The organism is Kushneria pakistanensis (assembly GCF_014652795.1).
GTDB lineage: Bacteria > Pseudomonadota > Gammaproteobacteria > Pseudomonadales > Halomonadaceae > Kushneria > Kushneria pakistanensis.
In genome coordinates this window covers 632137-688705 of sequence record NZ_BMZM01000002.1, presented here as the reverse complement: position 1 = coordinate 688705, position 56569 = coordinate 632137, and the positions used below count along the sequence as shown (strand labels likewise).

Here is a 56569-nt window from a genome sequence, read left to right as displayed (position 1 = left end):
GAAACGAATCGAACCGTGGCGGGCACCCGGCGTGCGGGCCACGCGACGCTTGGCGGCCAGGCGCTCTCCTGACAGCCAGTTCGGCGCTTCATAAACGTGCTCCCCGGCCATACGGCGCAAAAACCAGTCGCTGACGTTGAGCCGATAGATGCCTGCCCCGACCAGGGGGCGGTCAAACCAGGCGCGAAGGTGACCAAACCAGGGCTTGTGCTCACCGGCCATGGTCGGCAGCGGCCCACGCCAGGTGGGCGCGACCAGCACCAGCCGATCGGCAGCGTCGGGATGCTCCTCCAGATGCCGGATGACCATACCCGCGCCATGACCGGCAGCGATGATCATCTCGGGCAGAAAGACGACCTCATCAAGCAGGTAATCGATAAAGGCCGTGAGCATGCGCGGCTCGGTCTCCATGAAGGGCCGCGGGCGGTCACCGAACCCCGGCCAGTCCACCGAGAGCGTGGTAAAGCGCTCGGCGAGCACGGCCTGCAGCGCCTCCATTTCATGACGCGTCGAAATGCTCGACAGCGCCGGCAGCAGCAGCACTTCCGGGCCCTGCCCGCGGCGGGTCACGCCGACCTCGATGGGCAGCCCGCCCCACTCCCAGTGAAGCGTCTCTTCTGTCACGTTGTTGCTCATGTCGTTGCCTCTCATTACCTGAGCGTCTTGCGCCGCCGAGGGCCTATCATGACACAGATCATCATTACCCACGCCGACGCGCATGCCCGACCATCGTCATCAAATTGTCATCACACCGACACAAACTTGTCTGACATGATCTGTCACCCACTAACAGGAACGCTGATATGCAGATGCTGGCGCTTTACAGTATCAAGGGAGGAGTGGGCAAAACGGCATCGGCCATCAACCTGGCCGCGCAGGCCAGTCTTGAAGGGCAGCGGGTATTGATCTGGGATCTGGACCCGCAGGCGGCAACCACCTTTTATCTACGCAACAAGCCCAGGATTCGCGGCGGCGGCGTGGAGAAACTGGTCAAGGGCAAGGCCACACTCGACAAGACCATTCGCGACACCGACCTGCTTCACCTGGATCTGCTGCCGGCCAGTCTTGAATCGCGCGAGATGGATATCCTGCTGGAAGGCCGCAAGGCAAGTCGCCTTCGCAAGGTGCTCAAGCCGGTCAGCGATGACTATGATCTGATCATTCTGGACTGCCCGCCCGGCCTGACCACGCTCTCGCAGCAGGTCTTTTCCAGCGTGGATGCCCTGCTGGTGCCGGTGGTACCGACAACGCTGTCGATGAGAACCCTGACCCAGCTGCAGCAATATCTGGACAAGGAAAATATTGCTACCCCGCTGTGGCCCTTTCTGACCCTGGTGGACCGCCGTCGCAAGCTGCATCAGGAGAGCATGGAAAGCTTTCGGCAGGCGTGGCCAACCCATCTTTCCGCCAACATTCCCTATGCCAGCACGGTCGAGCAGATGGGCAGCCATCAGGCTCCACTGGCGCAGTTTGCGCCGCGAACGGCCGCCGCCGTGGCCTATCGCAATCTGTGGGAAGAAATATCAAGGCGCCTGTAGACAAAAACATGCAGGGCCGGCGCGAGACGCCGGCCCTGCGGGTGCGCCCTTATTGACCGGCCATACCCCAGATGCCGCTCAGCGAGCCCAGAAGATTATTGGAAACGCCTTCCTGGCCCAGATAGTTGAGCATGACCGGCGCAAACTGGCTGACCATCCCGGCATCCATGCCCAGCATGCTGAAGGCGCTTGAGGTCAGCGACGATGTGTTGCCGCCCTGGCCGTTGCCGCCCATGCCGGAGAGCCTTGACAGCATCGACTGACTGCCGGACAGCGCCTGAGCGCTGGAGAGCAGCCCGTCCACGCCCGGCGCCTGGTTGGAGAGCTGGTTGAACTGATCACCGCCCAGCTGGCTTTTGGCCGCCGCCAGCAGCGCCGCCGACCCGCCAATGGCCTGGGTCTTGCTGACACCCAGCTGCCCGGTCAGCTGCTCAATGAGCTGCGAGGCCTGGCCCAGGTTGTTATCGGTTGTGCCCACCACCGCGGCCTGCTGCTGACGCGGCGCCTTTTCCAGATTCAGAAACTGGCCCAGCTGTGAAGAGAGCCCCTGCTGCTGCGGGTTCGGCTGCGTTGACGGCTGCGCCTGTGGCGCCTGCGTGTTCTGGCTGTTCATCGCCTCCATGGCCCGATTGACATCATTTAGATTAAACGCCAGCGCCGAGGTCGACATACCCACCATGCCCACGCTTGCCAGTACTGCGATTGTCTTTTTCAACGCTGCTCTCCTGCAAGGGACGCGCCAGGGGCTGACGCGCCCGAAAATGTTCATCCCTGCGCGGTTGGACAGGCAGGCAGCCGCGAGGTTCGGCCGCCACCATCTGAAATAACCGTGGATTGTCTGATTGTTTGCACCATTGCCCCGGACAAACATCGGTATCATGACCGGCGTTATCAGCCAGGAACCCGTCAACATGACCGTCATGACTCGCACACTTGTGATGACCCTTTTGCTGGCCGTGACGCTGGCAGGCTGCAGCTATCAGCCCGCCCGCATCAGCCCAAAGCCGCCGGTGATCATTGATGATGGTCACCATGGCCATGGCAAGGGTAACGGTAATTTCTGTCCACCCGGGCAGGCCAAAAAGGGCAACTGCTGAGACAGCGGCGCCTTCGGGCGCCGTTTTTATGTCCTCAGGGCAATACGCACCGCGCGTTCTGTACCAGACTCTCACCACACTCGGGAGTCATGCCATGTCCAACCACACCTCAACAACACAGCGTTCACCCGGGCGCGTGTCGTTTTTGCTGGTCACCTTCGCCTTTCTGATCGCCATGCTGGGCACCACCCTGCCCACCTCACTCTATCCGATCTATCAGGACCGGATGGGCTTTTCACAGATCACGACCACCGTGATCTTTGCTGCCTACGCCGTGGGAGTGATTGTCGCGCTGATTAGTTTCGGCAGCTGGTCGGATCAGCTGGGACGGCGCCGTTTATTGATGGCCGGGCTGGTTCTGGCCGTGATCAGTGACCTGGTTTTTCTTTCCAGCCCCGAGCTGGCAGCACTGCTGACCGGCCGGGTATTGTCAGGACTCTCGGCCGGCATCTTTACCGGCACGGCCACGGTAGCCGTCATTGAGCAGGCCCCATCCGAGTGGCAAAAGGGCGCGACGCTCACCGCCACGGCCACCAATGTGATGGGTCTCGGACTGGGGCCGCTGGTCGCCGGCGTGCTGGCCCAGTACGCGATCTGGCCGCTGCATCTGCCCTACGCCCTGCACATCGTGCTGTGCGTGGTGGCGCTGGCCGGGGTGTGGTGGGCGCCGGAGACGATCGAACGTCCCGCGCGCGTGCGCCTGCATATTCAGCGGCTGAGCGTGCCCGATGAGGTGCGCAGCGTTTTCGTGCCGGCCGGCATTGCAGGCTTTGCCGGCACCGCCGTGCTGGGGCTTTTCACCGCCGCTGCCCCCTCCTTCGTACAAAAGACCCTGTCGATCGACAATCTCGCCATGATCGGCGTGGTAGTCATCACGCTCTTTATCGCCTCGGCGCTGGGCCAGGCAGGCATGCGCCTTATTCCCGAACGCCAGCGCCTGACCAGCGGTTGCCTGATTCTGGCTGCCGGCGTGCTGGTGGTGGGCAGCGCCATCGGCACGGCCTCGCTGGGTCTGATGCTCGCCGGGGCCGCCATGTCGGGCGCCGGTCAGGGACTGACCCTGCGCGCTGGCCTGGGCGAGGTAGTGGGCGCATCCCCGAAGGATCAAAAGAGCGAGGTCACCTCGACCTACTTCGTGGTCATCTATGTGGCGATCTCGCTGCCCGTGGTGGGGCTGGGCGTGACGGCGGCCGCGACCAGTCTGGTCACGGCCGGCATTGCCTTCTCCCTTATTGTCGCGGCACTGGCGCTGACTGCCATGGGCCTTTTGATCCGGCGCCAGCACCGCGAAGGTTGATACCGACGCCCTACACCAGCAGGGACAGCGCGAAGGTCCACAGGCAGGCATACACCAAAAGCGCCAGACTAAAGCGCAGCGTGGCGCGCATGATGTCGGACTCATGACCGACCAGCCCGACAGCGCCTGCCGCAATGGCAATCGACTGGGGCGAGACGACCTTGGCCATGACCCCGCCGGCAGTATTGGCCGCCACCAGCAGTGTCTGGCTGGTGCCGATCTGACCCGCCGTCACGGCCTGTAGATGAGCAAACAGCACGTTGTTGTTGACCACCGAGCCGGTAATGAACACGCCCAGCCAGCCGATCACCGGGGAGATCAGCGGAAAGACCCGTCCGGTCTCGGCCAGCGCCAGCCCAAGCGTCGAGGATGTGCCCGAGAAGTTGGCAACATAGGCCACCGCCATCACCAGACAAATGGTCGCCAGCGGGCGCCAGAGATCGCGCATGACGCTTAAAAGCTGATCCAGGCTCTGGCGCAGCGACAGGGTTTTCGAGGTCAGCGTGGTCACGATCACCGAGAGCAGAATGGCCGTGCCGGCCGCTCCCAACAGCTCGATCTTCCACAGCGCCGCCAGCGCATGGGGCGCCGTGACGATGGGCGGCAGCTCCTGCACCTGCAGATGAAGCCCCGGAATCGGCAGCTGCAGGACAGTGGCAGCCAGTGCTCCGCCCGCTGCAAACAGGGCCCGAAAGGCCGGCAGGCTCCACACCATGATGATGGCAGTCAGGATATAAAACGGTGACCAGGCCAGCAGCACGGCCTTGAGCGGCCAGCGGGTGGCACTGACCGGCGGCGCACCGGGCTCGCGATAGATGTGTTTCGGCCGCCATACCCGCATGAACAGGGCCAGCGCGCCCATGGAAAGTAACGGTGGCACCACATCCACCAGCTCCGGGCCGAGCAGAAACAGCACCAGCGCCTGACTGCCCGAAAAGAGCACGCCCACCAGCAGGACCACCGGCCAGGTCTGCTTCAGCCCGCGCCAGCCGTCCAGAATCATCACCAGCATGGCCGGAATGAACAGCGTGGAGAGCTGCAAAATGGCGATCAGCATCGGCGCCAGCGCGCTTGTGGTCACACCGCCCTGCTGCGCTCCGACAATGACGGGAATACCGATCGCCCCATACGCACCGGCCGCAGCATTGGCCACCAGGCACAGCATGGCCGCGCGGATCGGCTTGAAGCCCAGCTCCACCAGCAGCGCGGCACAGATGGCGATCGGCACGCCAAAGCCTGCTGCCCCTTCGAGAAAGGCGCCGAAACAGAAGGCAATCAGCAGCACCTGGATGCGCTGGTCTTCCGATATGGTCGCGATACTGCCGCGAATGATCTCGAACTTGCCGCTTTTGACCGCTACACGATAAAGCCACACCGCCATCAGCACGATATAGCCGATTGGCCAGAGCCCGTTGGCCACGCCCAGAAGGGCTGCCATCACTGCCTTTTGCAGCGGCATGCCAAAAAGCCACAGCGCCATCATAAGGGACAAGCCCAGCGTAATGGCGGCTGCCGTCAGCGCCTTGAGCCGGAACACGGTCAACGCCAGCAAAAAGAACACCATGGGTACAGCCGCTGCCAGCGCCGACAGCAGCGGCTGATTCAGCGGATCATAGAGCTGTTGCCACATGAGCAGATCCTCCGGGGATCAATCCTTTCAGCGCGAGGCGCCGTCGCCCTGCATCAGGGCATTGCTGCAGGGGGCGCCACGTGTCAGGCAGACCAGGTTGTTGAAGGTGACCTGGGCGATCTCGCGCAGGGCCTCGACCGTAAAAAAGCCCTGGTGGCCGGTGACCAGCACGTTGGGAAAGGTCATGAGACGTGAAAACACGTCGTCATCAATGATCTCCGAGGAGCGGTCCTGAAAGAACAGGCCGCTTTCCTGCTCGTAGACATCGATGGCCAGCGCCCCGAGCTGGCGTGACTTGAGCGCCTCGATCACCGCACAGGTATCGATCAGCGCCCCGCGGGAGGTATTGATCAGCATCGCGCCGGGTTTCATGCGCTCAAGCGACGCCTCATTGATCAGGTGATGGGTGGCATCAAGCAGCGGGCAGTGCAGTGACACGATGTCGGACTGCGCCAGCAGCGTATCGACATCCACGATCTCGCCGATGGCCTCAAAGCCTTCGGCCGGGAACGGGTCACTGCCCAGCACCCGGCACCCCAGCCCCTTGAAGATACTCGCCGTGGCAAGGCCAATGCGTCCGGTGCCGACAATGCCGACGGTTTTGCCATGCAGGGTCATGCCCAGCAAGCCATCAAGGGCGAAATTGCCCTCGCGCACCCGGTTGAAGGCGCGATGGGTATGGCGATTGAGCGTCATGGCCAGCGCCAGGGCATGCTCGGCGACGGCTTCGGGGGAATAGGCCGGCACCCGGGCGACAAAAAACCCGAGCCGCTCGGCGGCGGCCAGATCAATGTTGTTGAATCCAGCGCAGCGCAACACGACCGCCTTCACGCCCATGGCGGCCAGTGCTTCCAGCACGACCTCATCCAGCACGTCGTTGACGAACACGCACACGGCGTCGCTGCCCTCGGCCAGCGCGGTGGTCTGACGCGACAGGGCGACCTTTTGATAGATCAGATCAAACGCCTCCTCGGCGAAGCCCTCGAGTCGGGCTTCTTCAAAAAAACGTTCATCGTAGGGCTGGGCACTATAAAGCGTTACTTTCATGATGCGCTCCACATGACGGCTGCTCTGGTGAGCCACTGCCTACGACTTTAGCAGGGGGTGCGATGACGGTTTTGATACAGGGCAAATTGCCGGGCAAAAGCGGCGTACGTACCCGTCCGGGCACCATCCTGACGCATCATCCGACCGATATCAGCCGACGCGACACAAACCATGGCCAGGCGATGATGACTGTGCCCCTGACAGTCCGGCCTCCCGGGCGTTAGGCTATCGCTCCCTTTCAGTCATGACCGGAGCCTGTGCATGCGCACTGATGCGATCGAGACCGCGCGCCATACCCTGAACACGGTCTTCGGCCTTGAAGACTTTCGCACCGGCCAGGCCCCGGTCATCGAACGCGTCCTGGCCGGGCGCTCCACGGCGGCCATCTTTGCCACCGGCGCCGGCAAGTCGCTGTGCTATCAGCTGCCGGCGCTGCACCTGCCGCATCTGACGCTGGTCATTTCGCCGTTGCTGGCGCTGATGCAGGATCAGCTCGCCTTTTTGAAATCCCGCGGCATTGCCGCTGAAAGCATCGACTCCACCATGGACCGCGACGCCGTGCGCGAGGTCATGACGCGCGCGCGCCAGAACGAGCTGAAGATTTTGATGGTGTCGGTCGAACGCCTTCGCAACGAACGCTTTCGCCACTTCCTTCATCAGGTGCCGATTTCCCTGATGGTGATCGACGAGGCCCACTGTATCTCCGAGTGGGGCCATAACTTTCGCCCGGACTACCTGCGCCTGCCCGAGTATCAGCGCGAGTTCAATATCCCCCAGGTACTGCTGCTGACCGCCACGGCCACACCCGGCGTCATCCAGGACATGCAGCAAGGCTTTGCCATTGCTTCTGACGATGTGATCACCACCGGCTTTTATCGTCCCAACCTGAATCTGCAGGTGCGCCCGATTGCGCAACACCAGCGTGTTGATGCACTGATCCAGTGGCTGGCGCCGCAGCAGGTGGTGGGGCAGGAAGCGCCGACCATTATCTATGTCACTCTCCAGCAGGGGGCGGAGACGCTGGCCAGGGCGCTGGCCGCGCGCGGCATTCGCGCCCGCGCCTACCACGCAGGTCTTGCTGCCGAGATACGCGATGAGATCCAGCAGCAGTTCATGCACGGTGAGGTGCCAGTGATTGTCGCGACCATTGCCTTTGGCATGGGCATCGACAAGCGCAACATTCGCAACGTGGTGCACTTTGACCTGCCCAAGTCGATCGAGAACTACAGCCAGGAGATCGGCCGGGCCGGCCGCGACGGTGCTCCCTCGACCTGTCTGATGCTGGCCGGTCGCGACGGGCTGGGCGTGCTGGAAAACTTCACCCATGGTGATACCCCCGAGCGCGAAGGCATCCAGCGGGTGCTCGAGGAGATTCAGGCGGCCGGGCAGACGCCGCAGCGCCAGTGGCCGGTCGTGATGAATACGCTTTCGCGGGACAGCAACATCCGGGCACTGCCGCTGAAAACCCTGCTGGTGCGCCTTGAAATGATGGGAGTGATCGCGCCGCGTTTTACCTATCTGGCTGAATACCGCCTGCGCTACGAGATGCCACCCTCAGAGCTTGCCGCAAAATTTGAAGGCGAGCGCGCCGATTTCATCCGACTGGTGATCGACAACATCCCCATTGCGCGCACCTGGGGCACGGTGGACTTCGAGCGAGTGCATCAGGCCGGCCAGGCCGCCGGTATTGATGCGACGCGCTCGCGCGTGATCACGGCGCTGGAGTACTTTCAGGACAAGGGCTGGGTAGTGCTGGAAGGCAAGCGCATGACGGATGTCTTCGAGGTCTGCCAGCCCGATATTGATCCGGTGGCCATGGCGGGGGAGCTGCACGAGGGCTTTTGCACCCGTGAGCAGGCCGATATCGAGCGACTCTCGCAGATGCTCTCGCTGTTTGAGACCGACACCTGCCTCTCCCGGCGTCTGGCGCTGCACTTTGGCGATACACGCGTGCCGGCGCAGTGCGGCCACTGCTCGGTGTGTGACGGCCATGTGGCGCGACTGCCGGCGCCGCCCGCCCCTGCAGCGCTTGATGAACTCGACTTCGATGAGCTGGCAGAGCCCTTTATCGAACGCCATCAGGCGCATTTCCAGCGAGCACCCACGCCCGAGCGGGTCACACATTTTCTCTGTGGGCTGGCCATGCCGGTGTTCACGCCTCTCAAGGCAAGAGGGCTCAGAACATTCGCCGCGCTGGAGGGCCATTCATACCCGCAGGTGCGGGCATGGGTCGAGGGGCATTTGAATGCGAGAGGCTGACAGGCGCCTGCCGCTGATCCATCACCCGGGCTATACGTTCGAGTGGCCCGAGCGCCACCCTTTCCCGATGGCCAAGTTCCGCGCCCTGCGCCAGTGGCTCTCGGCGCAGGGATTTGATGATGACCCGCTGATCGACTGGGTCACGCCGACGCAGGCGACCAGTACCGCGCTGCTGCGCGCCCACACGGAAGCCTGGTTGCAGGCCTTCTATCTGGGTGACAGCGACCCGATGGCCAGAAAGCGCAGCGGCTTTCCCTGGTCGCCGCAGCTGGTCGAGCGCACCCTGCTGGAGGTGGGCGGCACGCTTTCAACGCTGCGCGCCGCGCTCGAAACAGGCCTTGCCTGCAATACGGCCGGCGGTACCCATCACGCCTACCCCGATGCCGCCAGCGGCTACTGCCTGCTTAACGATCTGAGCGTGGCCGCCCATGAGGCGATGGCCGTCCACGGCATAAAAAGCATCCTGATCATCGACTGCGACGTGCATCAGGGCGACGGCACCGCGTTTGCCTTTCGTCATGATCCGCGTGTGTTCACCTGCTCGATTCACGGCGCAGACAATTTTCCGTTTACCAAGCGTTCGAGCGATCGGGACATTGCCCTGCCCCGTGGTACGGATGATGCGGCCTATCAAGACGTGCTCGAGCAAGAAATCCCCGACCTGCTGGATCGCCTGCGCCCCGAACTGGTCTTTTATGATGCCGGCGCCGACGTGCACGCCGGTGACCGGCTGGGGCATTTCGAGCTGAGCCTTGAGGGCATCTACCGGCGCGATCTTTTCGTGTTGCGCGAGTGTCGAACGCGCCATATCCCGGTCGCGGCCGTGATCGGCGGGGGCTATGACCGCAACCTGGCCGCACTGGCCGAGCGTCATGGCCAGCTGTTTCTGGCGGCGCGCGAGATGTTGCGTCAGACGTAAAAAAAGCGCCGGGGCATGGCCCCGGCGCGTTTCATCACACGTGCATTGCGACTGTCATACAAGGCGCCTCATCACTGCGCCGCCGGCCCGCGCACGCCGGTGACAAAGCCATCCGGGCGAATATGCGCGCGGAAGGCTTCCTGCACTTCTTCGGGCGTGAGCTTCACGAACTGCTCGGCGGCGCGGGTGGTGGCGTCCAGCGGCTTGTCGCTCATGGCAAGGCCCAGCAGCGAGGCACTGATCGCGCCATAGCTGGCCTCCTGCATCGGCATGGCGCGCAGCAGGATACTCTTGGCCCGATGCAGCTCATTGTCACTGACCGGCTCGTTTTGCAGGCGCCTGAGGTTTTGCACAATCAGCTCGCGTGCCAGAACGGCTTTCTCCGGATCGCTGCCATAGCGGACGTTAAAGCGCCCGCGGTTGGCCTTGAGGTCCAGATTCGAGCTGACGCCGTAGACCAGTCCACGCTGCTCGCGCAGGGCCTGATGCAGGCGCGAGGCAAAATCACCGCTGAGAATCTGATTGCCCAGAAACAGGGCAAATCGCTCGGGGCTGTCACGGGTCACATCGATCAGCTGTGACAGCGTGACCTGTGACTGGCTGGCAGCATTGTCGGGGGTGTTATAGGCCCCCGGGCCGTTGAGCGGCACTGCCGGGTAATCCACTTCGGGCGTCACCCCCTGCGCCTGCCAGTCACCGAAGTAGCGCTCGACCTGCTCGCGTACCTGCTCGGGATCGACATCGCCGACCACCACCATCGTGGTCATGTCCGGGCGTGAAATACGCGCAAAATACTGCTTTACGTCCTCAAGCGTGATGCGCTCAAGCGACTCGGGCGACACCTGACGCCGCTGCGGGTCGTCCTCGGGCAGCAGTGCCTCGAGCATGGCGTTGGCGTTCAAAAAGCCCGGGCTTTTCAGACTGCCGGGAAGCGCCTGAGCGTTCTGCTGCTTGATGGTATTAAAGGCGTCCTCGGAGAAGTTCGGGTTGCGCTGATGCTCGGCCAGCAGTGCCAGGCCTTCATCAAAACGTGCCCCTGGCACGACCAGCCCGAAGCGGGTGCCGGCGCCCTCTTCGGCGCCAAGCGCGTCCACCTCGGCGCGCAGCGTCAGGCGATCGCGCGACTGGCTGCCGTAGCCGTAAAGGCCTTCCAGGATATCGCTGACCCCTTCGAGCCCTTCAGGCGTCTGCATGTCGGCGTTGGTCTTGATGGCGCCGCTGACCATGACGCGATCGCTGGCCGTCTCGGGCTGGACGATCAGATGCAGGCCGTTATCCAGCCGGTAGTCCTTCGGGTCAAGCGTCGAGACTGGAATATCGAGATTGTCAAAGGCGTGCGCCGCCCAGGGCGGCAGTTCAACCGGGCCGTCAGGCGTTGTGGTCAGCTCTTCGGGCTCACCGTAGCCCTCACTGCTGGTAGGCGCGCCGGAGGCCTCCGGCGTCAGCACGGCGGTAATGGCATGCTCGGGCACCAGCAGCCTTTTGGCGAGCGCGTTGACGTCATCGACGGTGACCGCTTCATACTGCGCCTTCATGTCCTGCGGAGAGTCAAGACCGCGCTTGATCAGGGCATCGGACCAGGTGCTGGCCAGCCCCGAGACCGATTCACGGCTGGCATCCACGCCTGAAATGATCCTGCGCCTTGCCGCCTCGACCAGCGAGGGGTCGACCCCGTTTTTGATCACGTCATCGATGATGGCGCGCATACGTGCCTGAATGGGGGCCGGATCACCACCCTGGGGAAAGACGCCAACGGCCATGGCCAGACCCGCATGGGGCTGCAGCTGACCGCCCATGCCACCGGCCAGCGCCGTGCCGTCGTAGCCCATGGCGGACAGCTCGCCGCGCTCGGAGCCCATCGCTTCCAGCAGCACCTGGGTGGTGGCAAAGTCCTCGTCCTGCAGCCCGGGCGTGCGCCAGCCCATGTAGATCGACCCATAGGGACTGTTGGTAGGCAGCTCGATGGTGCGCGCCGCGACCGGTTTAAAATCAAAGCCGGGGCGCTCGGGCAGCGCCCTTTCGGGGATATCACCAAACAGCGCCTGCACGCGGGACAGCGTCTTTTGCAGATCGACGTCACCGGCGATCACCAGCGTGGCGTTATTGGGCACATACCACTGATCGTGGAAAGCCTTCAGATCAGCCGCGGTCGTGTTGTCAAAGGACTCACGCGTGCCCAGCGGCGTCCAGGCATAGGGTGTGCCGCGATAAAGCTCTTGCACCAGCTGGGTGTAAAAGCGAAAGGCCGGATTGGACAGCGACCCCGAGACCTCCTGGCTGATGGCGCCGCGTTCCTGCGCCCAGTCTTCCTCGCTCATGTCGATGGCCTTCATGCGTGAGGCCTCGATATGCAGCGCCACGTCCAGATCATCGGCCGGCACGGTGAAGTGATACTGGGTGCGATCATTTTCGGTGAAGGCGTTCATGTTGCCGCCCAGGTTGGCCGAAATGACCGAGAGCTGATCCTTTGAAAGCCCCGGGCCGCCGCGAAACATCATGTGCTCGACGGCGTGCGCCGTGCCGGGAAATTCGCTGGAGGCTTCACTGGCGCCCACGTGATAGTTGACCTGGGTGGTGACCACCGGCGCCAGGTCGCTGTGCACGATCACGACCTCAAGGCCGTTGTCGAGGGTGGTGCGCAGCACGTCATCCTGTTGATCCTGCGCCTGGGCCGCCCCCATACCGGCCATGACCAGACATAACCCGGCCAGGCCGCGCCCCGAGCGAGACAGGCGCGCACGCCATAAAAGGCCGACGTTACCCATGATGGCTGTTAACTGCATGCCCATTGCTCTCCAAAACATTGCCTCCCGACACGTCGACGTTGCTGCGCGGCGGCCCCGGGGGCCGTCTCATTGGCCACAGGGGCGACGCAGGAGGTGATGACGCCATGAAAAAGAGCGCCCGCAGGCGCTCCATGAATTCAGCCACAAGGCTAGCTGGTATGTTCGCTCGGCTGCGGCAGCGCCGGCAGTGAGCGGTCCAGCAGCTCCACGCTTTTGCGATAGTAGTGCTGGCTCTTGCTGTGCTGGCCAAGGCTTGCGTAGAGCCTTGCCAGCTCGGCACAGGCCACGCCGCTCGGGCGCTGGCGATGGCTGGCCTCGAAGTACTCCTGCGCCTTGCCCCAGTAGGCGTTGCGCAGCGACAGCCGGCCCAGCGTCATCAGAAGTTCCGGATCGTTGGGACGCTCCTGCAGCCACTTCTCGGCGGTGACCAGCTGACGCTCGGGCTCGACCGACAGCAGCCCGTAGTGGGCCACCAGACGGCTGTCCCAGCGATTGCGCAGCGACTGGCGAATCATGCTTTCGGCCTCGGCAGCGTCATTGCCGCGCTCGAGAATGCTGGCCTGCAGCAGTACCAGGTCTACCTCGCCCTTGAGCGTTTCAGGCATCTCGGCCCAGAGCGTGCGGGCCCGCTCGGTATCCTGCTGCTGGCCGGCCTGGGTCAGCAGTGCCAGATAGGTGCGTCGCTCAAGCACCCGGCGTTCTTCCTCGCTGATCAGATCATGGCGCTCAAGCTTTGGCAGCAGCCGGCGCAGCCCTTCCCAGTCTTCCACGTTGAGATAGGCCTGCTTGAGCAGCTTGAGCACCTGCGGGTGCTCCGGCATCTGGGTGTGCAGCCGGGTCAGGGTGGCGAGCGCCTGTTCGGACTGCTGACGATCCAGCATCATCTGCGCCTGTACCAGCCCGACGGCACTGTCGGCGCCTTCGGTGCTGTGATGCGCCTTTTTCAGAAGCTCGTCGGCCTGCTCGTGACGGCCCTGATAATGGGCGGCCAGCGCTGCCGAGAGATAGTTGACCAGCGGCGTGGACGAGTCCTGCGCCGAACGGGTCAGTGACTGTTCGGCCCGCTTCCAGCGCCCTTCCGCCAGGGCCACCAGTCCCTTGACGGTACGGTGCATGGCCTGGCGATTGCGCGTACGGGCATTCCAGAGCTTCATGCGGCTGACCGGGCTACGCAGGCGCCAGAGCAGACGCAGGATAAAGTGCAGCACCAGAAAGAGTGCAAACAGCAGCAGCATCCCGAACCAGAAGGAGGTCTGCAGCGAGATGTCGCCAACCCGAATCAGGATATAGCCCGGCGTGGACATCATCAGCTGGCCGATCAGCGCACCGGCGGCCAGCCCGACGACAATGAACAGGATCAGCTTTCTCATGAGGACGCTCCCTGACCGTTGCGACGGGCATCCTGCAGCTTGTTGAGGGCTTCAACCGAGCCGCTGATATCAGGCAGCTCCGGGCTGATGTTGCGCTGGCCCAGCTGGTTGAGCTGATCGCGCACACGCTGGACATTGCTGTCTTCGGTGCGGAAATAGGTCGTGAGCAGCGAGCCGGCACGCTCAAGACTTTCACGGTAGATCTCTTCGTTGCTGCGCATCAGCCCCAGCTGGGCCTGTTCGAGCAGCAGACGCACATTCTGGCGCAGATAGCCCTCCTGCGCCGGCGTGATCAGGGCTTCCAGCGGCTCGTCATGACGACGTACCGTGACCAGATCCTTGAGCTGGGTGCCCATGCGGGAGAGTTGCTCGCGCCAGCCGCCGGTAAAGAGCGAGCCATCATCCTGCTGCGCAGCAAGCGCTTCACTCTCCTGCGAAAGCGGCAGCTCTTCGATGCGATTGGCCATGGCCGACAGGGTCAGGAACAGACCGTTTTGATCCACGTCCGGCAGGCTTTCAAGCTGAGAAAGCTCCGAGGCAATCGCGCGACGCACCGGCAGCTGGGCCGGGTTATCGATCTGTTTCAGGCGCTGATCGGCGGTCTGCAGAAGCGAACGCGCGCCGTTGATGTCGCGCTCAAGCTGCAGGCGCTGGTTGGCCATGCGCAGCAGATATTCGATCTCGGCGTTTTGCCACTGACGCTCGTCGGTCTGCTGACTGCGTGTGAGCTCTTCCATCACACGTGACAGTGCCTGATCGTTTTCTTCAAGCCTGGATTGAAGCGAGCTGATGCGCTGATCGCGCGAATCCAGCGCGCCGGAGATTTCGCGGGAGGACTGGCTGCTGCCTTGCTGGACCTGATTGACGTCCTGGCGCAGCTGATCCATCTCATTGCGCTGCTGTTCAAACAGCCAGGCGCCAAAGCCGATGGCAGCAAGCGACAGCAGCAGCAGGACAAGCAGAATGGGCAGCAGGATAGAGCGACGTCCGTTTTTCTGACGCGGCCGGTGTTCCGGGCGCATGTCACCGGGCTCAAACGGCCGGCCACTGCTGCTGACACCGGCGCCCGATGAGGCGGTGCCGGTCATGTTGCCGGTGCGGGTGCTCTCGCCGGTAACAGCGGCATTCTCTGCCGCACCGCCCGTGTCGGTGCCGACATTCGTCGGCGCACCGTCAGAAGGCGTGCTGTCAGAAGAGATGCTGCGATTGTCGTTATCGTTTTCCTGCTTGCTCATTTATCGCTGCCCTTTTTTTAATCGGGTATGCCCGGCGCCTGCTGCCAGGCCACTGCCGAGGTCTCTGCCAATGTCTGCGGCGTGGCATCGCCGGCAATGAAAACACATTCGAAGTGATACCTGCCTGCCATTGTAGCCAATCGCTGGCTGGAAACGACCAGTGGCCGCTGTCGAGTGGCCGGCGTACACCATTGATCAAGGTACTCGAGCTGCTCCTGACTGGTCACGATCAACAGCGCAAAGTCACCCCGCGAGAGCAGCGCGCATGCCGCTGCCTCGGGCGGCTGCAGCCGACGCTCATAGAGTGCCAGCCGTGACACCTCTGCGCCACGCTCGACAAGCGTCTGCTCGATCAGTTCGCGCCCGCCATCTCCCGAGACAAGCGCAACACGCGTGCCACCAATGGCCTGAAGGCCCGGCATCGCCAGCAGCGCCTCGCTGGCACTGCCGCTGCCCGGTGCCGGGGCGCTGACATCAACCCCCAGGCCTGCTTCCAGCACGCTGGCCGTGCTGACGCCGGTGGCATGAAAATCGATGCCGACAGGCAGCTGGGGCCAGCGTGACTCGATGGCCTCGACCAGACAGGTCGCGGCAAACGGACTGGTACAGATAACGTGGCGAAAGTTGTCCAGATCATACAACAGCGTGCACTCATGTGGCGCCGGCTCGCGCGCGACCAGGGTCATGATATTCAGCGACCGGGGCACGAGACCTGATTGCGCAAGCGCCTGCTCAAGTGCCTGAGCCCTCGCCCCGGGACGGGCAATCAGGGCGATGGCATTACCTGTCGGACACGAATGAGGCATGTCAGGCACTCAGCGGGGCGGGCGCTCATCGGCGTAGACGGCATCCAGAATGGCGCCGGCGCCACGGGAAAGCAGCTCTTCTGCCACCTCGATGCCCAGCGCTTCGGGGTCATCGGCGGGGCCACGCGCCTCGGCGCGAATGACCTGGGAACCATCCGGGGCACCGACCAGCGCACGCAGCCACAGGGTCTGGTCATTGTCTTCCAGCACCGCATAACCGCCGATGGGCACCTGGCAGCCGCCTTCAAGGCGCGTATTCATGGCGCGCTCGGCCCGTACACGAAGGCTTGAGGACTGATCAATCAGCGGGGCGATCAGGGCGCGCAGCGTGTCATCGTCGGTGCGACATTCGATGCCCAGCGCGCCCTGGCCGCAGGCTGGCAGCATGACTTCCGGCGCCAGCTGATCGGCAATGCGCATGCCCAGATTGAGCCGTTCAAGCCCGGAAGTCGCCAGTACGATGGCATCAAATTCGCCGGCATCAAGCTTGCCCAGGCGCGTCTGCACGTTGCCGCGCAGGCTCAGCACCACCAGATCCGGGCGGGCAGCGCGAATCTGCAGGGCGCGACGCAGGCTGGAGGTGCCCACGCGTGCGCCCTGCGGCAGGGCGTCGAAATTCGGGTAGTCGTTGGAGACAAAGGCATCCGTGGGCGCGCCGCGATCGAGGATGGCGTGCAGGCCAAGCCCTTCGGGGAAGCTCATTGGCACATCCTTCATGGAGTGCACGGCAATGTCGGCAAGGCCTGCCAGCATGGCCTCCTCGAGTTCCTTGACGAACAGTCCCTTGCCGCCAATCTTGGCCAGCGGCGTGTCCAGAATGCGATCACCGCGCGTGGACATGCCTACAAGCTCGACCTCAAGACCCGGGTGCAGGGCTTCGAGACGAGACTTGACGTGTTCCGCCTGCCACAGGGCGAGCTGGCTCTTGCGGGTGGCGATTCTGATCGTGGCTCTGTCGGACACGAGCGCTCCTGTAGAGGTCAAAACGAGGGGGTACATGATAAAGCAGTCGTGCCCGGCATAAAAACAGTCATTGCAGCCGCCGTGGCGCGCGTGGCGTGCCGACAGGCCATCGACTTCTTGTTACACTGACCCGCCCATGGAGGCGGCAAGTCGCCGGCCTCCCGGTCCCGACCCTTTCGATGCAGGATCGCCAGCAGATGACGAACACCACCAATCAATCCTGGGGCGGTCGCTTCAGCGAGCCGACCGACGCCTTCGTGGCGGCCTTTACCGCCTCCATCGGCTTCGACCAGCGCCTTTATCATCATGACATTCGCGGCTCGATTGCCCATGCCACCATGCTGGCGCGCGTGGGCGTGCTGACCGATGACGAGCGTGACGCCATCGTCGGCGGCCTCCAGGAGATCGAGGCCGAGATCGAGCGTGGCGAAATCGAGTGGTCCGTGGCGCTTGAAGACATTCACATGAATATCGAGGCGCGTCTGACCGACCGCATCGGCATTGTCGGCAAGAAGCTCCATACCGGGCGTTCACGCAACGACCAGATTGCCACCGACATTCGCCTGTACCTGCGCGATGGCATCGACGCGGTCTCAAGCGAGCTCTCGCGCCTGCGAAAGGGCCTGATCGAGCTGGCTGAACGTGAAGCCGATACCATCATGCCGGGCTTTACCCACCTGCAAAGCGCCCAGCCGGTGACCTTTGGTCACCATCTGCTGGCCTGGCAGGAGATGATCGCCCGCGATCAGGAGCGCCTGCTGGATGCCCGCAAGCGGGTCAACATCATGCCGCTGGGTGCCGCGGCGCTGGCCGGGACGACCTATCCGATCGACCGTCACGTGACCGCCGAGCTGCTGGGCTTTGAGCGCCCCGCCGAAAACTCGCTGGATGCCGTCAGCGATCGTGACTTCGCCATCGAATTCACCGCCTTTGCCAGCCTGTTGATGATGCACCTGTCGCGCATGAGCGAAGAGCTGGTGCTCTGGACCAGCGCCCAGTTTGATTTTATCGACCTGCCGGATCGCTTCTGCACCGGCTCTTCGATCATGCCGCAGAAGAAAAACCCGGATGTGCCGGAGCTGGTGCGCGGCAAGACCGGACGCGTCTACGGTCACATGATGAGCCTTCTGACCCTGATGAAGTCCCAGCCGCTGGCCTACAACAAGGACAACCAGGAAGACAAGGAGCCGCTCTTTGACACGCTCGACACCGTACTGGGCTCCCTGCGCGCCTTTGGCGACATGATCCCGGCGGTTCGCGCCAGGAGCGACAACATGTACGCTGCGGCCAGGCGCGGCTTTGCCACCGCCACGGATCTTGCCGACTACCTGGTGCGCCAGGGCGTGGCCTTCCGCGATGCCCACGAGATCGTCGGCAAGGCGGTGGCCTTTGGCATCGAGCAGGGCCGTGATCTTTCCGAGATGACGCTTGAAGAGCTTCAGCGCTTCTCCAGCCACATCAATGATGACATTTTCGACTACCTGACCCTGGAAGGTTCGGTGGCCGCGCGTAACCATATCGGCGGCACCGCCCCCGATCAGGTCCGCGCTGCCGCGCAGCGTGCCCGCGAGGCACTGGCCCGCCTTCCCGAGTCGGCCCCTGACCATGAGGATCACGCGTAATGACCCGCCTGATACCCGCCATGATGACCGCGCTGGTGCTGGCCGGCTGCGGCCAGACCGGCCCGCTGTATATGCCCGATGACCAGCAGTCCCGCGAGCGCTACGACCCGCAGGGCGCCTATGACAATGCCGGCAGCGATGCCGAACAGGGCACCGGCTCGACAAGCGATGGTCCGGGCACCTCGACAGGTACGGCACCGGCGCAGACCTCCGGCGTTCCCGAGGGTGACAGCCGCCCCGAGACCACTACGGCAGGCACGACCGGCGGTGCGGCCTCGACCGGCGCGCCTGCCGCGCCGTCCGTTTCCGGTCAGGGGGGCTCATGAGCACGCATTTTGTCTGGCACGATGAGCAGCTTCACGTCGAGCAGCTGCCCCTTTCAAGCGTCGCCGAGCGCTTTGGTACGCCGTGTTATGTCTACTCGGCAGCGGCCTTTCGCCAGCACTTTCTGGACTACGCTCGCCCGCTTGAAGGCACGCCGCATCTGATCTGCTACGCGCTCAAGACCAACTCGAATCTGGCCGTACTCAATCTGCTGGCCCGCCTTGGAGCGGGCTTTGACATCGTGTCTGTCGGCGAGCTTGAGCGAGTACTCGCTGCCGGTGGCGACCCGGGTCGGGTGGTCTTTTCCGGCGTGGGCAAGCGCATTGATGAGATGGCGCGGGCACTGGAAGTGGGCATCAAGTGCTTCAACGTGGAATCCGAAGCAGAGCTGGAGCGCCTCAACCAGGTCGCCGAGGCGCGCGGTCAGGTGGCCGCGATCTCCATTCGGGTCAACCCGGATGTGGATGCCCGCACCCATCCCTACATCTCCACCGGGCTCAAGGACAACAAGTTCGGCATCGCCATTGCCGATGCCGAGCGCGTCTATCAGCGCGCTGCCGAACTGACGCACGTCAATCCGGTAGGCATCGATTGCCATATCGGTTCCCAGCTCACCGAGCTCTCGCCCTTCCTGGATGCGCTGGATCGCCTGCTCACACTTTATGATCGCCTCTCGGATCAGGGCATCCACATCGACCATCTGGATCTGGGTGGCGGTCTGGGCGTGGATTACGCCGGCGAGACGCCACCGCCGGTGGCGGACTATATCGCCGCCCTGCGCCAGCGCATCGGTAGCCGCGAGGTCGAGCTCATCTTTGAGCCCGGCCGCTCGATTGCTGCCAACGCCGGCGTTTTGCTGACCCGGGTCGAGTATTTAAAGCCGGGCGAGACCAAAAACTTCGCCATCGTCGATGCCGCCATGAACGACCTGATCCGGCCCACGCTCTATCAGGCCTGGCAGAACATCACCCGTGTGGACCGACGCGAGCCGCGCGAGACGAAGCCCTGGGATATCGTCGGTCCGGTGTGCGAGTCCGGTGACTATCTGGGCAAGGATCGTGAGCTTGCCGTTGCACCGGGGGATCTGCTGGCGGTGCACTCCACCGGCGCCTACGGCTTTGTCATGGCCTCGAACTACAACACTCGGTCGCGTCCGCCGGAGGTCATGGTGGTCGGTGATCAGATGCATCTGGTGCGCGAGCGCGAACCGCTGGCCACGCTCTGGGCCGGTGAAGCACTGCTACCGGAAGCGGCCATCGCACCGCGGGGAAATCAGACCTCATGATGCTGCATTTCACCAAAATGCACGGTCTGGGCAATGACTTCATGGTGGTCGATCTGGTCACCCAGCGTGCCCGGCTTGAGCCCGAACGCATCCGCGCACTGGCTGACCGTCGTTTCGGTATCGGCTTCGACCAGCTGCTGCTGGTCGAGCCGCCGTCACGCCCGGACATGGATTTTCGCTACCGCATCTTCAATGCCGACGGCAGTGAAGTCGAAAACTGCGGCAACGGCGCCCGCTGCTTTGCCCGCTTCGTGCTGGATCAAAAACTCACTGCCCGGCGCGAGATTGCCGTGCAGACTGCCGGCGGCAATCTGCTGCTGAAGGTGGCCGACGACGGCCGGGTGCGCGTCGACATGGGCACGCCGCGTTTCGCTCCGAACGAGATCCCGCTGACGGCCGACACCCAGAGCCACGATTACGCCCTGGACGTTGACGGGCAAACGGTGCATCTCGATGCCCTGTCGATGGGCAATCCGCATGCCGTCCTCGATGTCGAGAGCGTGGCGCAGGCTCCCGTGACCACGCTGGGCCCGTTGATCGAGGCGCACCCGCGCTTTCCCCGGCGCGTCAATGTGGGTTTCATGGAAATCGTGTCACGCCAGCAGATCCGACTGCGCGTCTTCGAACGCGGCGTGGGCGAGACCCTGGCCTGCGGCACCGGTGCCTGCGCCGCCGTGGTCAGTGGCATTCGTCGTGGCCTGCTGGATCAGCACGTGGGTGTTACCCTGCCCGGCGGATCACTGAGTATTGAATGGGCGGGTTCGGGACAGTCGGTCATCATGACCGGTCCGGCCGAGCGCGTCTTTGACGGACGTATCGCTGTATAGCCCAGTGTTGTATCGAAAAGCCCCCGGGAGATGACATGACGGATGACAGTAGTGCGCCTGATCGCCAGCGCCACGAGACGCTTGAGGCCGATCAGGTCAGCGACTGGCTTTCACGCCACCCCGATTTTTTTGAAGGGCGCGAGGCGCTTCTGGCGTCAATGCAGATTTCCCATCCACAGACCGGCGGCGCCGTGTCGCTGGTCGAGCGTCTGATTGCGACCCTGCGAGCGCGCACCGAGCAGGCCGAGGGCCAGCGCCAGGCGATCCTGAACGCCGCGCGGCAGTTTGATCAGCAGGCCGGGGCCATGCGCGCCCTGACCCTGTCGCTGCTGCAGGCCGACAGCCCTGACGCGCTGGTACAGACCCTGACCGCCGAGCTGAACGAGCGCTTCAACGTGCATCATCTGGCCCTGTGGCGGCAGCTGCCACCCGGGGAATGGATCCAGCCGCCGACATACCGGCTCGATGACGATACGGACCAGTGGCTGGCAGCACGGAGCCACAGTGCATCGCTGGACAGCGCTGACGCCACACGCCTGCTGCCCGGCGCACCCCTGCACCAGGGTGGCCGGTGCAGCATCAGTCGACTGGCGCTGGGCGAGCGTCATGGCTACCTGGTACTGGCCTGCCGGGGCGAAACAGCCCTGCCGTGGATCATGGAAGCAGACAACATGGCGTATCTGGGCGAAGTCATGGCGCGCCTTCTGCTTCGAACCGCCTCATGAGCGACCTGCAGCCGTTGTTCGATACCTTCATCGAGCGTCTGCGCCATCGGCACAGCCCGGCCACGGTTGATGCCTATCGCCGCGATCTGACGGCGCTGATGACCTTCATGACGCGCGAGGAGATCACGTCGTGGGACGCCCTGGATATCCATCACCTGCGCCGCTTTCTGGGACGCGAACGCACCCGCGGACTGGCGGCGCGCAGTCTGGCGCGGCGTCAGGCGGCCTTCCGCCGTTTCTGCGATCTGCTGATCGAACACAACCTTTTGAGCCACAACCCGGCCCGGCTGCTGGATACCCCCAAAATGCCGCGGCACCTGCCGCGACCGGTGGATGTCGACGTGCTGGGGCAGTTTCTTGACACCCCTCACGACGGCTCGCCGCTGGCGCTGCGCGATCAGGCCATGCTGGAGCTTTGCTATTCCAGCGGCCTGCGACTGGCCGAGCTTGCCGGCATCGACCTGACCGATATCGATACGCACCGCGCCCGGGTGCGCGGCAAGGGCGACAAGCCCCGTCAGGTGCCCATCGGCCGCCGCGCGGCCACGGCACTGGCGGCCTGGCTGAAGGTGCGGGGCATGCTGGCCGGCCCTCATGAGCCGGCACTTTTCGTCAGCGCCCGCGGACAGCGGCTGGGGCATCGCGCCATTCAGCTTCGCATGGCGCATCTGGGGCGCGAGCGCGGACTGCCCGAGCACCTGCATCCCCATCGCCTGCGCCACAGCTTTGCCAGTCATCTGCTGGAATCCAGCCAGGATCTGCGCGCCGTACAGGAGCTGCTGGGCCATGCCCATCTCTCTACCACCCAGGTCTACACCCGGCTGGACTGGCAGCATCTGGCAGACACCTTTGATCGCGCCCATCCACGAGCCCGTCGCCGGCCCGATGCAGTGCACGGCGCACGCGATGTACCCGCTTCCAGCGATGTGTTTTCCTCCAGACCTTCGGACAATCAGGACACGCCCTCATGATCAAGGCCATCACTTTCGATCTCGACGACACCTTCTGGGACAACGGCCCGGTCATGGCCGCGGTTGAGCCCGGCCATTATCAATGGCTCGATGAGCGGGTCGGCCATGCGGCGCACTTCCCGCTGGAGGAGTATCAGCGTCGGCGCATGGCGCTGGCACAGCAGCATCCGCTGCGACGGGGCGATTTTACCTGGCTGCGTCATCGCGCCCTGACCGACATGCTGGTTGAATTTGGTCTGGCCCAGGACGAGGCAGGTCGCTGGGCGGATGACACCATCGAACACATGCTGACGCTGCGCCACGATGTCGCCATCTTTGAAGAGGTGCCGGCCATGCTTGAGGGGCTGCGCGCCCGTGGGGTACGCCTGGGCGCCATTACCAATGGCAACGTGGATCTGGAACGGCTGGTCATCGCCGAACACTTTGACGTCATCATCAAGGCCGGCGTGGCGCTGGCACCCAAGCCTGACGCGCGCTGCTTTCTGTCGGCCATGGCGCGACTGGGCGCCCAGTCGCCGCGTGAAGCGGTACACGTGGGGGATTCATGGGCCGAGGATGCCCTGCCCGCTCAGCGTCTTGGCATGCATGTGGCCTGGATTGATGCCAAAAATGTGGGGCTGCCTGCTGCCTGCCCGGCCGGTATTCATCGCCTGAGCCACATTCGTGAGCTTGAAACGCTGCTGGCAAGTCTTGAACAGGCGGACAATGATCACGGATGACAACTGAAGGATTGAAAAATTCAGTTACCTTTTAAAACACTCGCCTATTATTAGGACATGAAATAATAAGCCCGCTTTTTACCGCGGTTCACGGGGCATCGCGATATGCCCCTGTAGATAATAATGACTGCCTGACGTGGGTGTTCATCCCTTTTTTATCGACCCTGATAGGCTCTTTGGATCATGCGTCCTCTCGATATACTCAGCATTACGCTGGTGCTTTGTGCCATGGCACTGGTTATTGCCCTGCCCATGACGGACAACAAGGCGACGCTGTCGAGTGACGCGAGCCTGACACATGGCACAACCCTTCACTATCCGGGACAGCAGCAGCATGCCGCTGCGCTTTTGCAGTTCGAGGGTGATCAGGCGCAGTCACAGCCCATGCTCTTTGACCCCGACCGGGAAGGCCGTAACACCCTGCCGATGCAGAACATGCCGGTGCCCGGCCTTTTTCTCGAGCCGGAGACACCTGCCCCCTCAATGAGCATGCGCTACCCCACCGGCCGACAGATCTACAGTTTCTAGACCGCGACGGTCCTTGCTGACTCAGGCCTGGTCGTGCGGCGGTTCAGCGGGCGTCAGCCACTGGCAAAGGCGCTCATTGAGCATATCCACGCCCTGACGGTCATGGGAGGAGAACAGCTGTACGCTGATCAGGTCTTCCCACTCCTTGAGCTGATGACGCACCTTTGACAGTACGCCCATGGCGGCGCCGCGCTTGAGCTTGTCGGCCTTGGTCAGCAGGATGTGCAGGGGCATGTCGTTTTCATCGGCCCAGCCCATCATCATCTGATCAAACTCGGTCAGGGGGTGGCGAACATCCATGACCAGTACCGTGCCCTGCAGGGAGCGACGTTCACGCAGGTACTGCGCCAGATGCTTTTGCCATTCACGACGTACGGCCTCCGGCACCTTGGCAAAACCATAGCCGGGCAGATCCACCAGCCGGTACTGTGGATCACCCACGGTGAAAAAATTGATCAGCTGCGTACGCCCGGGGGTTCTTGAGGTACGCGCCAGCGCCTTCTGATTGGTCAGCGTATTGATGGCACTGGACTTGCCGGCATTGGAGCGCCCGGCAAAGGCTACCTCGAGCCCGGTATCCGCCGGACAGCTTGCCAGCGTCGGCGCACTGGTCAAAAACGTGGCCGACTGAAAATGATGACGCATGACATCCGACATGGGGGAACTTCCAACGATGGGACAATGGGCAACGATGAGACAATGGGGCGAGTGTAACACCCCCGCCTGATGCCCCGCTCGTCAGTCGTGTCCGGGTCTGCCAGGATAGCAGGGAACCCTTTGCCCAGCAGGCGTTCAAAGTAACGTTGAATAACATGCTGATAACACCAGCTTTTAAGCACCATTGAAAACATGTTTGCCGTTCAGGGAGTAACATTGTGATGCTCAAGCACTTTCCAGGCGCGCGCTGGCTGTTGGCCGCCGTTGCCGTTTGTGGTTTTTCCGGTATGGTCATGGCCGCCGAGCCGGTCGCCGGTCAGGATTACGAGGTACTCGACAAGCCGGTCTCGACCGGTCTGCCCAAGGGCAAGATCGGTGTTACGGAAGTGTTCTGGTATGGCTGCCCGCACTGCTATGAGCTTGAAGGCCCGCTGGAGACCTGGGTGGATACCCTGCCGGATGACGTCACCTTTGACCGTCTGCCCGCCACCATGGGCAAGGTCTGGATGCGCCATGCCACGGCCTATTACGCGGCCCGTGAGCTCAATATCTTCGACACCCAGTTTCATCGTGACTTCTTTGATGCCATCCAGAAGGATGGACAGCGCCTGACCGATGACAACGACATCGCCGAGTTCTTCACCAAATATGGCGTGAGCAAGGATGAGGCCCTCAAGGCGCTCAAGTCCTTCGGTGTTAAAAGCCAGCTCAATCAGGCCAACGCCCGCATGAAGGCCTACAAGCTCATGGGCGTGCCAGCGCTGATCGTTGATGGCAAGTATGTCATTACCCCGCGTTCGGCCAACGGTCTGGACAACATGCCCAACATTGCCGAAGCCCTGATCGAGAAAACACGTCAGGAGCAAAAGGAACAGGGCACGCCCTGATTCACTGTGCCGGTGGCCCGATACGCGCCGTATCGGGCCTTCCTGCCTTGCCAACCGGAAGATTGAATGCAGGACGACAGCCAAAGCGAACGCATCACGTCTCTTAAACTGCTTACCTTCAACATGCAGGTCGGCATTCATACGCATGCCTATCATCACTATGTGACGCGCAGCTGGCAGCACTTTCTCCCCAATCGCGGTCGGGCGACCCGGCTGGATGTCATGTGCGACACCTTCCGCCAGTTTGATCTTATCGGTCTGCAGGAAGTGGATGGTGGCAGCTTTCGTTCAAGCAACATCAACCATGTGGAATATCTGGCCGCGCAGGCCGGCTTTCCCCACGCCTCGCAGCAGCTCAACCGCGACTTCGGGCGATTTGCCAAGCACAGCAACGGCCTGCTCAGTCGCCTGGCCATCAGCCATACCGACAACCATCGCCTGCCCGGTCCCAAGGGACGCGGCGCCATGCATGTCCGTTTTGGCGAGGGTCCTGAAGCGCTGCATCTTTTCGTGCTGCACCTGGCACTGGGAACGCGCACCCAGCATCTTCAGCTGGACTACATCAGTGAACTGATCGAGCCGCTCAGAAACGTCATCATCATGGGCGATCTGAACTGTACCTACGACAAGCTCAGGTCACATCCACGCTTTTCCCGCGCGCTTGCGCTGGAACAGGGCCGCGGCATTCCCAGCTACCCGGCCTGGCAGCCTGCCCGCGCACTGGATCATATTGTCGTGTCACCCTCGCTCAGGATGAATCATCTACGCGCGCTGCCACCGCTTTTTTCCGATCATTTGCCGCTGGCCGTGGATGTCACCCTTCCCTTGCCCTGTGCCCGCAGCATTTCCATCGCCAGACTGGGGGGCACAACCCCGAACAGCGTGCGCTAGCCCTTTTCGCACGCGTTGCCCCCGGTTTTGGTAAAGACACGACAAAGCGCCCCATCCCTGCGGATGGGGCGCTTTTGCATGACGCCGGAAAAGCTCGAGTGTCAGCCCAGCGTGGCACCGCTGACCAGTACAATCATGGGCTGCGGATACACGCCCAGGATCAGCACCGCCAATGCCAGCAAAATGACCATGATGCCGCCGGCCCGCTGGCCCCAGTCGCTGGAAGCATCATACTGCTGCTCCTCGATGGGGTGCAGGTAGAGCATCACCATGACACGCAGATAGTAATAGAGACTGATGGCACTGCCGATGATGACACCGGCCACCAGCCACCAGAGCCCCGCTTCCACGCCGGTGGCCAGCACATAGAACTTGCCGATAAAGCCTGCCGTCATCGGGATGCCAGCCAGCGACAGCATCATCACCGTCATGACCGCTGCCAGATAGGGACGGCGCCAGAACAGGCCGCGATAGAACTTCAGTGATGACACATCGCTGCCCTGCCAGGGGCTCGATACCAGCGCGATCACACCAAAGGTGGCAAGCGTCGTTGCCACATAGGTGATCAGATAGATACCGGTGGTCAAAAGCGCCAGGTCGTCGCTGGCGACCACCACGGTCAACAGATAGCCCAGATGACCGATGGAGGAATAGCCCATCAGGCGCTTGATGTTGTCCTGACGCAGCGCCATCAGGTTGCCGACCAGCATCGACAGGAAGGCAATAATGGCCACGATCGTGTGCAGGCTGGCCATGTCGGTCACCGGCGCACTCAGGAAAAGACGCATCAAAAGCGCAAAGACCGCGATCTTGCTGACCGTGGCCAGAAAGGCCGTGACCGGTGCCGGCGCCCCTTCATACACATCGGCTGTCCAGAGATGAAACGGTACCAGCGACAGCTTGAACGCCATCGCGATGACCATCATGCCGATCCCCATCAGCAGCCAGCTGGCATGCCCGCCGCCTTCGGTCAGCCGCGCACCCAGATCGGCAAAGGCCAGCGATCCTGACTCGGCATACAACAGCGCCATGCCAAAGAGCAGAAAGGCCGAGGCCGCAGCAGACAGCACCATGTACTTGATGCCCGACTCCAGCGACAGTCGAGTGCGATAGGCATAGGCCGCCATGCCGTAAAGCGGCACGCTCAAAAGCTCAAGCCCGAAGAACAGCGACAGCAGATGGTCACTGGCCACCATGGTCAGGCCGCCCAGTACCGAGCAGCCCAGCAGCATATAGAACTCTTCCTTCTGGTCGTCGAACCCTTCCAGATAGGCATGCGCCAGCGTCGTCGAGGCCAGTCCCGCAATCAGGATCAGTGCCATGTAGAGCACGGCGTAGTTATCGATCAAAAGTACCGGCGTGACGCGAATCGGCGTGACCGTGAGCACGGCCAGCAGCGAGACAAGCGCTGCGTTGAGCCCGATTGTGGTCAGCGAGGCCGTCGCCACGTGATGGCGCCGCCAGGCGATGCCCAGCATCACAATGATGACCGTGGCGCACACGATCAGAAGCGGTAACAGGGCGATCAGATGTGACAGGGTCAGATTCATGTCGGCTCAGCCCGCAAACGAAGGTGAAACAGCAAACCAGTGACGCACTTCATGCATCGCGCCCTGCGAAATATCGAGCACTACCTGAGGGTAAAGCCCCAGCGCAATGGTCAGCACCAGCGTGCCCAGCAGCATGGCGTACTCGCGACCATCAAGACGCGCAATGGTGCTCTTCTCGCGCGGCGGCCCCCAGTAGACCCGATGCATCAGAATCAGCGAATAGATGGCCGACAGCACCAGGCCCGCACTGGCGATCACGACCACCCAGGGCGCGACATCAAAGGCCCCGAACAGAATCAGGAACTCACCGATGAAGTTGCCGGTACCCGGCATGCCCAGCGAGGCCATGACAAAGGCCAGCGCAAACCCCGGCAGCGCCCCGAGCCGGCCGAACAACCCGCCCATCTGACGCATGTCGCGGGTATGCAGACGCTCGTAGAGCTGACCGCTGATCATGAACAGCCCGGCCGCCGAGAAGGCGTGCGCCACCATCTGCAGGATCACGCCCTGCAGTGCAAGCAGCGTACCGGAATAGATGCCGATCAGGACAAAGCCCATGTGGGAAATACTGGAACAGGCAATCAGACGCTTGATATCGGTCTGGGCAAAGGCCAGCACACCGCCGTAAAAGATACCGACCAGCCCCAGCGTCATCGCAATCGGCGCAAAGGCCTGTGAGGTTTCCGGAAACAGCGGCAGCGCAAAACGCAACAGGCCATAGGCCGCGGTCTTGAGCAGAATCCCGGCCAGATCCACGCTGCCTGCCGTCGGTGCCTGGGCGTGCGCGTCCGGCAGCCAGCCATGCAGCGGCACCACCGGCAGCTTGACGGCAAAGGCAATGAAGAAGCCCAGCATCAATACCCACGACATGACACCGGTAATCGGCGTTTCACGCAGAATGCCGTAATCAAAGGAGAACACCCCGGTCTGGGTATAGTGCATGAACACCAGCCCCAGAATGGAGACCAGCATCAAAAGCCCCGAGGCCTGGGTATAGATAAAGAACTTGATGGCTGCCGATACCGGCGATTTGCCTTCCGATTCATGCCCCCACAGGGCAATCAGGAAGTACATCGGCACCAGCATCATTTCCCAGAAAAAGAAGAACAGGAAAAGATCGATGGCCAGAAACACCCCGACCACACCGCCGATCACCCACATCAGGTTGAGGTGGAAAAAGCCGATACGCCGATCAATTTCCTTCCAGGAGCAGACGACCGCCATGATACCCAAAATCCCGGTCAGGGTGACCATGATCAGCGACAGTCCATCCAGCGCCAGATGGAACGTAATGCCAAAGGCGGAAATCCAGGGCAGCTGAAACTGACTCTGCCATTCAGGCGTATTGCCCACCACCTGCGACAGGCTGTAATCGCCGCTCACCCACAGAACGAGCGCCATTACCAGCAGCAGCACCATCGAAATCAGGGCAATCCAGCGCGGCATGGCCGTGTTGGGTCTGATCAGCTCGAACTGCCAGCACAGCAGCCCCCCGATAAAGGGTATGAGGAGTAGCCAGGGCAACATCATGGCGTGATCGCATCCTTGATCGTTATTGTGGGCACAGTGGAGACAGGCAGCCGGACAGCCCTGTCACCTGCGGTGTATCTCGCCAAGGCAACTGCCCTGCATCGAAACGACCTGGTCATGTCACCTCCTCTCATAGCAGCAGCAGAAGCACCAGCGTGGCAATGGCGCCACCGGTCATGACCGCGGCATACCAGCGCAATCGCCCGCTCTGGGTATCAGACAGGATGCCGTTGAGCAGCAAAGCCAGCCCCGGCCAGAGGTTCATCAGGCCATTGACCCAGTCAAGCCGATGCAGACGGGCAATGAAAAGAAACGGCCTGACCAGCACCCGGTTATAGAGCCAGTCGAAAGCGAACGCGCTGTTGAAAAAGCGCCACAGGCGATCGCCTTCCTTTGTTTGGGCAAGCGAGGTCACCAGTCGACGACGGCCGAGGAACAATCCGGCGGCAATGCCGACACCCACGATGGCCACGACCGCGGCCAGGATCTCGAGCATCAACTGCACACTGTGGCCGAACTGCCCATCCGGGCCTGCCGGCAGCACGTTCTCCAGCGGCGGATGAATCAGCGCGCCCACAAAGGTGGAGAGTACCGCCAGCACGATCAGCGGCAGATGATGCGCGATCCCGCGACCGGCATGCGGATGAATCTGCTCACGCCCGTGGAACACGATGAAGATCATGCGGAAGGTATAAACCGAGGTCAGGAAGGCCCCGCACAATGCCCCGAGCCACAGCCACGTATGGCCGTGATCAAAGGCGAGCCAGAGGATTTCGTCCTTGGAGTAGAAACCGGCCGAGATCAGCGGCAACGCCGACAGCGCCGCCCCGCCGATCAAAAAGCAGGCATAGGGCAGCTTGAGCGTCTTGCGCAGGCCACCCATCCTGAAGATGTTCTGCTCGTGATGACAGGCAATGATGACAGAGCCTGACGAGAGAAAGAGCAGCGCCTTGAAAAAGGCATGCGTCATCAGGTGGAAGATCGCCACATCCCAAGCCTGAACTCCGAGCGCCAGAAACATGTAGCCGATCTGACTCATGGTGGAGTAGGCCAGCACCCGCTTGATGTCCGTCTGCGCCAGCGCCGCAAATCCGGCCACCAGCAGCGTCAGCATGCCGATCAGACCCACCAGATCAAGCGTAAAGGGCGCCAGCTCAAAGATCACATGGGTGCGGGCGATCAGATAGACCCCGGCGGTGACCATGGTGGCGGCGTGAATCAGGGCCGACACCGGCGTGGGGCCTGCCATGGCATCGGCAAGCCAGGTCTGCAGCGGCAGCTGGGCCGACTTGCCGACCGCCCCGCCCAGCAGCATCAATGCAGCCAGTTCCGCCATCAGATCGCCGCGACCCCAGGCCTCGGGCGCCAGACGCAGCAGCTCCTGAATATTGAGCGTGCCGAACTGGGCAAAGAGCAGGAACATGCCGATGGCCAGAAACACGTCGCCGATGCGAGTGACGATAAAGGCCTTGAAGGCGCACCAGGCGTTGTCCTCGCTCTCGTAGTAGTAACCGATCAGCAGATAGCTGCAGAGCCCGACGCCTTCCCAGCCCAGATAGAGCAGAAAGAGGTTATCGCCCAGCACCAGCAACAGCATGCTGAACACGAACAGGTTCATGTAGGCGAAAAAACGCGCAAACCCGGGGCCACCTTCAAGATCCTCGCGCATGTACCAGGCCGCAAAGAGATGAATCAGAAAGCCCACACCGGTGATGATGCTGATCATGGTCAGCGACAGGCCATCCAGATAGAGCGAGAAGCCCATCCGGAAGTCTTCCACCGCCACCCACTGCCAGAGCGTCTGAGTCACGCCCTCGCCACCGCTGCTGTAAAAGGCCACGTTGAGCCAGACCATGACCAGCGCCGCAAGACCGACCGACCCTACGCCGACCAGACCTGCAAGCCGTGTGGGCAGACGCGGATTGAATGCCAGGACAAGCGCGCCCAGCAGCGGGAACAGGGGTGTCAGGAAAAGTATATTCATCCTTTCATCTCGCTGGCTGCGTCAATATCAAGCGTTTTGAAACGGCGCTGCAGCTGAATCAGAAAGCCCAGTCCGATACTGGCTTCGGCCGCCGCCAGCGTAATGATGGCGATGAACATGACCTGCCCGTCAGCCTGGCCCCAGTGCATGCCGGCCACGATAAAGGCAAGGCCTGCCGCGTTCATCATGATCTCAAGACTCATCAGAATGAACAGCAGGTTGCGCCGTACCAGAAGCCCCGCCAGCCCCAGTACAAACAGGATGGCGGCCAGCGCCATGCCATGTTCCAGTGGTATGCCGCTCATGCCCGCCCCCCTTCATCGTTGCCTGCCGGTACGCGCTGCTCGCGTTCATTCATGTCGCGCTCAAGCTGAGGCTCATCATTACGCCCGATGTGCGAGGCCGTGATCAGTGCGGCCAGCAGCAGCATGGCAGCAAGTTCTACCGCCAGAATGTAGGGGCCGAACATCCGGGTACCGACCTCTTTGGCACCAAGCTCTTCGCCGGAAATCGTGCCGATGCTGCCGCCATGCCAGAAGGAAAACACCAGCACCCCCAGCAGAAGTGCGGCCATGATCGAGGGGCCAACCCATATGCGTGGCGCCAGCCAGCTGCGCTCCTGATGCGCTGTCTGGTTGCCCAGGTTGAGCATCATGACCACAAAGACAAACAGCACCATGATGGCCCCGGCATACACGATCACTTCCAGCGCGGCGGCAAAGGGCGCACCGAGGCTGTAGAACACGACCGCGACCGCCATCAGCGAGATGATCAGATACAGCAGCGCATGCACGGCATTGGTATGTGTGATCACGCGAAAGGTGGCGACGATGGCGACCAGTCCGGCCAGATAAAAAGCAATTTCCACGACGAAATCCCCCGATGCTGCTGCGCCCTAGGGCAGCAGCGTTTTGACGTCGACCGGTTCGGCCTCGTTTTGCGCCGCGCCCTTGGGCTTGCCGGCCACCGACATTCCCGCGACACGGTAGAAATTGTAGTTGTGATCCTTGCCCGGCCCCGAAATCAGCAGATCGCGCTTTTCAAAGACCAGTTCCTGACGGTTGTACTCGCCCAGTTCAAAATCGGGCGTGAGCTGAATGGCCGAGGTCGGACAGGCTTCCTCGCAAAAGCCGCAGAAGATGCAGCGGGAAAAGTTGATGCGAAAGAACTCCGGATACCAGCGGCCATCCTCCTTCTCACCCTTTTGCAGCGAAATGCAGGATACCGGACAGGCCACCGCACACAGGTTGCAGGCCACACAGCGCTCTTCCCCGTCGGGGTCGCGGGTCAGCACGATACGCCCGCGATAGCGTGGTGGCAGGTAGGGCTGCTCTTCGGGGTAGTTGAGCGTCTCTCGCTTGTGGAAGGCATGCTTGAATACCATCCAGCCGGTACGCAGCTGCGTCCCGGTACCGGTCACTACATTAATGATCGAATGCAGCATGTTTTCTGCCTCGTTCGTTGTTCGGTGAAAGGGATCAGGCCGTGAGCAGGACGACCACACCGGTCACCAGAAGATTGATCAGCGTCAGTGGCAGACAGAACTTCCACCCGAACTGCATCACCCGGTCATAGCGCGGCCTGGGCAGTGCCGCACGCGCCAGAATAAAGAGCATGATGAAAAAGGCTGTCTTGAGCAGGAACCAGACAATCGGCGGCAGCAGCGGCCCGTGCCACCCGCCCAGAAACAGGGTCGTCAACAGCGCCGACACCAGTACGATGCCCACATACTCGCCGATGAAGAACATGCCGAACTTCATGCTCGAATATTCCACGTGGTAACCGTCGGCAATCTCCTGCTCGGCCTCGGGCTGGTCGAAGGGGGCCCGGTGGGTCACCGCCACGCCCGCGATCAGAAAGGTCAGAAAACCGAAGAACTGCGGCACGATGAACCAGAGCCCCTCCTGCCCGTTGACGATGTCACGCATGTTGAACGAGCCCGTCATGGCAACGATCCCCATCAACGACAGCCCCATGAACACCTCATAGGACAGCGTCTGCGCCGAGGCACGCATGGCGCCGATCAGGGCGTACTTGTTGGCACTGGCGTAGCCACCAAAGAGCACGGCATACACGTTGATGCCGGCCATGGCGAAAAAGAAGAGGATGCCGATATTGAGATCTGCCACCCCCCAGGTCGGGGTGATGGGAATAATCAGAAACGAGAGCAGCAGCGAGGCAAAGGCGATCGCCGGGGCCAGCACGAAAAGCTTGCGATCGGCAAACGGCGGGATCCAGTCTTCCTTGAAAAAGATCTTGATCATGTCCGCGATCAGCTGCGCCGAGCCGAATATCCCGACCCGGTTGGGACCATAGCGGTCCTGCCAGAGGCCCAGTAGACGGCGCTCGACCACGGTCAGAAAGGCACCGGACAGCACAGCCGCCAGCAGGATCACGATTGCCTTCAAAACGCCTACCGCGATGGCAAGCAGCACATCGGTACTCATCCAGCTCATGCGCTTACCTCCACGGTCACGGTGGCACACTCCCCGGCAAGCCCGCGAGGAATGCCGGGCAGATGCGGCAAACCGATCAGACCGGCGCGCATCTCACGGCTGATACGTACCGGCAGATGCAACTGATGGCCGGAGGTCTGTAGATAGATCGCCTCGCCTGGCATGACGCCCAGATGGTCGGCATCTTCCTGCCCCAGCACCACAAAGGCCTCACTCATGCGCTCCTGGATGGGCTCGGCGCGCGCCGATGTCTCTTCACCACCAAAAAGCTGCGGCAGGGTCACGACATACCAGCAGTCATCGCGCGGCTCAAAGGCGCGAGGAACCTCGGTGAACCAGGTCCGGCGGCCTTCTTCGCTGCGCTGCTGATCGAAGAGTCGAACCCCCGGATCACCGGCGCTCAGATGCCCCCCGATCTCATCCTGGAACTTGTTCCAGGCCTGCGGAGAGTTCCAGCCCGGCGCCCAGGCAAAGGCCACCTGCGAGCGGGGCTCACCGTAGCCGCTGTAGCCTTCCATCGAAAAGGCAAAGGCGGAGTCGGTATCCTGCGGGGTGCGTGGCTCATGTACGCTGAGATTGGCGCGCATGGCCGTACGGCCACTGGAGCGGTGCGGCGAGCGTGCCAGTTTCTGCCCGCGGATACGAAACGAGGCGCTGGGGGCAGCATCACGAATGCCGGCAAGCTCGGGATGCACACGCGCGCAGTCCGCCGTGACATCGTCAATCTGCGTCCAGTCAACGCCCCGCCCTTCCATGGTGGTATGCAGCGCGTGCAGCCAGCGCCAGCTTTCATGGGTCAGATCATTGGGGCGGTAATAGCTCGGGTCATAGACCTGGAAAAACCGCTGGGCGCGGCCTTCATGGCTGACCAGCGTGCCATCGCCCTCGGCAAAGGTGGCCGCTGGCAGGGCCAGATGGGCATGCTCGAGTGTGGGGGTGCGCTGGTGATCGATCACCACCAGCGTTTCAAGCGAGGTCAGTGCCTGGTGGACGGTGCTGCTGGCCAGACGCTGGTAGAGATCGTTTTCAAGCACGACGGCCGCATCGGCGCTTCCCTCATCGGCCTGCATGGCTTCCAGCGCCCATTCCAGCGAGTGACCGCCCAGCATGGTCAGACCGGTGCTGTTGGCCTCACCGCTGATCAGTGACACCGACGGCGTCTTGCCCACCGTGCTCAGCGCGTACGCCAGATTGGCCGCCGCCTGCAGGACGCCGGTATCACAGAGGCTGGTCCCGGAGATGACCAGGGGACGTTCAGCACCCCTGAGCGCCTCGGCCATGGTATCGACCAGCGCCAGCGCCACGTCATCCAGATCCTCGATGGCAGGCGCCGAGGCATCCAGCGCATGGGCAAGCGCCTGGCCCAGTCGGGCGATGTCTTCCGGTGCACCGTGCCAGGTGTCACGCGCGATATCATCCAGACGCGTCTCGGTCAGTGAGGCAATGAAGACCGGACGGGTACGTTCCTGACGCAGGGTATTCACGGCGTTGGCATTCCAGGCCGGAATACCGTTGGCTTCGGCCAGGTCTCCACCGCGGGCGTTGGCGGCCTGACGCACGGCCAGGGCCACGCGTGCCGCACTCTGGATCAGATCCTCACCCAGCACGATGACCGCGTCATGCTCCTCAATCTCGCGCATGGACGGAATATGCCAGCGTCCTTCGCGCTGAAGCGTCTGGATCAGCTCAAGACATTCAAGCTCGCGCCCGGCAATGCCGGTCGAGAAATTCTCGGCGCCCACCATTTCGCGCAGCAGATGGTTGCTTTCAAGGCTTGCGCGCGGCGAGCCGATACCGATGACGCGTCTGCTGCTTCTCAATCGTGCAGCGGTGCGATCCAGCGCACTGTCAACGGTTAACAGCTCGGGGGCCTGATCGTCATGACGCAGGGTCGGCTGCTGCGGACGGTCACTGCGATTGACGTACCCATAACCAAAACGCCCACGGTCACACAGGAAGTAGTGGTTCACATCGCCGTTGTAGCGATTCTCGATTCGGCGCACTTCACCGTAGCGCTCGCCCGGGCTGGTGTTGCAGCCGCTGGAGCACTGATGGCAGATGCTGGGCGCAAACTGCATGTCCCACTTGCGCGTGTAGTGCTCGGAGTGGGTACGGTCAGTGAACACGCCGGTGGGGCAGACCTCGGTCAGGTTGCCGGAAAACTCGTTTTCCAGTGTGCCGTCGACCGTGCGGCCGAAATAGATGTTCTCGTGGGCACCGAACGCGCCCAGGTCCTCGCCGCCGGCATAGTCCTTGTAAAAGCGCACGCAGCGATAGCAGGTAATGCAGCGATTCATTTCATGCCCGATAAAGGGGCCAAGATACTGATTCTTGTGGGTACGCTTCTTGAACCGATAGCGCCGGCGGTCATGACCGGTCATGACCGTCATGTCCTGCAGATGGCAGTGACCGCCCTCTTCACAGACCGGGCAGTCATGCGGGTGATTGGTCATCAGCCACTCGATGACGCTGGCGCGAAAGGCTTTCGCCTCCTCGTCATCGATCGAGATATAGGAATCGTCCTTGATCGGCGCCATGCAGGACATGACCAGCATGCCGCGCTCATCGTCGGCATCCTTGTACTGCTTGACCGCACACTGGCGGCAGGCGCCCACGCTGCCCAGCGCCGGATGCCAGCAGAAATAGGGAATGTCGAGGCCCAGCGACAGGCAGGCGTGCAGCAGATTGTCACTGCCGTCGACCTCGTAGTCCTTGCCGTCTACATGAATGGTTGCCATGAAGCTTGCCTTTTGCCTGTCACGGCCCGGCGATCACCGGGCACCTTGATCGTTGTCTCACGCGTTGTGCCATGTTCGGGCACTGATACCTCGACCACTGCACTTCTGACCACTACACCGAGCCCACCGGTATTGGCTCGGCATGCGCCTCTTGCTTCTGGTGACGAATACCGGCCTCGAACTCGTGTCGAAAATGCTTGATGGCGGTCTCCAGTGGCATCGCGGCACCCGGCGCGTGGGCACAAAACGTCTTGCCGGGACCGATATCCCTGGCCAGCGATAACAGCATGTCGATATCGCCCTCCTCCCCTTCGCCATGCTCGATGGCGCGCAGCAGACGCACGCTCCAGGGCAGGCCGTCGCGACATGGCGTGCACCAGCCGCACGACTCACGGGCAAAGAATTCTTCAAGATTGCGGGTCAGCGATACCACGCTCTGGTTGTGCGCCACCACGGTCATCAGCCCCGTGCCCAGACGGCTGCCGGCCTTGCCGATGGCATCAAAATCCAGCGGCAGTTCCAGGTGTTCCGGCAGCAGAAAACCGGTACTGCCACCGCCCGGCAGCCAGGTCTTGAGCTCCAGCCCATCACGCATGCCGCCGGCCATGTCGAGCAGCTCGGCGCCGGACACGCCCATCGGCAACTCGACCAGCCCGGGTCTTTTCACCCGGCCGGAGACGCCAAAGAGCTTGGTCCCGCCATCCTCGCTGCGACCGCCGGAAAGATTCTGATACCACTCGCCGCCGTGCAGGGCGATGGCCGGCACATTGCACAGGGTCTCGACGTTGTTGACCACCGTCGGTTTGCCCCAGGCCCCGCTCTGGCCCGGAAACGGCGGCTTGGAACGCGGATTGGCACGCCGGCCTTCCAGTGAGTTGATCAGTGCGGTCTCTTCCCCGCAGATGTAGCGCCCGGCGCCGGTGTGCAGGAAGATGTCGAAGTCAAAGTCACTACCGCACACCTTCGGCCCCAGAATGCCGGCCTCGCGAGCCTCGATCAGCGCCTGCTCGATACGCTCGGCCGCCAGCACGTACTCGCCGCGCAGGAAGATGTAGCCCATGCGCGCATTGTTGGCGTAGCCGGCCAGGATCATTCCCTCGATCAACAGATGGGGAATCTCCTGCATCAGCATGCGGTCCTTGAAGGTACCCGGTTCCATCTCGTCAGCGTTGCAGACGATGTAACCGCGCGGATGCTCATCACCGCGTGCCGTCAGGCTCCACTTGGTGCCGGCCGAGAAACCGCCACCGCCGCGACCGCGCAGGTTGGCGGTCTTCATGTTCTCGATCAAATCATCCGGCGACAGATCACGCAAAGTGGTGCGTAGCGCCTCGTAACCGTCCTTTTGCTGAAACTCGTCCAGCCCCACATAGCCGCGATCCTCGCGCAGACGATAGGTCAGCGGATGGGTCTCGCCATTGGTACTGGTGGAAAAGAGATGACTGGTCATGTGTAGCGCTCCAGAAGTGCCGACACGTCGCCGGGTTCAAGCGGCCCATGCAGATCTTCATCGATCATGAGCGCCGGACCACGATCGCAGGCGCCCAGACAGCACACCGGCAACAGCGTGAATCGATCATCCCCGGTGGTCTGGCCAAGCCCGATGCCAAGCTCTTTGGAGATGGCATCACGCAGCTCGTCGTAGCCGGTCAGAAAGCAGGAGCTGCTGTCACAGACCAGGATGACGTGGCGCCCGACCGGCTGGCGAAAGATCAGGCTATAGAAGGTCGCCACACCTTCGATATCGCTGGAGGGGATGCCCAGCACGTCACTGATGGCGATCACGGCGCCGTCCGAGACCCAGCCGCGGCTTTTTTGCACGATCTTGAGCGCCCCGATGGAGGCCGCCCGCGGGTTCTCGTAATGCCCCATTTCATGCTCGATTTCATGGCGCTCTTCATCGGTGAGCTCGAAATCATTCAGGCGTCCGGCACTGGCAATCAGGTTGCCCTGACTGGCCTTGCTGGTACGGGTATTGCCGGTTGCGGGAGTATCCATGGTCATGGTTATCGATCCACGTCGGCCATTACAAAGTCGATGCTGCCCAGATGCGCGATCAGATCCGGCACGAAGCCGCCGTTGATGACGGCTGGAATGTGCTGAAGATGGGCAAAGCTGGGCGTACGAATTCGGGTGCGATAGCTCATGGTGTTGCCATCGCTGGTCAGGTAATAACTGTTGAGCCCCTTGGTCGCCTCGATCATCTGAAACGATTCGTTGGGCTTGAGCACCGGCCCCCAGGAGACCTGCAGGAAGTGCGTGATCAGGGTCTCGATATGCTGAAGCATCTTGTGGCGCGGCGGCGGTGTGGTCAGCGGATGATCGGCCTTGTAATCACCCTCGGGCATGTTTTTCAGACACTGTTCGATGATGCGCAGGCTCTGGCGCATCTCCTCGATACGCAGCATGCCGCGATCAAACACATCGCCGTTGGTGCCGACCGGAATATCGAAATCGAAGTTCTCATAACCCGAGTAGGGTTTGGCCTTTCTCAAATCGTACTTGAGACCGGTGGCACGCAGATTGGGCCCGGTCACGCCCCAGGTCAGCGCCTCGGCGGTGGTATGCGTGGCGATGCCGACCGTACGTTCCCGCACGATCGAGTTGTCCATCATGGCGCGCTCGTACTCATCCAGCCGCGGCGGCATCCAGTCGAGAAACTCGCGGACCAGCCGGTCCCAGCCGCGCGGCAGATCATGTGCCACGCCACCGATACGAAACCACGCCGGGTGCATGCGAAAGCCGGTAATCGCCTCGATCACGTGATAGGCGCGCTGACGGTCACTGAAGGTATAAAAGACCGGCGACATTGCGCCCAGATCCTGCAGAAAGGTGCCCAGAAACAGCAGGTGGGAGTTGATGCGAAACATCTCTGCCATCATCACGCGAATGGTTTCAGCGCGCGGTGTGACAGTAATGCCGGCCAGTTTCTCAACGGCCAGAATATAGGGCAGGTTGTTCATGACCCCGCCGGTGTAATCAACTCGGTCGGTGTAGGGAATATAGCTGTGCCAGGACTGGCGCTCGGCCATCTTTTCGGCGCCACGGTGGTGATAGCCGATATCGGGCACGCAATCGACCACCTCTTCGCCATCAAGCTGCAGCGCGATACGAAAGACCCCATGCACCGAAGGGTGATTGGGTCCCAGGTTCAGGAACATGTAGTCGGTATCGCCACTTTGGCGCTTCATGCCCCACTCTTCGGGATTGAAACGCAGCGCTTCCTGCTCGCGGTCCTGCCCTTCCATCGTCAGCGTATAGGGGTCAAATTCGGTCGCGCGCGCCGGGTAGTCCTTGCGCAGCGGGTGGCCGTGCCAGGTCGGCGGCATCAGCATGCGACTCAGATGGGGATGTCCGGTGAACTCGATACCGAACATGTCAAAGACTTCACGCTCATACCAGTTGGCGTTGAGATAGACGTTGCACAGGGTCGGGACGCGCAGATCATCCTCGTGCAGCGCCACCTTGATCATCAGCTCGCTGTTACGCTCAAGCGACATCAGCTGATAGAACACGGTGAAGTCTGCCGGCGGCAATCCGCTTCGATGCATGCGCAGACGCTCGTCCACGCCATGCAGGTCATAGAGCATGACAAACGGCTTTCTGACCTGCTGCACGAACTGCATGACCTCGATGAGCCGCTCACGCGCGACCCACACCACCGGCATACCGGTCAGCGTGGGCTGTACTACCAGATTCGCCTCGCCAAAGCGGGCCTTCAGCTCATCAACAATGGCGAAGGTTGTATCGCCTGCCTGTGAAGTCTCGGTCGTCATCCGTTGTTTTCCATCGCCAGTGAACCGGATCTGGCTGCCGCGTGGTGGCACCCGTACCGGTCATTACACTTCATCAGGTGAGCGCAGTTCGGTGACTGCAATACGCTCATCACGCCGCTTGTCGCGCTGGGAGGGCATTTCAGCCTTGTAGACCCCCTGATCGCCCACTACCCAGGTCAGCGGGCGACGCTCTTCCTGTATGGAGTCCTGCAACAGCTGCAGTCCCTGCAGGAAGGCTTCGGGTCGTGGCGGACAGCCCGGGATATACACATCGATGGGCAGGAACTTGTCGACGCCCTGGACCACCGAGTAGATGTCATACATCCCGCCGGAGTTGGCACACGCTCCCATCGAAATGACCCACTTGGGCTCGAGCATCTGGTCATAAAGCTGCTGGATGATGGGCGCCATCTTGACGAAGCAGGTACCGGAAATGACCATTACGTCGGCCTGACGGGGGGAGGCACGCAGTACCTCGGAGCCAAAGCGGGCGATGTCATGCGGCGCGGTAAAGGCCGTGGTCATCTCGACGTAGCAGCAGGAAAGGCCGAAGTTGTACGGCCAAAGAGAGTTCTTGCGGCCCCAGTTGACGACGTTGTGCATGATGTTTTCGAGCTTGCCCATGAAAACATTGCGGTGCACCTGATCATCCATGGGGTCATCGACAATGCGTCGCTCCCCGACCGGGTACTGGCTGTTCTGGGGAGCATCGGGATCGATGCGCGTAAGCTTGTAGGACATCCAGGGTCCTCCCGAAAAACGTCATTGATCGATACTGAAGCCTTGTTCAGGCGGCTGGCATGTTCGGCCAGTACTCAGTCGTCGGTATGGTCACGCTGGGCGGGCTGGTGAACACGATCCGGCTGTACACGCCTTTTCGGTACCCAGTCCAGCGCGCCAACCCGGCTGTCATAGATCAGACCGGCCAGCAGAATGAAGATAAAAACACTGGCGCCAATCAGGCCGGTCCAGCCGGTCTCGCGAATGGAGATGGCCCAGCCGAAAAGATAGAGGGCTTCCACATCGAAGATGACGAAGAGCATGGCCACCATGTAGAACTTGACCGAGAAACGCTGATGGGCACTACCGGCCGGCACGATACCGGACTCGTAGGGCGTTTCCTTGTTGTGTCCCCAGGCACGTCCGCCAAGCAATGCGGAGGCGGTGACCATGAAGGTACACAAAGCCAGTACGGCGACAATGAAAACACCGACTGACCAGTTTTGGGCCAGCTGCGTTGCCAGATCCATGGACGCTCACTCATCGCGGTCTGCTCCAGCGACATTGCATCGACTGGAACTTTCGTTATTCGACCATCCGGAAACCACGCCCGGATGACAGGAAATTCTCGATTGCGGAAGGTCAGGTCTGCCTCGAGATCGCCATCGTTACATTAGAAGCCGATGCATGATTTTACCAATACCGTCATCGGCTTTTTTGATATCGATTTTGGCATGCTCCCCCTGTAGCCTTCGTGTATCCAACGAAAATATCGCCCGACGGCATTAGACTTTAGTTTAGGTTTTCCTGAATCGGTCGATGTCAGGGCCGTCGTCGGCCCTGTCACATGACGTTTTCAATACCAGGACATGACATGCGCGCGACTCGCTTTCTCTGCATTGCCGGCACCGACCCCAGCGGAGGTGCCGGACAATCCGCTGACCTCAAGACCGCCAGCGCCCTGGGCGCCTACGCCACCAGCGTGCTGACCGCCGTGGTCGCCCAGAACACCTGCGGCGTGCGCAGCGTCCTGCCGCTGCCCGAGAACGTGATTCGCGCCCAGCTGGACGCCGTGTTCGAGGATATCGACATCGACTGCGTCAAGATCGGCATGGTGAGTGATCTCACCACGGCCCGTCTGATTCGGGAGTTCATCGAGCGCTACCGGCCGGCCCATGTAGTGCTGGACCCGGTCATGGTGGCCAAGAGCGGCGACATGCTGGTGGACCGTGAAGGCTTTCACGCCGTACGAGATGTGCTGATACCCATTGCCGATGTCATCACGCCCAATCTGCCGGAAGCAGCGGTCCTGCTGGAGTCCGACATTCCGGCCAGTCATGAGGAAATGGCCGCCCTCCTGCCAGGGCTGAGCGTGCTGGGCGCGGATACCGTGGTGCTCAAGGGCGGCTACCTGCATGGCGAGACCAGCAATGATCTGGTACACACCCCCCAGGGCAACCACTGGCTGGAAGCGCCGCGTATCGAAACACGCGCACTACATGGCTCGGGATGCACGCTGGCCTCTGCCATTGCGGCACTGCTACCCCGACATGACACGCCAATCGAGGCGATCCGGCAGGCCAAGACGTACATGACACAGGCATTGACGGCGGCAGAGCGCCTGGATATCGGCAAGGGCCAGGGGCCGGTGCATCACTTTCATGCCTGGTGGTAGCTGTGGGGCCAGGCAACCACTATCATTTCAGCGGTGCTCCTGCCATTACCGACATCTGCAAGCGCCCCCAATCACCGGGCAAGGATTCAGCCATGAATACGACGCTGCTACTGGCCACTGATCTCTCCCATGAATGTCAGGCAGCCCTGGTACGGGCGCTGCACCTGTCGCAGCGCAGTCAGTCGCGGCTGGATATCCTGCATGTGGTGGACCCCTATCTGCCTGAGCACACCTTCCCGGCGCTGGTCCATGCCATCGAGGAAGAGATCGATCGCACGCTGAACGCGCTGTGCGAGCACCATGAGCTGACGCGCCCGGCCACCGAGATTCACATTGTCAGCGGCGTGCCCTATGCCGAAATCATCCGCGAGGCCTATGAGCGCAGCGCTTCGATGATCGTCATGGGCACCCACCGCAAGCAGGGGCAGCCGGATCTGATCGGCGGCACGACATTGTCGCGCGTCATGCGTCGGGCGCCCTGTCCGGTCGTCAGCATCCCCCATGACGGCGAGCCGGACTGGCAGGACATCCTGGTCCCCGTGGACTTCTCGCTGGCCTCGCGCCACACCCTCAAGGAAGTGCTGACGCGCTTTCCCAACGTGCGCCTGACGCTATTGCACGCTTGGGACATGCCGGTGGCGATGGAGCTTTGCGAAGGCACCAACTATCAGCACTGGCGCGATCTGGAACGCCAGCGCCTGCGCCAGCAGCTTGAGCTTGAGACCGAGCGGTTGATGAGCGATCTGCATGCCAGACCCGATCTGGAACTGGTCCTGCAGCAGGGCGATCCCTCCCAGGTGCTGCTGGATCGTCTGTGCCAGCAGCCGCCCGATCTTCTGGCGCTGGGCAGCCATATCCGCGTCGGCATCGGCCGCGCCACTGACAGCCTGCTGGAGCGCCTGCTCACCGAAACCCGCGGCGATCTGATGCTCTGTCGTACCTGGTAGCCGAAGGCGCTACACGCCCCTGATCAATAGAACGATGTTCACCACGGAGAAACCATGCGGGCCCTGATTCAGCGCGTCAGCCTGGCAAGCGTTCATGTTGATGGCGAGCGCATCGGCGCCATCGAAGGCGGCCTTCTGGCCCTGATAGGCGTTGAACGTGACGACACGCCCGAGCGCGCCGAAAAACTGCTGCACAAGATGCTCAACTACCGCATTTTCAGTGATGACCAGGGCCGCATGAACCTGGGGCTTTCAACCACCCAGGGCGGGCTTTTACTGGTCTCCCAGTTCACCCTGGTGGCCGATACCCGCAAGGGACTGCGCCCGGGGTTTTCCAGCGGCGCGACACCGGCCGACGGTGAGCGGCTGTTCAACCATCTGGTCGAGTCTGCCCGCAGGGCGCACCCGATTGTCGAGATCGGGCGCTTTGGTGCCGACATGCAGGTCTCGCTGATCAACGATGGCCCTGTCACTTTCATATTGGAAAGCTGACCACCCTCACCCTCTCGAACAGGCGACACACCATGAGCCCATCTTCATCCGATACGCGCGTGGCGCTGATCACCGGCGGTGCGCAGGGCATCGGGCGCGGTATTACCGACTATCTCATCGCCCGCGGCTGGCGCGTGGCCATCATGGATATCGATGATGATGCCGTGCAGGAAATGCGCGAGCGTCATGACGAAGCACAGCTTCTGGCCATCACTGCCAGCGTCAGTGACGAAGCAGCGGTCAATGAGGCCTTCGAGCAGCTGGAAGGCTGGCAGGGCCGGCTGGATCTGCTGGTCAATAACGCAGGCCCGGCCGATCCGTACTGCGGTCCGCTGGAGTCGCTGTCGCTTGAGCGCTGGCATCACTGGCTGGACAACCATCTCACTGGCGCCTTTCTCTGCTCGCGCGCGGCGATTCCCCTGCTGCGTCAACACCAGGGCAGCATCATTCACATGGCCTCGACCCGAGCCCTGCAGTCCGAGCCCGAAAGCGAGGGCTACGCGGCCAGCAAGGGTGGGTTGCTGGCGCTGACCCATGCCATGGCGACAAGCCTTGGCCCCGACATTCGGGTCAACGCCATCTGCCCCGGCTGGATTGAAACCGGCGAGCATCAAAAGGCTGCCGATCGCGAGGCGCCGTCTCACAGCGACACCGACCGTCAACAGCATCCGGTCGGCCGCGTCGGTCACCCTGATGACATCGCCGCGCTGGTCGCCTTTCTGGCAGGTCCGGAAGCCGGCTTCATTACCGGCCAGCACTTCCCTGTCGATGGCGGCATGACCCGAAAGATGATCTACGCCGAGTAGCGCGCCTCGGGGCAGCCGGACACAAAACGGGCCGCTACATCAACGTGGCGGCCCGCAGACACATCAGGTGGCAATACTTCAGTGTTTCGGATGCCACTTGCCGTCATCGCCCTTGCTGTATTTCGATTCGACCGCCTTCCAGGCGACCGCGTGGGCGGTTTCTTCACGCGAGGCGTTCCCGCGACGATCGGAGGGGCTGGCATACTCGTCCCAGGCGCTGTTGAAGGCTTCCTTGTAGATGGTACGCGCATGCGGTGGCAGCACCTTGCGCGCACTGTCCGGAATGTCGTCACGATTGTCGTAAGGCATTGCTCCTCCCTGAAGTCAGCCGATGTCAATGGACACGCTTTCAGTGTAGACGGCTGCTCACACCTGCCAACCAACCCACACGTCAGGAGGCGGTGAGCTGCGCCTGCATCTCCTCGAGCGCCTCTTCGGCCTCCATCCAGGCCTGCTCATCGCTTTCAAGGCGTGACTTCCATTCGCCCTGCTCGCGCAGAAGCTCGGTGAGCCGCGCCTTCTGATCGGCCCCGTAAACGGCGGGGTCCGAGAGCTGCGTCTCGATGTCTTCCAGCGCCTTCTGGGCCTTTTCCATCGACTGTTCGGCGGCGTCGCGCTTTTTCTTCAAGGGCTTGAGCTGCTCGCGAAGCTCGGCCGCGGCACGTCGAGCGGCCTTGCGGTCTTCCTTCGGCGCGCCGCTTTCGTCGGCTTCAGAAGTGGCACTTCGAGTGGTCTCGGCAAGACGATTTTTCAGCCACAGCCGGTAGTCCTCCAGCGTACCGTCAAACTCTGCAACCCGGCCATCGGCCACACACCAGAATTCATCGACACTGGCACGCAGCAGATGACGATCGTGCGAGACAATCAGCACCGCCCCATCAAAGGCGGCCAGCGCATCGGTCAGCGCATCGCGCATATCCAGATCAAGGTGGTTGGTCGGCTCATCGAGCAGCAGCAGATTGGGCTTTTGCCAGGCAATCAGAGCCAGCGCCAGGCGCGCCTTTTCCCCCCCGGAGAAGCGGGTAATCACCTCGAAGGCCTCGTCGCCGCGAAAGCCGAAGCCGCCCAGAAAGTCGCGAATCACCTGCTCGGAAGCCTGCGGCGACATGCGCTGCACATGGGTGAAGGCACTGGCGTTCAAATCCAGCGCGTCCAGCTGATGCTGGGCAAAGTAGCCCACGGCGAGATGCTCGCCTTCGGTGCGCTCGCCCCTGAGCAGGGCAAGCTCGCCGGTCAGCGCCTTGATGAGCGTGGATTTGCCTGCGCCGTTGGGGCCCAGAAGGCCGATGCGACTGCCCGGTGCCAGCGACAGGCGCACGTTTTCAAGAATCGGCGCGTCCCCGTAGCCCATGGCGGCATGATCAATGGAGAGCAGCGGGTGAGACACCTTGTCGGAACAGGGCAGCCGGAAGCGAAAGGGAGACTCGGCGCGCAGCGGGGCAATGTCTTCCATGCGCTCGAGCATCTTGAGCCGGCTCTGGGCCTGTTTGGCCTTGGTCGCCTTGGCGCGAAAGCGGCGCACGAAGTCCTCGATCTCGGCACGGCGGGCCTGCTGCTTCTCTCGCTCGGCCTCGCGCTGGGCCAGACGCTCGGCGCGGGTGCGCTCAAAGGTCGTGAAGTTGCCGCGATAGAGCTGCACGTGGCGCTGATCGAAATGAACGATGTGATCGCATACCGCATCGAGAAAGTCGCGGTCGTGTGAAATCAGCAAAAGTGTGCCGGGGTAGCGCACCAGCCACTGCTCGAGCCACAACAGTGCGTCCAGATCCAGGTGGTTGGTCGGCTCATCAAGCAGCATCAGATCCGAGGGCTTGAACAGCGTCTGCGCCAGGTTGGCGCGCATGCGCCAACCGCCGGAGAAATCCGACAGCGGACGGCCAAGGTCGCGCTGGGCAAAGCCGAGCCCGACCAGCAGTTGCTCGGCCCGGGCGCGGGCCGTATAGCCATCCAGCGACTCGATCGTGCCATGCAGCTCGGCCTCCCGCTGGTGTTCACCGGCTTCGCGAGCGGCGTCCAGCGCGGCCTGCGTCTCGCGCAGGGCGTGATCGCCATCCAGCACGAAGTCGGTCAGACTGCGCGAGAGCGTCACGATCTCCTGGCTCATGTGGGCAATGCGCACGCCGCCATTGAGCGCCACCTCACCGCGCTCGGGCGTCAACTGCCCCAGAATCAGCTGGAAAAGGCTCGATTTACCCGTGCCGTTGGCCCCCACGATGCCGGCGTGGTGCCCCATCGAGAGCATGAAGTCTGCGGACTCGATCAGCGGGACACCGCCGCGTTGGAGCTCAAGCTGGCGAAATGCGATCATGCAGTATCCTGTCCGGCCGGTTGCCGATGAAGTGGTCGAATGAACAAGTCAATGGGTTCCCATTCTAACCGAAATCTCACGCCGCTTTGGCCCTGGGCGCTGGCGCTTTATGCCCGTCCGGGTGTACAGGAGGCCCTGCTGCAACTCCAGGATGAGGCAGGCCTTGATGTCTGCGAGCTGCTGTGGGGGCTCTGGCTGCTGGCTCATGGCCGGGCACCGGACGCTGAAGCCGACAAGCAGTTGAGCCCCATTCGCCAGTGGCAGCAGCACTATACGCAGACGCTGCGTCAGCTGCGGCGCGATCTCAAGCCACAGGCCGTGGGCCAACCCGAACTCGAACAGATGCGCACGCACATCAAGCAGGCCGAACTGCTGGGAGAGCGCGAAGCCCTGCGTCGGCTCGAGGCGCTTTCGTCCTCTCTGATGTCAGTCCCCGAGCCGCCCGACGAGAAGCTTTTGCACCCGATAACGGGAGCACTTTCCACCGGTCATCAATACCTGATTTCCCATCTGCGACTTGAAAGTGAGAATATGGCGCCCCCATCGTGCTGATATGTCTGTTGAAAGACAGCCTGAATTCCTTCGGGGATTGGCGTGATTTTTTTCACGGGATGTTGTCCAACATCCCTTGATGACCATGTACAAGGAGCTTTCATGAATAAACTGTTGAGCGCGGTCACTCTGAGCACGCTGATCGTACTGACCGGCTGTTCCGATGCCGACGACAGCCAGGACAACAGCGCCGATGACCAGGCCACGCAGCAGGAGCAGGCCCAGCAGACCGGCAACAATACAGGCGCCCAGCAGCAGGACGACTTCGAGTCCGATCAGGCGCGTCTGGCCTATGCCGTGGGTGTGACGCTTGCCCGCAATCTTCATGAAGACATGGAGGATCTGGATGTTGATCACTTCACCAGTGGTATCAAGGACGTCTACGACGGCAGTGATATTCGCCTGAACGATCAACAGATTGGCGATGCCCTGCAGCAGTATCAGCAGCAGATGATTGCCGAGCAGCAGCAGCAGATGCAGCAGGCAGCCGAGGAAAATGCTCAGGCCGGCCAGCAGTTTCTGACAGAAAATGCTGCCAAGGATGGCGTGGAGACCACCGATTCAGGTCTGCAGTACCGCGTCATGGAAGCCGGTGATGAAAGTGGCGCACAGCCCGGTGATGAGGATCAGGTCCGCGTCAACTACGAAGGCCGCACCATTGATGGTGAAGTCTTTGACAGCTCCTATGAGCGTGGCGAGCCGGTCACCTTCCAGGTCAATCAGGTGATTCCTGGCTGGCAGGAAGCGTTGAAGATGATGCATCCGGGTGACAAGTGGGAAATCTACGTCCCTTCTGATCTGGCCTACGGTGAAGCCGGTACCGGCCCGATCGCCCCGAATCAGACCCTGATCTTCAAGGTGGAACTGCTTGGCGTAGGCGATGATGCCATCAACGCTGAAGGCGGTGATACCAACGCCGCTCCGGCCAGCAATCCCGAGACCCAGCCGGCCAGCTAACGCTGGAACATGGCAGGGTTGATCAACCACCGGGCCTGATCGCCCGGTGGCTTTTTAATGTCTGACGGACTCTAACAGCCGGTGGATAACCTTGCCGAAAGGGCTTGTGGATAAGGTTGTGAGGTACTGTTTTATCCCCTGCCTACAGCCTGTGCATAAATGTCGCACCACGCTGTTATGCTCACAGCCCATCTGGCAAAGAAAAATGTCGTAGAACGTATAACTCTCTGTTTCTGATCATTATTTAGAAAAACATGACCAACGGCCGTCAGAAAACCCACTTTGTGGTGCTTTGCTTTCTGTCAAGCAAAAATTCCCAACGTCGTGTGGATAATTAATAGGGAAATTCATGTTTCAGCACCCGCTCCGTTGTGCATTAACGACACGGTAGCGCCAGATCGTACCAGCTGCCCAGCACGCCCCGGTCTGTTGTCACCACAAGACTGCCCCGCACGCGATGGATTGCGCCCTCACACACCGGAAGATCAAATGTCCCGCGGTAATGACCGGGCGCCACAGGTGTCAGCGCCATGTCTGCATCTCCTCGACGGGTACCGGTCTCTTCAAGCTGCGCCCTGACCTGGCTTGCGCCAAGACCGCCCAGCACCATGTCCACGCTCAGTTGCCCTTTCTGATAATCCCACTGCGTGTGCATATCGCCAAAGCGCCCCAGCGCGGTGAAGCAACGCTCGTCCAGTGGCTCGCAGGCAAGCTCGGGCGCAAACCAGGTCACCTGCGAACTGTTGCCGGCCCCGACGTAGTAATAGCCCAGGTAGGTAATGGCCACGGTGACCGTCATCAGCGTGACAATGACCAGCGTATTGAGCCAGCGAAGCGAGGGTAGTTGAGCAGAAGACACGGGCGTCGACATGGGGGCAGATATCCAGTGACCGGATAGGCATTGGGTAACGTCTGAAGACAGATGTAACAGTCTCTACAACAGCAGACATTCATTTAAAAAATATTCTCATTTGGCTTGACCGCCCAAATGAGAATGGTTATCTTTGAGATGTGGTGATCGCCAGTCATCACATGAACAACCCGATATGTCAGGTATCGAGTGGTTCATCTCCTCATCAAGCTAGTCACGGTCCTTGAGCCGCCCGATTGGGCGGCTTTTTTATGTGGCATACGGCGAGCCTGCCCGGCAGCCTCACCTGTCACCTTATGCGTTGCGCTGATAGATCAGATCCCACACACCATGCCCCAGGCGCTCGCCGCGGGTTTCAAACTTGGTGAGCGGTCGAAAGTCCGGGCGCGGAACGTAGTCGCCTTCCCGGGCCTGGGTGGTAAATCCCGGCGTCTCGTTCATCGCCTCGACCATATACTCGGCGTACGGCTGCCAGTCGGTGGCCATGTGGAAACGCCCGCCCGGCTTGAGAACACGGTGCACGCGCTCGATGAAGGCAGGCTGGACGATCCGGCGCTTGTGATGGCGCTTCTTGGGCCAGGGGTCGGGGAAAAAGAGCTGTAATGTATCCACCGATCCGGCCGGCAGACAGTCATCGAGCACCTTGAGGGCGTCTTCACGATATACCCGCACGTTCTCAAGGCCGGCCTTGTCGACCTCGTCAAGCAGCTTGCCCACGCCGGGCGGGTGCACCTCGATACCGATAAAATCGGTATCCGGATTGGCCCTAGCCTGCTCCAGCAGCGAACCGCCCATGCCAAAGCCGATCTCGACCACCAGCGGTGCCTGGCGGCCAAAGAGCGCCACCGGATCCAGCCGTCCCTGTGCCAGACTCAGCCCCAGGCGTGGAAAGACAACCTCCAGGCCGCGACGCTGGGCCAGGGTCATGCGCCCACTGCGCACCACATAGCTTTTGACGCCACGATGGGGCGTTTGCGGGGCCTGGGCATCCTGCGTTATCTCTTCTTCTTTCATCACAATGTCGTCAACAACGGTGGAACGGGTATGTCCCCAGCACATCAGCCGGTAATCAGGCCTTCACTGGGCGATGAGGGGCTTGCGGCATAGGTCTTTCTGCCCATGCGCTCGGCCAGTCGAGCCTCGCGGCCGGCTTCAACGGCCTTTTTCATGGCACTGGCCATCAGAATCGGCTGGCGCGCGTGGGCAATGGCCGAATTGATCAACACGCCGTCACAGCCAAGCTCCATGGCCATGGCCGCATCAGAAGGCGTGCCGATACCGGCATCGACCAGAATCGGTACGCGTGCATTATCAATAATCAGGGACAGCGCGTGCGGATTGAGCAGGCCGTGACCCGAGCCAATCAGCGAGCCCAGCGGCATGACCGCGCAACAGCCCATCGATTCAAGCTCGGCGGCCACGATCGGGTCGTCACTGGTATACACCATGACATCAAAGCCATCCTCGATGAGCGTACGCGCCGCACTGATGGTCTCGATCACGTTGGGATAGAGCGTGTGATCATTGCCCAGCACTTCCAGCTTGACGAGGTTGTGTCCGTCAAGCAGCTCGCGGGCGAGCTGGCAGGTGCGCACCGCGTCGCGGGCGTTATAGCACCCGGCCGTATTGGGCAAAATGGTATAGCGCTCGGGAGAAATGACATCGAGCAGGTTGGGCTCGTCCGGGTTCTGCCCGATGTTGGAGCGGCGCACGGCGACCGTCACGATCTCGGCACCGCTGGCCTGGACGGCTGCGCCCGTTTCTTCAAGGTCACGATACTTGCCGGTACCGACCAGCAGACGCGAGGCGAAACGTCGCCCGGCAATGGTCAGGGGGGTGTCCCACGATGAATCAGTGCTCATGATGTTCTCCTCAAACCCATCTGACGGGCTCTGGTGCGATCACCTTCGGGGCGAGCCTTTCAGCCGCCACCGATGGCATGAACAATCTCGATACGGTCGCCGTCATTGAGCGGCGTTGTTGCATGGCGGGTACGAGGCACGATCACCTCGTTGACTTCCACGGCAATACGTCGTCCGGTCAGCCCCAGCACGGCAATCAGGTCAGCCACATGGCTGACCTGATCGACCCGGCGCGCTTCCCCATTGATGTATAGCTGCATGTCACATCCTGCGTTGGCATCGGGAAAGCGCATTATAGCGTCGAGGCCGAAGGCGCTCCTACCGTTTCGCCGCGCCTTCAGGTGACGTCCAGACACCCTTCGCCAGCTGCTCGGGTTTTTTGAGCACGCCCGGGTCAAAGACCGGCTCCTTGACCCCGCTATTGCGCTGGCGCTCATAGTCCTTCAGCACACGCAGGGCCACAGGGGCCAGCAGCAGCATGGCGATCAGGTTGGTGGTGGCCATCAGCCCCATCGCCAGGTCGGCAAAGTTCCACACAAACGTCAGATTGGCCACCGCGCCGATCATTACCATGGCCAGAATCATGACGCGAATGACGGACACCGCACGATCACTGTGACGCGGGAAGAGGTATTCAACGTTGACCGCGCTGTAGGCGAAGTTGGCCAGAATCGAGGTAAAGGCAAAAAAGAAGATCGCGATGGCAACGAAGATTTCACCGAAGCTGCCCAGGTGATCCACCATTGCCTCCTGCGTCAGGGTAATGCCTTCCACCGACTGCCCCGGCGAAGTGGTCATCAGCGTGTCATAGACACCGGAGAGCAGAATCACCACGGCCGTACAGGTACAGATGATCAGCGTATCGATGACCACACCAAAGGACTGCACCAGCCCCTGGGCCGCGGGATGCTTGACCGTGGCCGTGGCGGCCGCGTTGGGCGCCGAGCCCATGCCGGCCTCATTGGAGAAAAGCCCGCGCTTGATGCCGTTTTCCATCGCAATCTTGATGGAGTAGCCTGCCGCGCCGCCGATGGCCGGGCCGAAGCCGAAGGCACTCTTGACGATCAGTGCCAGCATCTCCGGCACTTCAGTGATATTGGCAAAAAGCACATACAGCGCCACCAGCAGGTAGGCGATCGCCATGACCGGCACGATCTTTTCGGCGGCACGCGCCACCGACTTGATCCCGCCATAGATGACCAGCGCGGTCAGGGCCACCAGTACCACCCCGGTGATCCAGGTCGGAACGGCAAAGGCACTGTCGACGGCCTGGGCGATGGTATTGGACTGCGCGCCGCAAAAGGCCAGACCAAAGGCGATGATCAAAAATACCGCAAACAGACAGCCCATCCAGCGCTGCCCCAGACCACGCTCGATGTAATAGGCAGGCCCGCCGCGGAAGACCCCGTCCTTGTGCTCGATCTTGTAGACCTGGCCCAGGGTGGACTCGATAAAGGCCGTGGCCAGACCGATGATGGCGGTCATCCACATCCAGAAGATGGCACCGGGACCGCCAACCCACAGCGCCAGCGCGACACCGGCCATGTTGCCGGTGCCCACGCGGGCGGCAAGCGACGTGGCAAAGGCCTGAAAGGCGCTCACGCCCTCACCGCTGCCGCGGCTGGTAAAGGTCACGCGGGCCATGTGTCCCAGCAGACGAAACTGCATGAATCGGGTCGCGATGGTAAAGATGATACCGGCGCCCAGCAGCAGATAGACCAGTATGAACGACCAGATAAAGCCACTGATCGGATTCATCACGGCATAAATGGCGTTTTCAACGGTAGTGATAAATTCCATGGGAAATCCCCGCCATGCCTCACTGTCACGGAGGCATTACTCTTATGGTGTGTTATTGATCAGAGCCACCGAACCGAGCGCGCTACCTGGTGGCTCGGGCGCGTGCGTGCGACCATACACGGATTCAGGGCCAAATGCCCGATTCAATAGGAGTATGTTCCCATGCCATCGCGCCTTCTCTGGCTCGTTGCTGCCCTCTCCGGACTGAGTGTGGTCGTTCTGGGCGCCTGGGGTGCCCACGGCCTGGCCGATCGGCTGGATGCGCAGGCCCTCAACGCCTGGCATACCGGCGTACGCTATCAGGCCTGGCATACGCTGGCCTTCATGATGATTCTTGTCTGGCGGGAAAGCGTGCCGCTCAAGGGCCAGCGTACCGTGCTGGCACTATGGGGTGCCGGCATGCTGCTCTTTTGCGGCTCGCTGTATGTGCTGGCGCTGGGCGGCCCTGCCCTGCTGGGGCCGATCACCCCCGTGGGCGGGCTTGTGATGATGGCCGGCTGGGTCATGCTGGGGGTGACTGCCTTGCGTCGACGCCCCGAGCCCGCATAATGACCTCTGGCTGCGCGACCGGCGTGGCGCGAGCATGAGCGTTCATGACAATGTCCTTACCCGATTTTTCCAACCTGCTGAATGCCGGCCCGCTGGCGCCCCTTGCCCTGCCACCCACAGGCGTGATGGCGCAGTATTTTCGTCATTATGGGCTGGAGGATCTGATCACGCAGGTCGGCGGGATCGAATCAGGTCATGTACAGGTGGGCGAGTTCCGTCTCTGGACACAGGTCTGGACCCCGCAGGAGGGCGCACTTCGCGGCACGATTGTGGTCGTACACGGCTACTTTGATCACCTGGCGCTTTACGGGCACCTGCTGCGCCTGCTGCTGGACGCCGGATTTCGTGTGGTGCTCTGGGACCTGCCGGGCCACGGCCTGTCCAGCGGCGAACGCGCCGCCATCGATGACTTTGCCACCTATACGCAGTGCCTTCGCGCCCTGCTCACGCAGATCGAGGCGAAAGGACTGATGACGGCGCCGCTGATCGGCATCGGACAGAGTACCGGCGCGGCCATTCTCGCCACCGATGCCCTGGAGCGTTCAGGCCATCATCCGTGGCAGTCTCTGGTACTGCTGGCCCCGCTGGTGCGCCCCTGCAAGTGGCAGCGCTCGCGTGTGATGCATCGGCTGGCCACACCCTTTATTCGCAGCATTCCGCGCAGTCACCGTCCCAACACCACCCATCTGGCCTTTACCGACTTTCTGCACCACAAGGATCCGCTGCAGACCGACACCCTGCCGCTGGTCTGGGTCGGGGCCATGCGCGACTGGATGTCCCATGTTCGCCGGCTGCCGCCTACGGATCTGTCCACGCTGATTCTGCAGGGCGAGCAGGACGCCACCGTGGACTGGCGCTGGAATCTCGGAGTGCTGCGTCGGCTGCTGCCCGCCGCTCACATCGTCTATCATCAGGACGCCCGACACCATCTGGTCAATGAATCACCGGATATCCGCCAGACCCTTTTCAGGGATCTGCATCATTTTTTGATCACACAGACCGAAGGCTCATGCGTCACCACTGCCGACACCTCCGAGCCCCCTTCACGATGATGCGATGGGCGCCTCTTGTGCTGCTGACCCTGCTGATGGTGGGCTGTGCCGGAATGGACAGCGACACCTCGCGCCATCGCACCCCGCTGGAAAATCTGGGCGAGACGGCCGCCCTTGAAGTGCTCGATGAACCGCCCTGGCAGGGTGCCACGGGCAGCCGCGTCATTCTTGTCACGCCCGTTCAGGCCGATGTCGACTTTGGCGAGCAGGCCGATGCGCGCTTCAATGACGCTCTGACCCGCCGGCTGCTCAGCGCCCGGCAGGGACCACAGATACTTTCCGTGGCCGATGCGCCCGCACAGGCAGATGCCCCGTCCAACCAATGGCGACTCTTTTCGACCCTGCAGGCGCCACTGGGGGCCATCACGCTGTCGGATCGAAAGCTCTACCCCTATACGCTGACATTGACGCTCAAACGCGGCAGCAGTGACGATATCTGGTGGCAGCAGGAGATCGATGGCGCGCTGGATGAGCGTGGCCTGCCCCTGTCGGCGGCAGCCGTGACCCCGGCGCCCTGATCACCATCCACCGGAGCATCGTTCATTCATCTGATCATTGTTCATTCATGAACTGGAGTGTGTTTTCGTGCGGGCATCTCATCTGGATCGCGAAGGGCCGGACAACCCCTTCCCGGGACGCAAGGCACTGGAGCGCCGGCTGGGCCACGTGCTGCCTCATCAGCTGGGTTCCAACGAAGGGCTGGACATGCCACATCAGGCGCTGTCCGAGGCACTGGGCGATTCAATTGCCACACTGGCGCGCACCTACGGCGATGCCCAGGCATTTGATCTGCGCCAGCAACTGGCAGCAACACTGGGCATACCCATTGAGGCTCTGCTGGTGGATGCCGGCGCCGACAGTCTGATTGCCCTGACCCTTCGCGCCCTGTGCGACACCGGTGCCACCGTCGTGACCAGTGCCGGCACCTACCCGACCTTTCGCTACTTCGCCGAAGGACACGGCTGTCGTCTGGTCGAGGTGGCCTATCATCAGGCGCCCGGCAGGCTGGCCCCCGATGTCGATGCCCTGCTGCAGGCCGCCTGGCAGCATCACGCAAGGCTTGTGTATCTGGCCAATCCGGACAACCCCAGCGGCCATTGCCTGACCGAGGCCGACATCGCGCATCTTGTCGACAACCTGCCGCCAACGTGTCATCTCCTGCTGGATGAGGCCTATCACGAGTTTCGCCCTGATCGCGGCGACAGCACGCCTCTGGCGGGTGTAATACGCCTTCGCACCTTCTCCAAGGCGCATGGTCTGGCCGGTCTGCGCATCGGCTACGCCATCGCCCTGCCCGAACTGCTCGAGGTGATGTACAAGGTGCGCATTCATTACGCCGTCTCATCGATAGCCCTTGCCGCCGCCGGGATCGTGCTGACCCATGAGGATGAGGTCGAACAGCATGTTCAGGCCGTCATCGAAAGACGCGAGCGCCTGGCCGCGCAGCTACTGGCGTGGGGAGCGGACGTTTTACCCTCGGCGACCAACTTCGTGACCATTCGCCTGCCGGATGCCGAGCGCACCCTTGAGGCACAGCAGGCCCTGCTGAAAGATGGCGTTA

At 61.9% G+C, this 56569-nt stretch carries 55 protein-coding genes (2 of these 55 running past the window's edge); 25 read left to right on the top strand and 30 right to left on the bottom strand.

Annotation, left to right across the window (positions count from 1 at the left end; translation table 11 throughout):
• Window positions 1-636: the 5' portion of an alpha/beta fold hydrolase gene (locus IE123_RS08550; RefSeq protein WP_189517088.1), read on the bottom strand. The gene continues 258 nt to the left of window position 1, outside the view; the window shows 636 of its 894 coding nt (coding positions 1-636); it begins with the start codon at window positions 634-636; the stop codon falls past the left edge of the window.
• A gap of 167 nt (window positions 637-803) precedes the next feature.
• On the opposite strand from IE123_RS08550, the gene IE123_RS08545 reads away from it, so the two are divergent.
• Window positions 804-1538 carry a ParA family protein gene (locus IE123_RS08545; RefSeq protein ID WP_189517086.1) on the top strand — a complete coding sequence of 245 codons (735 nt, stop codon included), beginning with the start codon at window positions 804-806 and terminating at the stop codon, window positions 1536-1538.
• Window positions 1539-1587: 49 nt separating this feature from the next.
• On the opposite strand, the gene IE123_RS08540 is transcribed toward IE123_RS08545, so the two are convergent.
• Window positions 1588-2253 (bottom strand): DUF2780 domain-containing protein, encoded by a 666-nt coding sequence (locus tag IE123_RS08540; RefSeq protein WP_189517084.1) that lies wholly within the window; start codon window positions 2251-2253, stop codon window positions 1588-1590.
• A 196-nt stretch (window positions 2254-2449) separates the two neighbouring features.
• Between IE123_RS08540 and IE123_RS08535 the strand changes: the two genes are divergently transcribed.
• Both IE123_RS08535 and IE123_RS08530 read left to right on the top strand, forming a co-directional pair.
• Window positions 2450-2635, top strand: coding sequence for a hypothetical protein (locus tag IE123_RS08535; protein ID WP_189517963.1), 186 nt, complete (start codon window positions 2450-2452; stop codon window positions 2633-2635).
• Between the two features lie 94 nt (window positions 2636-2729).
• The gene (locus IE123_RS08530) at window positions 2730-3932 is read left to right on the top strand and encodes an MFS transporter (protein WP_189517082.1); all 1203 of its coding nucleotides are present in this window, start codon (window positions 2730-2732) and stop codon (window positions 3930-3932) included.
• Between the two features lie 10 nt (window positions 3933-3942).
• On the opposite strand, the gene IE123_RS08525 is transcribed toward IE123_RS08530, so the two are convergent.
• Window positions 3943-5562, bottom strand: a complete 1620-nt coding sequence (locus tag IE123_RS08525) for an L-lactate permease (protein WP_189517080.1) — start codon at window positions 5560-5562, stop codon at window positions 3943-3945.
• A 27-nt stretch (window positions 5563-5589) separates the two neighbouring features.
• A complete protein-coding gene (locus IE123_RS08520) occupies window positions 5590-6609 on the bottom strand; it encodes a 2-hydroxyacid dehydrogenase (RefSeq protein WP_189517078.1) in 1020 nt (339 codons plus the stop codon).
• Between the two features lie 261 nt (window positions 6610-6870).
• Here IE123_RS08520 and IE123_RS08515 point away from each other — a divergent pair, with 261 nt between their 5' ends.
• Complete coding sequence (locus IE123_RS08515; RefSeq protein ID WP_189517076.1) at window positions 6871-8868, top strand: RecQ family ATP-dependent DNA helicase; 1998 nt, start codon at window positions 6871-6873, stop codon at window positions 8866-8868.
• Window positions 8855-9787 carry a histone deacetylase family protein gene (locus IE123_RS08510; protein ID WP_189517073.1) on the top strand — a complete coding sequence of 311 codons (933 nt, stop codon included), beginning with the start codon at window positions 8855-8857 and terminating at the stop codon, window positions 9785-9787. Before IE123_RS08515 ends, IE123_RS08510 begins: the two co-directional genes overlap by 14 nt.
• A gap of 71 nt (window positions 9788-9858) precedes the next feature.
• Here the strand turns inward: IE123_RS08510 and IE123_RS08505 are convergent, their stop codons facing one another.
• The 5 genes from IE123_RS08505 to hemC all read right to left on the bottom strand — a co-directional run bounded on the left by IE123_RS08505 (window position 9859) and on the right by hemC (window position 16947).
• Entirely contained in the window at window positions 9859-12570 is a 2712-nt protein-coding gene (locus IE123_RS08505; protein WP_229819668.1) for a M16 family metallopeptidase, read from the bottom strand.
• Window positions 12571-12722: 152 nt separating this feature from the next.
• Window positions 12723-13943, bottom strand: a complete 1221-nt coding sequence (locus tag IE123_RS08500; protein WP_189517071.1) for a heme biosynthesis protein HemY — start codon at window positions 13941-13943, stop codon at window positions 12723-12725.
• Window positions 13940-15178 (bottom strand): uroporphyrinogen-III C-methyltransferase, encoded by a 1239-nt coding sequence (locus tag IE123_RS08495; RefSeq protein WP_229819667.1) that lies wholly within the window; start codon window positions 15176-15178, stop codon window positions 13940-13942. The genes IE123_RS08500 and IE123_RS08495 overlap by 4 nt, the downstream gene beginning before the upstream one ends.
• Before the next feature lie 17 nt (window positions 15179-15195).
• Window positions 15196-15984 (bottom strand): uroporphyrinogen-III synthase, encoded by a 789-nt coding sequence (locus IE123_RS08490; protein ID WP_189517069.1) that lies wholly within the window; start codon window positions 15982-15984, stop codon window positions 15196-15198.
• Between the two features lie 9 nt (window positions 15985-15993).
• Complete coding sequence (hemC, locus tag IE123_RS08485; protein WP_229819666.1) at window positions 15994-16947, bottom strand: hydroxymethylbilane synthase; 954 nt, start codon at window positions 16945-16947, stop codon at window positions 15994-15996.
• A 197-nt stretch (window positions 16948-17144) separates the two neighbouring features.
• Here hemC and argH point away from each other — a divergent pair, with 197 nt between their 5' ends.
• From argH to IE123_RS08445, 8 genes are all read left to right on the top strand, one after another.
• Window positions 17145-18569, top strand: coding sequence for an argininosuccinate lyase (gene argH, locus IE123_RS08480; RefSeq protein WP_189517065.1), 1425 nt, complete (start codon window positions 17145-17147; stop codon window positions 18567-18569).
• The gene (gene lptM, locus IE123_RS16360; RefSeq protein ID WP_189517063.1) at window positions 18569-18895 is read left to right on the top strand and encodes an LPS translocon maturation chaperone LptM; all 327 of its coding nucleotides are present in this window, start codon (window positions 18569-18571) and stop codon (window positions 18893-18895) included. The genes argH and lptM overlap by 1 nt, the downstream gene beginning before the upstream one ends.
• Entirely contained in the window at window positions 18892-20178 is a 1287-nt protein-coding gene (lysA, locus tag IE123_RS08470; protein WP_189517061.1) for a diaminopimelate decarboxylase, read from the top strand. Before lptM ends, lysA begins: the two co-directional genes overlap by 4 nt.
• Complete coding sequence (dapF, locus tag IE123_RS08465; protein WP_189517059.1) at window positions 20175-21005, top strand: diaminopimelate epimerase; 831 nt, start codon at window positions 20175-20177, stop codon at window positions 21003-21005. Before lysA ends, dapF begins: the two co-directional genes overlap by 4 nt.
• A 35-nt stretch (window positions 21006-21040) precedes the next feature.
• The gene (locus tag IE123_RS08460; protein ID WP_189517057.1) at window positions 21041-21730 is read left to right on the top strand and encodes a DUF484 family protein; all 690 of its coding nucleotides are present in this window, start codon (window positions 21041-21043) and stop codon (window positions 21728-21730) included.
• Window positions 21727-22701 (top strand): tyrosine recombinase XerC, encoded by a 975-nt coding sequence (locus IE123_RS08455; protein WP_189517055.1) that lies wholly within the window; start codon window positions 21727-21729, stop codon window positions 22699-22701. Before IE123_RS08460 ends, IE123_RS08455 begins: the two co-directional genes overlap by 4 nt.
• On the top strand, window positions 22698-23420 hold the full coding sequence (locus tag IE123_RS08450) for an HAD family hydrolase (protein WP_189517053.1): 723 nt from the start codon (window positions 22698-22700) through the stop codon (window positions 23418-23420). The genes IE123_RS08455 and IE123_RS08450 overlap by 4 nt, the downstream gene beginning before the upstream one ends.
• 183 nt (window positions 23421-23603) lie before the next feature.
• Complete coding sequence (locus IE123_RS08445; RefSeq protein ID WP_189517051.1) at window positions 23604-23948, top strand: hypothetical protein; 345 nt, start codon at window positions 23604-23606, stop codon at window positions 23946-23948.
• Between the two features lie 21 nt (window positions 23949-23969).
• Here the strand turns inward: IE123_RS08445 and yihA are convergent, their stop codons facing one another.
• Window positions 23970-24605, bottom strand: coding sequence for a ribosome biogenesis GTP-binding protein YihA/YsxC (gene yihA, locus IE123_RS08440; protein WP_189517049.1), 636 nt, complete (start codon window positions 24603-24605; stop codon window positions 23970-23972).
• Between the two features lie 221 nt (window positions 24606-24826).
• On the opposite strand from yihA, the gene IE123_RS08435 reads away from it, so the two are divergent.
• The gene (locus IE123_RS08435; RefSeq protein ID WP_189517047.1) at window positions 24827-25492 is read left to right on the top strand and encodes a thiol:disulfide interchange protein DsbA/DsbL; all 666 of its coding nucleotides are present in this window, start codon (window positions 24827-24829) and stop codon (window positions 25490-25492) included.
• 66 nt (window positions 25493-25558) lie between these two features.
• Window positions 25559-26383 carry an endonuclease/exonuclease/phosphatase family protein gene (locus IE123_RS08430; protein ID WP_189517045.1) on the top strand — a complete coding sequence of 275 codons (825 nt, stop codon included), beginning with the start codon at window positions 25559-25561 and terminating at the stop codon, window positions 26381-26383.
• A gap of 101 nt (window positions 26384-26484) precedes the next feature.
• Here IE123_RS08430 and nuoN read toward each other — a convergent pair whose 3' ends face one another.
• The 13 genes from nuoN to IE123_RS08365 all read right to left on the bottom strand — a co-directional run bounded on the left by nuoN (window position 26485) and on the right by IE123_RS08365 (window position 41667).
• Window positions 26485-27933, bottom strand: a complete 1449-nt coding sequence (nuoN, locus tag IE123_RS08425; protein ID WP_189517043.1) for an NADH-quinone oxidoreductase subunit NuoN — start codon at window positions 27931-27933, stop codon at window positions 26485-26487.
• Window positions 27934-27939: 6 nt separating this feature from the next.
• A complete protein-coding gene (gene nuoM, locus IE123_RS08420) occupies window positions 27940-29463 on the bottom strand; it encodes an NADH-quinone oxidoreductase subunit M (protein WP_189517041.1) in 1524 nt (507 codons plus the stop codon).
• A gap of 130 nt (window positions 29464-29593) precedes the next feature.
• The gene (gene nuoL / locus IE123_RS08415) at window positions 29594-31447 is read right to left on the bottom strand and encodes an NADH-quinone oxidoreductase subunit L (protein WP_189517039.1); all 1854 of its coding nucleotides are present in this window, start codon (window positions 31445-31447) and stop codon (window positions 29594-29596) included.
• The gene (gene nuoK, locus IE123_RS08410) at window positions 31444-31752 is read right to left on the bottom strand and encodes an NADH-quinone oxidoreductase subunit NuoK (RefSeq protein WP_189517038.1); all 309 of its coding nucleotides are present in this window, start codon (window positions 31750-31752) and stop codon (window positions 31444-31446) included. The genes nuoL and nuoK overlap by 4 nt, the downstream gene beginning before the upstream one ends.
• Window positions 31749-32315, bottom strand: a complete 567-nt coding sequence (gene nuoJ, locus IE123_RS08405) for an NADH-quinone oxidoreductase subunit J (RefSeq protein ID WP_189517037.1) — start codon at window positions 32313-32315, stop codon at window positions 31749-31751. The genes nuoK and nuoJ overlap by 4 nt, the downstream gene beginning before the upstream one ends.
• 27 nt (window positions 32316-32342) lie before the next feature.
• Entirely contained in the window at window positions 32343-32891 is a 549-nt protein-coding gene (gene nuoI, locus IE123_RS08400) for an NADH-quinone oxidoreductase subunit NuoI (protein ID WP_189517036.1), read from the bottom strand.
• A gap of 34 nt (window positions 32892-32925) precedes the next feature.
• Window positions 32926-33903, bottom strand: a complete 978-nt coding sequence (nuoH, locus tag IE123_RS08395) for an NADH-quinone oxidoreductase subunit NuoH (RefSeq protein ID WP_189517035.1) — start codon at window positions 33901-33903, stop codon at window positions 32926-32928.
• Window positions 33900-36641, bottom strand: a complete 2742-nt coding sequence (gene nuoG, locus IE123_RS08390) for an NADH-quinone oxidoreductase subunit NuoG (protein ID WP_189517034.1) — start codon at window positions 36639-36641, stop codon at window positions 33900-33902. The genes nuoH and nuoG overlap by 4 nt, the downstream gene beginning before the upstream one ends.
• A gap of 112 nt (window positions 36642-36753) precedes the next feature.
• Window positions 36754-38091: an NADH-quinone oxidoreductase subunit NuoF gene (gene nuoF, locus IE123_RS08385; RefSeq protein WP_189517031.1), complete on the bottom strand. Its 1338-nt coding sequence runs from the start codon at window positions 38089-38091 to the stop codon at window positions 36754-36756.
• Window positions 38088-38645, bottom strand: a complete 558-nt coding sequence (gene nuoE / locus IE123_RS08380) for an NADH-quinone oxidoreductase subunit NuoE (protein WP_189517030.1) — start codon at window positions 38643-38645, stop codon at window positions 38088-38090. The genes nuoF and nuoE overlap by 4 nt, the downstream gene beginning before the upstream one ends.
• Window positions 38646-38647: 2 nt before the next feature.
• Window positions 38648-40417, bottom strand: a complete 1770-nt coding sequence (gene nuoC / locus IE123_RS08375) for an NADH-quinone oxidoreductase subunit C/D (protein WP_189517028.1) — start codon at window positions 40415-40417, stop codon at window positions 38648-38650.
• A 63-nt stretch (window positions 40418-40480) separates the two neighbouring features.
• A complete protein-coding gene (locus IE123_RS08370) occupies window positions 40481-41158 on the bottom strand; it encodes a NuoB/complex I 20 kDa subunit family protein (protein ID WP_189517026.1) in 678 nt (225 codons plus the stop codon).
• A 74-nt stretch (window positions 41159-41232) separates the two neighbouring features.
• Complete coding sequence (locus IE123_RS08365) at window positions 41233-41667, bottom strand: NADH-quinone oxidoreductase subunit A (protein WP_189517024.1); 435 nt, start codon at window positions 41665-41667, stop codon at window positions 41233-41235.
• A gap of 344 nt (window positions 41668-42011) precedes the next feature.
• Here IE123_RS08365 and thiD point away from each other — a divergent pair, with 344 nt between their 5' ends.
• From thiD to IE123_RS08345, 4 genes are all read left to right on the top strand, one after another.
• Window positions 42012-42812, top strand: coding sequence for a bifunctional hydroxymethylpyrimidine kinase/phosphomethylpyrimidine kinase (thiD, locus tag IE123_RS08360; RefSeq protein WP_189517022.1), 801 nt, complete (start codon window positions 42012-42014; stop codon window positions 42810-42812).
• A gap of 92 nt (window positions 42813-42904) precedes the next feature.
• Window positions 42905-43759, top strand: a complete 855-nt coding sequence (locus tag IE123_RS08355; RefSeq protein WP_189517020.1) for a universal stress protein — start codon at window positions 42905-42907, stop codon at window positions 43757-43759.
• Between the two features lie 54 nt (window positions 43760-43813).
• Window positions 43814-44251, top strand: a complete 438-nt coding sequence (gene dtd / locus IE123_RS08350) for a D-aminoacyl-tRNA deacylase (protein WP_189517018.1) — start codon at window positions 43814-43816, stop codon at window positions 44249-44251.
• 32 nt (window positions 44252-44283) lie between these two features.
• Window positions 44284-45057: an SDR family oxidoreductase gene (locus IE123_RS08345; protein ID WP_189517016.1), complete on the top strand. Its 774-nt coding sequence runs from the start codon at window positions 44284-44286 to the stop codon at window positions 45055-45057.
• Between the two features lie 78 nt (window positions 45058-45135).
• Here the strand turns inward: IE123_RS08345 and IE123_RS08340 are convergent, their stop codons facing one another.
• Window positions 45136-45366: a ChaB family protein gene (locus IE123_RS08340; protein WP_189517014.1), complete on the bottom strand. Its 231-nt coding sequence runs from the start codon at window positions 45364-45366 to the stop codon at window positions 45136-45138.
• Window positions 45367-45448: 82 nt separating this feature from the next.
• A complete protein-coding gene (locus tag IE123_RS08335; RefSeq protein ID WP_189517012.1) occupies window positions 45449-47365 on the bottom strand; it encodes an ABC-F family ATP-binding cassette domain-containing protein in 1917 nt (638 codons plus the stop codon).
• A 51-nt stretch (window positions 47366-47416) separates the two neighbouring features.
• On the opposite strand from IE123_RS08335, the gene IE123_RS08330 reads away from it, so the two are divergent.
• Both IE123_RS08330 and bamJ read left to right on the top strand, forming a co-directional pair.
• A complete protein-coding gene (locus IE123_RS08330; protein ID WP_189517010.1) occupies window positions 47417-47917 on the top strand; it encodes a TIGR02444 family protein in 501 nt (166 codons plus the stop codon).
• Window positions 47918-48019: 102 nt separating this feature from the next.
• The gene (bamJ, locus tag IE123_RS08325; protein WP_189517008.1) at window positions 48020-48874 is read left to right on the top strand and encodes a BamJ family beta-barrel-assembly machinery protein; all 855 of its coding nucleotides are present in this window, start codon (window positions 48020-48022) and stop codon (window positions 48872-48874) included.
• Between the two features lie 376 nt (window positions 48875-49250).
• On the opposite strand, the gene IE123_RS08320 is transcribed toward bamJ, so the two are convergent.
• The 5 genes from IE123_RS08320 to IE123_RS08300 all read right to left on the bottom strand — a co-directional run bounded on the left by IE123_RS08320 (window position 49251) and on the right by IE123_RS08300 (window position 53407).
• The gene (locus IE123_RS08320) at window positions 49251-49745 is read right to left on the bottom strand and encodes a hypothetical protein (protein WP_189517005.1); all 495 of its coding nucleotides are present in this window, start codon (window positions 49743-49745) and stop codon (window positions 49251-49253) included.
• A 294-nt stretch (window positions 49746-50039) separates the two neighbouring features.
• The gene (trmB, locus tag IE123_RS08315) at window positions 50040-50759 is read right to left on the bottom strand and encodes a tRNA (guanosine(46)-N7)-methyltransferase TrmB (protein ID WP_189517003.1); all 720 of its coding nucleotides are present in this window, start codon (window positions 50757-50759) and stop codon (window positions 50040-50042) included.
• A gap of 44 nt (window positions 50760-50803) precedes the next feature.
• A complete protein-coding gene (locus tag IE123_RS08310; protein ID WP_189517001.1) occupies window positions 50804-51607 on the bottom strand; it encodes a thiazole synthase in 804 nt (267 codons plus the stop codon).
• A gap of 59 nt (window positions 51608-51666) precedes the next feature.
• Window positions 51667-51867 carry a sulfur carrier protein ThiS gene (gene thiS, locus IE123_RS08305; RefSeq protein ID WP_189516999.1) on the bottom strand — a complete coding sequence of 67 codons (201 nt, stop codon included), beginning with the start codon at window positions 51865-51867 and terminating at the stop codon, window positions 51667-51669.
• A 58-nt stretch (window positions 51868-51925) separates the two neighbouring features.
• Window positions 51926-53407 (bottom strand): alanine/glycine:cation symporter family protein, encoded by a 1482-nt coding sequence (locus tag IE123_RS08300; RefSeq protein ID WP_189516997.1) that lies wholly within the window; start codon window positions 53405-53407, stop codon window positions 51926-51928.
• 162 nt (window positions 53408-53569) lie between these two features.
• Between IE123_RS08300 and IE123_RS08295 the strand changes: the two genes are divergently transcribed.
• The 4 genes from IE123_RS08295 to IE123_RS08280 all read left to right on the top strand — a co-directional run.
• Window positions 53570-53956 (top strand): DUF423 domain-containing protein, encoded by a 387-nt coding sequence (locus IE123_RS08295; RefSeq protein ID WP_189516995.1) that lies wholly within the window; start codon window positions 53570-53572, stop codon window positions 53954-53956.
• A gap of 44 nt (window positions 53957-54000) precedes the next feature.
• Entirely contained in the window at window positions 54001-55008 is a 1008-nt protein-coding gene (locus tag IE123_RS08290; protein ID WP_229819665.1) for an alpha/beta hydrolase, read from the top strand.
• A gap of 17 nt (window positions 55009-55025) precedes the next feature.
• Window positions 55026-55526, top strand: coding sequence for a hypothetical protein (locus IE123_RS08285; RefSeq protein WP_189516993.1), 501 nt, complete (start codon window positions 55026-55028; stop codon window positions 55524-55526).
• A 67-nt stretch (window positions 55527-55593) separates the two neighbouring features.
• Window positions 55594-56569 carry the 5' portion of a pyridoxal phosphate-dependent aminotransferase gene (locus IE123_RS08280; protein WP_189516991.1) on the top strand. The gene runs 113 nt beyond the window's last position, so only the first 976 of its 1089 coding nucleotides appear in the window; its start codon is at window positions 55594-55596; the stop codon falls past the right edge of the window.

Bases quoted from the DNA above. Each gene is read 5' to 3' on its own strand.
- IE123_RS08355 (WP_189517020.1), top strand. From the start codon at position 42,905: ATGAATACGACGCTGCTACTGGCCACTGATCTCTCCCATGAATGTCAG.
- IE123_RS08535 (WP_189517963.1), top strand. From the start codon at position 2,450: ATGACCGTCATGACTCGCACACTTGTGATGACCCTTTTGCTGGCCGTG.
- lysA (WP_189517061.1), top strand. From the start codon at position 18,892: ATGAGCACGCATTTTGTCTGGCACGATGAGCAGCTTCACGTCGAGCAG.
- IE123_RS08450 (WP_189517053.1), top strand. From the start codon at position 22,698: ATGATCAAGGCCATCACTTTCGATCTCGACGACACCTTCTGGGACAAC.
- IE123_RS08515 (WP_189517076.1), top strand. From the start codon at position 6,871: ATGCGCACTGATGCGATCGAGACCGCGCGCCATACCCTGAACACGGTC.
- yihA (WP_189517049.1), bottom strand. From the start codon at position 24,605: ATGTCGGATGTCATGCGTCATCATTTTCAGTCGGCCACGTTTTTGACC.
- IE123_RS08340 (WP_189517014.1), bottom strand. From the start codon at position 45,366: ATGCCTTACGACAATCGTGACGACATTCCGGACAGTGCGCGCAAGGTG.
- nuoG (WP_189517034.1), bottom strand. From the start codon at position 36,641: ATGGCAACCATTCATGTAGACGGCAAGGACTACGAGGTCGACGGCAGT.
- nuoN (WP_189517043.1), bottom strand. From the start codon at position 27,933: ATGAATCTGACCCTGTCACATCTGATCGCCCTGTTACCGCTTCTGATC.
- IE123_RS08435 (WP_189517047.1), top strand. From the start codon at position 24,827: ATGCTCAAGCACTTTCCAGGCGCGCGCTGGCTGTTGGCCGCCGTTGCC.
- IE123_RS08500 (WP_189517071.1), bottom strand. From the start codon at position 13,943: ATGAGAAAGCTGATCCTGTTCATTGTCGTCGGGCTGGCCGCCGGTGCG.
- IE123_RS08430 (WP_189517045.1), top strand. From the start codon at position 25,559: ATGCAGGACGACAGCCAAAGCGAACGCATCACGTCTCTTAAACTGCTT.
- IE123_RS08370 (WP_189517026.1), bottom strand. From the start codon at position 41,158: ATGTCCTACAAGCTTACGCGCATCGATCCCGATGCTCCCCAGAACAGC.
- thiS (WP_189516999.1), bottom strand. From the start codon at position 51,867: ATGCAGCTATACATCAATGGGGAAGCGCGCCGGGTCGATCAGGTCAGC.
- IE123_RS08460 (WP_189517057.1), top strand. From the start codon at position 21,041: ATGACGGATGACAGTAGTGCGCCTGATCGCCAGCGCCACGAGACGCTT.
- dtd (WP_189517018.1), top strand. From the start codon at position 43,814: ATGCGGGCCCTGATTCAGCGCGTCAGCCTGGCAAGCGTTCATGTTGAT.
- thiD (WP_189517022.1), top strand. From the start codon at position 42,012: ATGCGCGCGACTCGCTTTCTCTGCATTGCCGGCACCGACCCCAGCGGA.
- IE123_RS08520 (WP_189517078.1), bottom strand. From the start codon at position 6,609: ATGAAAGTAACGCTTTATAGTGCCCAGCCCTACGATGAACGTTTTTTT.
- IE123_RS08490 (WP_189517069.1), bottom strand. From the start codon at position 15,984: ATGCCTCATTCGTGTCCGACAGGTAATGCCATCGCCCTGATTGCCCGT.
- IE123_RS08505 (WP_229819668.1), bottom strand. From the start codon at position 12,570: ATGCAGTTAACAGCCATCATGGGTAACGTCGGCCTTTTATGGCGTGCG.
- lptM (WP_189517063.1), top strand. From the start codon at position 18,569: ATGACCCGCCTGATACCCGCCATGATGACCGCGCTGGTGCTGGCCGGC.
- IE123_RS08335 (WP_189517012.1), bottom strand. From the start codon at position 47,365: ATGATCGCATTTCGCCAGCTTGAGCTCCAACGCGGCGGTGTCCCGCTG.
- IE123_RS08345 (WP_189517016.1), top strand. From the start codon at position 44,284: ATGAGCCCATCTTCATCCGATACGCGCGTGGCGCTGATCACCGGCGGT.
- nuoE (WP_189517030.1), bottom strand. From the start codon at position 38,645: ATGACCATGGATACTCCCGCAACCGGCAATACCCGTACCAGCAAGGCC.
- IE123_RS08320 (WP_189517005.1), bottom strand. From the start codon at position 49,745: ATGTCGACGCCCGTGTCTTCTGCTCAACTACCCTCGCTTCGCTGGCTC.
- nuoF (WP_189517031.1), bottom strand. From the start codon at position 38,091: ATGACCAGTCATCTCTTTTCCACCAGTACCAATGGCGAGACCCATCCG.
- IE123_RS08330 (WP_189517010.1), top strand. From the start codon at position 47,417: ATGGGTTCCCATTCTAACCGAAATCTCACGCCGCTTTGGCCCTGGGCG.
- IE123_RS08295 (WP_189516995.1), top strand. From the start codon at position 53,570: ATGCCATCGCGCCTTCTCTGGCTCGTTGCTGCCCTCTCCGGACTGAGT.
- nuoM (WP_189517041.1), bottom strand. From the start codon at position 29,463: ATGATGTTGCCCTGGCTACTCCTCATACCCTTTATCGGGGGGCTGCTG.
- IE123_RS08300 (WP_189516997.1), bottom strand. From the start codon at position 53,407: ATGGAATTTATCACTACCGTTGAAAACGCCATTTATGCCGTGATGAAT.
- IE123_RS08290 (WP_229819665.1), top strand. From the start codon at position 54,001: ATGACAATGTCCTTACCCGATTTTTCCAACCTGCTGAATGCCGGCCCG.
- bamJ (WP_189517008.1), top strand. From the start codon at position 48,020: ATGAATAAACTGTTGAGCGCGGTCACTCTGAGCACGCTGATCGTACTG.
- IE123_RS08445 (WP_189517051.1), top strand. From the start codon at position 23,604: ATGCGTCCTCTCGATATACTCAGCATTACGCTGGTGCTTTGTGCCATG.
- IE123_RS08495 (WP_229819667.1), bottom strand. From the start codon at position 15,178: ATGAGCAAGCAGGAAAACGATAACGACAATCGCAGCATCTCTTCTGAC.
- IE123_RS08455 (WP_189517055.1), top strand. From the start codon at position 21,727: ATGAGCGACCTGCAGCCGTTGTTCGATACCTTCATCGAGCGTCTGCGC.
- nuoI (WP_189517036.1), bottom strand. From the start codon at position 32,891: ATGCTGCATTCGATCATTAATGTAGTGACCGGTACCGGGACGCAGCTG.
- argH (WP_189517065.1), top strand. From the start codon at position 17,145: ATGACGAACACCACCAATCAATCCTGGGGCGGTCGCTTCAGCGAGCCG.
- nuoC (WP_189517028.1), bottom strand. From the start codon at position 40,417: ATGACGACCGAGACTTCACAGGCAGGCGATACAACCTTCGCCATTGTT.
- nuoK (WP_189517038.1), bottom strand. From the start codon at position 31,752: ATGAGCGGCATACCACTGGAACATGGCATGGCGCTGGCCGCCATCCTG.
- trmB (WP_189517003.1), bottom strand. From the start codon at position 50,759: ATGAAAGAAGAAGAGATAACGCAGGATGCCCAGGCCCCGCAAACGCCC.
- dapF (WP_189517059.1), top strand. From the start codon at position 20,175: ATGATGCTGCATTTCACCAAAATGCACGGTCTGGGCAATGACTTCATG.
- nuoH (WP_189517035.1), bottom strand. From the start codon at position 33,903: ATGAGCTGGATGAGTACCGATGTGCTGCTTGCCATCGCGGTAGGCGTT.
- IE123_RS08530 (WP_189517082.1), top strand. From the start codon at position 2,730: ATGTCCAACCACACCTCAACAACACAGCGTTCACCCGGGCGCGTGTCG.
- IE123_RS08365 (WP_189517024.1), bottom strand. From the start codon at position 41,667: ATGGATCTGGCAACGCAGCTGGCCCAAAACTGGTCAGTCGGTGTTTTC.
- nuoL (WP_189517039.1), bottom strand. From the start codon at position 31,447: ATGAATATACTTTTCCTGACACCCCTGTTCCCGCTGCTGGGCGCGCTT.
- IE123_RS08525 (WP_189517080.1), bottom strand. From the start codon at position 5,562: ATGTGGCAACAGCTCTATGATCCGCTGAATCAGCCGCTGCTGTCGGCG.
- IE123_RS08510 (WP_189517073.1), top strand. From the start codon at position 8,855: ATGCGAGAGGCTGACAGGCGCCTGCCGCTGATCCATCACCCGGGCTAT.
- IE123_RS08310 (WP_189517001.1), bottom strand. From the start codon at position 51,607: ATGAGCACTGATTCATCGTGGGACACCCCCCTGACCATTGCCGGGCGA.
- IE123_RS08545 (WP_189517086.1), top strand. From the start codon at position 804: ATGCAGATGCTGGCGCTTTACAGTATCAAGGGAGGAGTGGGCAAAACG.